This is a genomic window from uncultured Jannaschia sp. (assembly GCF_947494055.1).
Classification (GTDB): domain Bacteria; phylum Pseudomonadota; class Alphaproteobacteria; order Rhodobacterales; family Rhodobacteraceae; genus Jannaschia.
The window spans coordinates 1-57,671 of the sequence record NZ_CANLTR010000016.1; the positions used below are offsets into that span (position 1 = coordinate 1).

Here is a 57,671-nt window from a genome sequence, read left to right on the forward strand (position 1 = left end):
TCGTTGGCCGCAGCAATGCCGGCGAATACGCCCGCTTCGACTGGATCGACATCGCCAAGGCCGACGGCAGCGCCGCCTCCGAGCCGGACGACGCGCCTGACGAGCCCTCGGCGCCCACCGAACCCACGGCACCGTCCGCGCCTTCAGGCACGACGATCGGCGCGGAGCGCATGCAGGCCGAGGCGTTCGACCTCGCGGGTGGCTATGTCTACGAGGGCCGCAGCGCGAGCGCAGGCGGCGCCAACATAAAGGTCCAGGGCAGCGGCACCGCCGCGGCGACCTTCGACGACGCATCCGGCCGCTATGACATCGACGTGGGCTGGCTCAACGAGAATGACGGCACGGCGAGCTTCGCGCTCCGCGTCGACGGCCGGACGGTCAAGAGCTGGGACGGCGCAGGCAGCGGCGGCGACACCGTCACCTCGGTCACCGTCGACCTCGAGCGCGGCGACACGATCGAGCTCGTTGGCCGCAGCAATGCCGGCGAATACGCCCGCTTCGACTGGATCGACATCGCCAAGGCCGACGGCAGCGCCGCCCCCGCCGAGCCCGAACCCGAACCCGAGCCTACGGCGCCGTCGGTTCCGAACTCGGTCGATGCCGATCTCGTAATTTTCGCCGGTCAGTCAAATTCCACGGGACATTTCTATCGCCGCGCCGGCGATAGCACCGGCGGAGCACTCGGCAACGACGTCTTCGAGCGCGAACTCGACGAGATGACGGGTGAAAACGTGCGGGTGGTCAGTGCTGGTACTTCTGGCAGCGGATCGAACCAGTACGCTGATTCCAGCAAGTATTGGTGGGATGTCGACCAAGATCGACCCGGTCCCTCGCTTCTAAAGGCGATGTCGTCGATTCGCTCGGCCGAATCCTCGGGCCGTGACGTCGACGCTTTTGTCTGGGCGCAAGGCGAGGACGACGCGCGGGCGGTTCGCAGCGACGGCAGCAACAAGTCGCTAGTAACGAGCCGCCTCGACGAGTCGACGCAAGCGGTGTTCGACTACGTGCGCGACGAGCTCGATGATCCCGATTTGCCGATCTTCATTCAGGAGATCGGGATCTGGCCGGATGCGCCCACAATCGGGCTCAACGCAGTTCGCGATACGCATGAGCGGATCATCAGTTCGATGGATGATGTCTATTTCGGCGCCCGAACAACCGACGTGGACGAGCATTACGATTCGGGCCACTTCAGCAACGAAGGCTATGGCATCATCGCCGAACGCCTCGCCGACAGCGTGGCCGACGTTCTGGTCTGACTTTTTTGGTCCGCTCCGAGACTAGGCGGACCGACACGACGAGAAGGGCCGGCTTCCTCGGGAAGCCGGCCCTTTCCATTCTGATCCACGATATCGCTGCGCGCGGCGTACGGCAGGGATTGTGGTCCCTCAATCTTCCTCGCCCTGCGGGACCTCGCGGACCTTGGAGCCGTACTTGTCGCGGCGGATGATGGTGCTGACCCGGTACTGCTTCAGCTGCCGACTATTGGAGAAGATGATGATCTCCCCAATCAGGCCAAGGGCGATGATCTGGATACCGAGCACGATGGCCAGGACACTGAAGATCAAGAGCGGCCGGTCGGCCAGCGAGAGGTCCATGAACAGCCGGCCGAGCACGAGCGCCACGGTACCGAGAAGACCGACGAGGAAGACCGGCGCGCCGATCGCACCGAAGAAGCGCAGCGGGCGGTGCAGGAACTTCATCACCACGAAGAGCGCCATCGCGTCGAAGAGCGCGCGCATGTGCCCCACGGGGCGAAACACGAAGCGGTCCTCCTGCGGCTCAGGCTCGGCGTGGCGCACCCGGGCCTCGATCACGCGGAAACCGCGGCTCGCGGCGATGGCGGGGATGAAGTGCTGGCGCACGCCGAAGCCGCCGACCTCCTCGAGCACGTCGCGACGGCTCAGGCGCACCCGGCAGAAGACGTCCGAGACCGAATGGCCGAAGAACAGCCGGAACGTCTTTTTCAGGAAGGACTGGCGCTTGGCGCTGATCGGCTGGACGTCGCGGTCGCAGACGACCATATCGTTGTCCTCGATCGCCGCGAAGAGCTTCGGCAGCTCCTCCGGCGCGATCTCCGAACGGCCCGGCAGGGTCAGGACGAGGCGGGCGCGGGCGCGCTTGTAGGCGGTGCCGAGCTCACCGTCCTCGCCGGTCCAGGGCCGGCGGGCGAAGACCTCGAGATTAGGCCAATCCCGGGCCAGCGACTTCAGCGCGGCCACGGTCCGCTCGCCGGCGGCATCGGCCATGCAGAGCACTTCGTAGCGCAGGCCCATTCCGTCGAGGACCGAACGGTACTTGGCCAGCACCGAGGCCGCGACCTCGTTGTCGGGCACGGCAGCCACGACCGACAGATCGACCTCTGGCGTGATCCCGAAAGAATCGACCTTCGAGAGGGAGGAGACAGGCAGGACTGACGAGACCGACATTCGGGACGTCCTTTCTTCGGAAAATCTGTTCGGTTCAGTAAATCACGTGAAGAATCGTTAGGAGTTTCGCGGCTCGAGGCTGGTGTCGAACCGGGCCATAGAAAAGGTCTTGGTCTGGAATATCACTGCCACCACCACCCCGATCAGGAAGATGAAGACCGACAGCGAGGCGAGAAGCCCGAAGACCGCCATCTCCACCACCAGATGCTCTCCCCCGTCATGGAGCAGGACGAGGAACATCGCCGCTGCGACGAGGCAGGCAAAGGCGAAGCCGCTGAACGTGGTCACCGGCCGGCGGGCGAAGACCAGCAGCGACTTGACGGTGATCAGGTCGAGCATGACCTTGAAGATTCGCGACAGCCCGTATTTCGAGGCGCCGAATTGGCGGGCGTGGTGGCGCACCGGCACCTGCTCGACCCGCGCGCCGAGCGGGATCGTCATTGCCGGGATGAAGCGGTGCATGTCCGAGTAGAGCGGCACACGCTTGATTACGTCGGCACGATAGACCTTGAGCGAGCAACCATTGTCGCGGATCGGGATGCCGGTCACGCGCCCGATCAGCCGGTTGGCGATCATCGAGGGCAACTTGCGCGACAGCCACTTGTCCTGACGCTTCTCGCGCCAGCCGACGACGAGGTCGTTGCCCTCCTCGAGCTTGGCGACCATCATTGGGATGTCGGCGGGATCGTTCTGCAGGTCGCCGTCCATGGTGACGAGATACTTGCCACGCGCATGCTCGATCCCCGCGGTCATCGCCGCGGTCTGTCCATAATTACGCCGGAACCTGAGCACCGAAACGCGCGCATCCGCCGCCACGATGTCACGCGCACGCGCGATCGTCGCGTCCCGGCTGCCGTCGTCGACGAGCAGGATCTCGTAGGAGCGCCACATCGGGGTCAGCGCCTCCGTGATCGCCCGGTAGAGCGGCCACACGCTCTCCTCCTCGTTGAAGACCGGCACGATCACCGAAATCTCCACTTCCGGCCCGGGACAATCGTCATGGCGGTAGGTGTCTGGCATGCGGGCGGAACCCCTTAGAAAAATAACACCGTAGCAAACTTCCGCCGGGCGCTCGAAAGCAGCGTCGCACCGACCTTGACTTCTTTAACTATTCTAATTGCTTCAAAGTCTATCTCAACCTTTGCCCAAGGTTAACCCGGCACGCGCAATTTCCGGTAAGAATATTTTAACTATTTCGCATCTTATCTCTTGATCTATCGATGCCGCATCGGTCGTTTCCGCGACACGATGCCGGGGAACGCCGTGCCTCCGAATCGCCGCCGCCATCCCGGATCCGGAGAGAACAATCTTTTTACATCAGTACCTTGCGACGAAGTTGTCCGATCTAGGACACGGTCCGCTTCCTCTATGCCGTGGCAGGCCGCGATACCTGCTCGGGATACCGGATCGCGGGCAAGTCGTGTCGCACCCGATGAACGGGAGCAGAGGCCGTTGACACATTTATGCCACAATCTCGCGAATCACTTTCAGGTGCTTCCGGGCATCCTGCCGCGCTCCGCGAGGGCCAACCGCATCGACCACGGCGGGAATCGGCCGACCAATTCGGCGTTTCCGAGAATCAGGCAATGACCGGGCCCGCCCCCTTCGGACCTGGACCGTTCCTCGTCGACGCCCATGTCCACCTCTATCCCCGCTTCGACCGCGCGGCGTTCCTCGACGCAGCGGCGGCGAATGTCCGACATGCCGCACGCGCGCACGGGCTCGACGCCGACACGCCCGGATGGCTCCTGCTGACCGAGACCGCCGCGGACCACGCCTTCGCCGAACTCGCCGATCAGGCGGCGGCGGGGACCGGCTCGGGCGGCTGGCGCCTGCGGGCGACCGGCGACGCGCTTTGCCTCCTCGCGCATCGGGACGGACGGGCCCCGCTCGCGCTCCTGGCCGGGCGGCAGATCGTGACCGAAGGCGGGCTCGAAGTGCTGGCCCTCGGCACCGACGCGACCTTCCCCGATGGCGGCACCCTCACGGACGCGCTTGCGCAGGTTGCGGCGGCCGGCGCGCTCGCCGTGCTGCCCTGGGGCTTCGGCAAGTGGCTCGGGGCACGCGGCGCACGGGTGCGCGAGGTGGTAGCGCAGGCCGCGCCCGGCACGCTGTTCCTGGGCGACAATGGCGGCCGCACTGGCCCCCGGCCCCGTCTCCTCGCGGAGGCCGAGGCGGCGGGCCGCGTCGTCCTGTCCGGCTCGGACCCCCTGCCCCTGCCCGGACAGGAGAGGCGCGCGGGCGGCTTCGGCTTCGTGCTCGACGGCCCCCTCGACCCCGACCGCCCCGCGGCGAGCCTCAAGGCGCGGCTCGCCGCCCTCGCGACATCGCCGCCCGTCTATGGCAGGACCACGAAAGCCCTGCCCTTCGCGGGCAACCAGATCCGCATGCAACTGCGCAAACACGGGATATCGCCATGACCTCGAAGCCTCTGAAGGGGCTGGCCATCGCGCCGCAGCCGTTCTTCTCGCCGCGCGGCACGCCGCTCAGCGTCTACTACCGCTCGCTCGTGACCAGCGAGATGGGGATCGAAATCGACCTGCTCACCTACGGCGAGGGGCAGGACGTGGTGATCCCCGGGGTGCGCATCGTCCGCATCCCGCGCATCCGCTTTCTCGAGCCGATCAAGATCGGCCCCTCGGCGGCGAAGCTCTTTCTCGACGTCTTCGTTATCCTGTGGACGCTCGGCCTGCTGATCCGCAACCGCTACGACTTCGTCCATGCCCATGAGGAGAGCATTTTCTTCAGCCGGTTCCTGAAGCCGGTCTTCGGCTTCAAGCTCATCTACGACATGCATTCGAGCCTTCCCGAGCAGCTGACGAACTACAAGTTCACCACCTCGAAGCTGGTGATCGGCGCGTTCGAATGGCTGGAGAACACCTGCCTGCGCGCCTCCGACGCGGTGATCACCATCTGCCCCGAGCTCGCCCACCACGCCGAGGCGCGGATGCCCGACCCGTCGCGGCACCTCCTGATCGAGAACTCGATCTTCGACCCGGTCCGCCTCAAGGACGCGCCCCGCGCCGCCGACGCGCCGATGCCGGAGCTCGAGGAGGTGCCGACGGACCGTCCGATCGTCGTCTATGCCGGCACGTTCGAGGCGTATCAGGGGCTCGACATCCTGATCGAAGGCTTCGCGCGGGCCCGCGCCGCCTGCCCCGAGGCGTTCCTCCTGATGGTCGGCGGCAACTCCGCGCAGGTGGAGCGCTACCGCGCGCTCGCCCATGAGCACGGGCTCGACGGGCATTGCCTCTTCACCGGCCGGGTCGAGCAGGTCCGCGCCAAGGCCTACATGGCGCGCGCCGACATCCTGACCTCGCCGCGCTCCACCGGCTCGAACACGCCGCTCAAGATCTACGAGCTCCTCGACAGCGGCAAGCCCATCGTCGCCACCCGCATCCTGTCGCACACCCAGGTCCTCGACGAGCGGGTCTGCTTCATGGTCGATCCCGACCCCGCCGCGATGGCCGAGGGGCTCTCGGCCGCGCTCACCGACGCGCCCCGCCGCGAGGGCGTCGTGGCCGCCGCCCGCGCGCTCTACCGCGAACGCTATTCCCGCCCGATCTATGAAGCCAAGATGCGCCGCCTGTTCGAGATCATCGGCCTGGGCGCGGGCCTCGCCCCGGCCCAAAGCCCGACGGCAGAGCCCGGCCCCGTCCCGGCGGCGGAGCCCGCGCCCCGGGCGGCGATGTCGCGATGAACGCCGCCGAAACCGGAACCGCCCCGCGCGCCGCCCCCGTAGCCGCCGTGCGCGCCTACTGGCAGGAGCACGTCACCGACTGGCCGATCGCCCGCGCCGCGCCCGGCACGCGCGACTTCTTCCAGCAGACCGAGGCCTACCGCTTCGAGAAGCTCGCCTATCTCGACCGGATCGCGGGCTACGGCGACCATGCGGGCGAGGACGTGCTCGACATCGGCTGTGGCCTGGGCAACGACACCGCCCGCTTCGCCGCCGCCGGGGCCCGCGTCACCGGCCTCGACATCGCGCCCCGCGCGCTGGAGCTCTCGCAGGAGAACTTCGCGCAGCGCGAACTCGAGGGCCGCTTCGTGCTGGGCGACGGCGAGGCGCTCGATTTCCCCGAGGCGAGCTTCGACTTCGTCTATTGCCACACGGTGCTGCACTTCACGCCGCACCCCGAACGCATGGTGGCCGAGATCCACCGCGTCCTGCGCCCCGGCGGCCGCGCGCTCCTGATGATGGTGAACCGCCGCTCCTGGATGCGGGCGCTCCACCGGGCGATGAAGGTCGAGATCGACCACCTCCAGTCGCCGGTCTTCCACTGGTACGGCCCGGCCCGGTTCCGCGCCATGCTCGACCGCTTCGACGAGGTCGACCTGCGCTTCGAGCGCTTCCCCGTCGCCACCAAGGTCCACAAGGGCGCCAAGGCGCGGATCTACAACCTCGCCTTCGTCGATCTCTTCAACGCCCTGCCCCGCCGGCTCACCGCGCCCACGGGCCACCATATGCTGGCCTTCGTGCGGAAGGCCGCCTGATATGCGGCGCGACACCGACGCCTTCGCCGACGGCCCCTACGACCTCCTCGTGGTGGGCGGCGGCATCTATGGCGCCTGCGCCGCGGCCGACGCCGCGCGCCGGGGCCTCCGCGTCGCGCTGATCGAGCGGGACGATTTCGGCGGCGCGACCTCGCACAACTCGCTCAAGACGATCCACGGCGGCATCCGCTACATCCAGCATCTCGACATCGCCCGCCTGATGTCCTCGGCGCGCGAGCGGCGGCACTGGATGACGCTCGCGCCCGATCTGGTCGTGCCACGCCAGTTCGTGATCCCGCTCTACGGCCACGCCATTAAGGGGCCCGAGGCCTTCGGCGCGGCGGCGCTGCTCTACAACGCGCTTACCGCCCGCATCCGCCGCGGCCAGATCCCCACCGCCCGCGTCCTGTCGGCCCGCCGCGCGGCGGAGCTCATGCCCGGCATCGACACGGCCGGCATGACCGGCGGCGGCGCCTGGCACGACGGGCAGATCCTCGACGCAAACCGCCTGCTCATGGCGTTCCTGCGCGACGCCGCGGCGAACGGCGCGCATGTCGCGAACTACGTCGCCGCGCGCGACCTGCTGGGCCCCCCCACCCGCGTCGAGGGCGTGCTGGCCGAGGATCGCGCGACCGGGCGGAGCTTCGAGATCCGCGCCCGCCTCACGCTGAACTGCGCCGGCGCGGGGGCCGCGGGCCTCGCGCGGCGGGCGCGGCACGAGCTTTCCGCCGCGTCCTTCTCGGGACTCGCACGGGCGATGAACCTTGTGGTGGACCGCGACCTGACGGCGGGCGCGGCCTTCGGCGTGACGAGCCGGCGCAGGTCCGACGCCGTGGTGGACCGGGGCGGGCGGATGTTTTTCGTCTCGCCCTGGATGTCGCGCACCATGATCGGCACCGCGCACCTCCCCTTCGAGGGCGACCCCGAGACCTACCGTTTCGACGAGGGGGATCTGCAGGAGTTTCTCGCCGAAGTGAACGAGGCCGCCCCGGCGCTCGGCCTCGCCCGCGCCGACGTGGCCTATTGCCATGCCGGCCTCACCCCCGCCGCGATCGACGACGACGCCAAAAGCGGCGTGAGCGGCGGCGAGGTCCGGCGGCACAAACGCGGCACGATCATCGACCACCGCGCGGCGGACGGCGTGGACGGGCTCGTCAGCGTGGTCAGCATCAAGTACACCACTGCCCGGCTGGTGGCCGAGCGCGTCGTCGACCACGCCGCCGCCCGACTGGGCCACGCCAACCCCGCCCCCGCGCCGCGCCCGCTGGCCGAGGCCACGCTCCTGAACGACCCCACGGACGCCGACGCGCTCACTTTACGCTGCCGGGAGGAGGTCCGGGACGGCATGGCGCTGCATCTGGGCGACGTCGTGTTTCGCCGCACCCGCCTGGCCGAGACCGGCCGGATGACCGAACCCCTCCTCGACGCCGCCGCCCACGCGATGGCCGAGACCCTGGGCTGGGACGAGACCCGCCGCAAGCGGGAGCTCACCGAGACCCGCACCACCCTCACCCGCCACCGCGGCCTCGACCCAGCGGCCTGAGCGATCGCGCTTCTTCTTGGCCTAAATACTCCCGCCGGAAGCGCAGGTCGCGGCAGGCGACAATGCCTCGGATCTCGAACGAAGACGCCGATCCGGTATCACGAAAGGGCAGCGCCCAGCCCTAGGGTGGGAGCGAAACGCCCGCGCTGAGAGACGGGTCGGGCGCTACCTGCAGCCGGGCATGGCGACCGAAATCAGATCCGGCCGATCTCAAAGCAGCTCCTGCTCCCGCGACCAGTCGATCACCCGCCGGAACCCCTCGCGGTGGTCGACCTTGGGCGCGTAGCCAAGCTTTTCGCGCGATTTCGAGAGATCGAAGTCGCGGTTCTTGGTGAAGAAGGCGACGCGGCGGGGATGGAGCGGCGGCTCGATCCCAAGCGGCTTGCACAGCGCCTCGCAGAGCCGGCCGGCATTCATCACCAGCCCCACCGGCACCCGCGCCCGCGGCGGCTTCACCCCGAGGATCTCGGCGATGCTGCGCGCGAGCTCGTTCAGCGTGGGCTTCGAGGGCCCGCCGATCAGGAACACCTCGCCCTCGCCCTCCGCCTTCTCGCCCGCGAGCAGGAAGCCCTCCACGAGGTCGTCGATGTAGACGAAGTGGTAATGCGGCTCCCCATTGCCGATCATCACGAAGCGGCCGCGCGCGATCGGGCGGATCATCTTCAGAAACCGCGTGTCGCCCGGCCCGTAGATCCCGCAGGGGCGCACCACGGTCCAGGGCTGGCCGATCTCGTCGCCGACCCGGCGGGCGAGCAGCTCGCCCTCGAGCTTGGTCTCCTGGTAGTCGTCGCCCGGCGAGAATTCGGTGGTCTCGTCGCCCGGCCCCTGCTTGACGTGCCCGTGCACCCCCATCGTCGAGGTATGCACGAAGCGGCGGCAGCCCGCTTTGCGCGCCGCGCGGATCAGCCGGTCGGTCGCGTCCACATGGACGGCCTCGAGCACCGCGCGTCCCCCGCCCACCTGCCGGAACACCGCCGCGACGTGGAACACCGTGTCGACGCCTTCGACCGCGCGCGCGCAATCGGCCACATCGGTCAGGTCGCCCTCGATCACCTCGACCTCGGGCGGCAGATCCCGGCGCGAGCCGTCTGTGCGCACGAAGGCCCGCACCCGCGCCCCCTCGGCGGCCAGGCGACGCGCCAGATGGCTGCCGGTGAACCCGCCCGCCCCGGTAACGAGAACCCGTCGGTCGCTCCAGAATCCGGCCATCGTCCATGTCCTCTTCGCGCGCGAAACCCGGAGCGGAATCCGGCCCCGGGGGTGATTTCGGGCCTACAGGCATGGCTGCGACCCCGCAAGTTTTCGCATGCGAAACGGTTTACGGCAGCCCCTTCGGGGGACGATGTTCCGACAACGACGATTTACCTTCGGTCATTGGGGCGTCTCCCGAACGGCCGTGCTAAAGACCTTCGGAGAAATTGTTTTTCCAGGAAGGGTGGCCTGGACAAGGTAGTCGAATGCGCGACGCGCAAAGTGCAGACTTTTCCAGTCCGTCCGATCTGGCAAATCCGGTCGGTGCCGAGTTCGAACACTTCGCCGGTTCCGGTCGAAGTTCCGCCTCGCGCCGTGGCACGTGGCTCCGGATCACTGCCTCGGTCGCACTCATTGCCCTCATTCTGTCGCAGGCCAGGCTCGACGCGGTCCTCGGCGCGATGGCCGGGGTCGATCCGCACTGGATCGCCCTCGCCGTTGCGCTGCAGATCGTGGGACCGGCGATCACCGCCCTGCGCTGGCGGGGGCTTCTCGCGGCGCGGGGAGTGACGCCCGGCTGGAGCTATCTGTGGAAATCGGTTCTGGTCTCGGGTTTCTTCCGGCAGTTCATGCCGACGATCATCGGCGGCGACGTGATCCGCGGCTACGACGCCTGGCGGGCCGGCGCCTCGGCCGGGCTCGCGGTGATGTCGCTACTACTCGACCGGCTCCTCGGCCTGCTGGCCTTGGTCACGATGACGCTCGGCGGGGTGCTGCTCTCGGCCGAGATCTCGGCGCGCCTACCGGGGATCGGGCTCTACGCTGTGGCCGTCTTCGCGGTGCTGGTGGCGCTGATCGCGCAGATCCTGCTGCCGTCGCGGGCGAGCCTGCGGCTCGGCGCGGTCGGGATCGCGCGGCTGCCGGCGATGCTGCGGGGGCGGGTCACCAAGATCGCCGAGGCGCTCATTAGCTACCGCGACGCGAGGGGCGTGCTCGTGCAGGCGCTGGCGCTGTCCTTCGTGCTCCAGCTCACGGTGATCACCTTCTACTGGTCGATCGGCCGCGCGCTCGGCCTGCCGGTGGATTACGGCAGCTTCCTCGTGATCGCGCCGGTGGCGATCTTCGTGATGATGCTGCCGATCAGCATCAACGGCATCGGCGTGCGCGAGGGCGTGTTCGTCTTCCTGCTGGGCCAATGGGGCGTGGCGCCGGCCGAGGCGGTGGCGCTGGCCTGGATCGAATACGGCATCTTCCTCGTGTTCGGCCTACTGGGCGGCGGACTCTACGCGCTGCGGCGGCGTTGACGGGCGGGACCGAGATCCGGTACCGTCCGGAGCCGCAATGCATGATCGCCGAACTTGCCGGCCCGATGCCTGAAGCGAAGGACCACATGTTGCATGGGAGGCTCTTCGCGCATCTGGGCCGCAACCCGATCCTGCGCTGCCCGGCGCGGACCGCCTTCGGCGATCCGACCTCAAATCGGCAGCGCCGCGCAGGCGGCCGGGTCGCCGGCCTCGCCGCCCCGCCAGCGCAGCGCAAAGACGCTGTCGATGGACCGGGTCTCTATCTCGCGCCCGTTCGCCGCGAAGACCGGTTCGAGCGCTTGCCGCGCGCCCAGCCGGAACCAGGAATTCTCGCTCGTTACAAACAGGCCCTCGGGCACGCAATCAAGGACGCGGGCCAGCGTCTCGGACTCGCCGATCACCGGGCGCCCGGTGCGGGGGTCGATCGCGAAGGGCGCCGGCTCGGGCAGCTCCGTGAGCCGGCTCGGCCCGTAGAGGAGGTCATAATCCCCGAGCTCGGCGATGGTCTGCAACTCGCGCATGGTGATCCGGAAGGGCAGCTCGGTCCACGCGCCCAGCGAGGTCGCCACACCGTCCCAATTCTCGTCGGGCAAGGGGCTGTTTGTATTCCCGCGCAGCGCGTCGATGGAGCGCTCGAAGAAGGGGTTGGTCAACGCCGCGAACAACGTCGTGAGGATCAGCGCCGGCAAAACCAGCCGGCCCCGGGTCGGATCGACCTCGCGCGCGGCGCCGGCCGCGAGCCGGCCGAAGAGCGGCACGATCGCAGTAGCGGCGAGGCCCCACAGGGCGAAGAAGAATGGCATCCCGTAAGAAAGGTAGCGTTCGGTCTTCATGCCGCCGAAGGTCTGCCCGACGAAGATTGCCCCGAAGACCACAAGACAGAACGACGCGAGCCGCGCGTGCCGGCCCATCGCGACGATCGCCGCCACGGGGAAGAGCGGCCAGAGCGTCGGATACATCGTCACGAGGACGCCGTGGTAAAACATGACGTCGTTCTGCTTGTCGGCGAGCCAGAGCGGGGTCCAGCGATAGGTGTGCCAGAGCGCCCCCAGGATGCCCGTCGCCTGCGCCAGCGCCACGAGCGCGATCCCGAGGAGCGCGATCCCGGCCAGGATGGTCCAAGGACGGCGCCGGACGAGGATCGCGGGCAGGAAGAACGCGCCGAAGAGCCAGGCCAGCATGCCGGCCAAGCCGATCGCGGTGGTGATCTGCAGGTACAAGGCCACGACAAGGGAAAGCGCCGCGCCCGCGGCCCAGAGGAGCCGGGCCCGCAGGGCAGTGGCGAGGGCCGCCTCGAAGATTGCGATGGCGCCCAGGAGGAAAGTGAAGCTGTGCCAGGAATAGAAGCGCAGCGTCTGCGCCTCGATGATGCCTTGCGGCCAGAACACCGCCAGGAGGCCCGCCCCGAGCCCGCCCGCCCAGCCCGCCCGCGCCTGCAGCCACAGAAACAGGACCGGCGCCACGAGGATGCCCGGGAGCACCGAGAACAGCCGTCCCACGAAGAGGGTGTCCCGCCCCGTCGCCTCGAAGAGCGTGGCGATGGCGAAGGTGAACCAGCTCGTACGGGTGTATTCGCCGTCGAGGATGGAGGGCCGCCCGGTCTCGATCCAGCCCCGCGCGCCGAGCAGGTGGTAGAGTTCGTCGAACTGCGCGGAGCTGTCGAGCAGGCCCGTGCGGAAGACGAGCGCGAGAAGGCAAAGGCCGAGCGCTGTGGCCCAGAGGCCGAGGCCCGCGGCCGGACGCGAAGGAAATCGGGAAGAGGTGGATGTCACGTGGAAGCCGGGGGATCTGGAAAACGTCATGTACCGACACTCCAAGAACCGAATTACTTGCAAAAGACTTAAATCGCGCCCGGGGGCGCCTCGAACAATGACCGAACGCTAGCGGCGGGGCGGCGGCATTGCAACGCGCGCGACCATCTCCCCTGCCCGTCCCGAACCCGGTCGGGGTCCGCCTTCCCTCAGGGCCCGACCGAGAGCGAAGTGGGGCTCTCGGGCGTGTCGTCGGCCTCGGCCGACAGGAACCGGCCCAGACCGTGCAGGCCGGGGACGTTGTCGCAGAGCACCTTCAGGAAAACGAGGATCGGCACCGCCATCAGCGCACCGGGGATCGACCACAGGAACGACCAGAACGCCACCGCGACGAAGACCGCGACCGTGTTGATGCGCAGCCGGCGCCCCACCACCGTGGGGGTGACGAACTGCCCCTCGATGGCGGTGCAGGCGAAATAGGCGAGCGGCGGCAGGAGCGCGGCGCCGATCGTCTCGAAGGTCGCGAGCGAGACCACGGCGACGATCGCGATACCCCCGAGCGCGCCGATATAAGGCAGAAAGTTCACCAGCGCGGCGAGCACGCCCCAAAGAAGCGGTGTCGGCATGCCGAGCGCCCACATGGCGAGCCCCACCGCCAGGCCCAGCCCCGCATTGATCGCGGCGATCGTGAGCAGGTAGCGCGAGATCTCGCCCTCGATGTCGCGGACCGTGCGGAGCGCACGTTTCTTGTCGTGGAGCGAGCCGAAGGACTTCACGATCTGCTCGGAGAAGTGCTCGCCGCTCGCGAGAAGGAACAGCGTCAGGATGACCACGATCACCGTGGTCGTCAGGATCGAGAGCGCCGAGCCCGCGACCTGGCTCAGGATGCCCGGCTGCTGCACGGTGACCTGCTGGATACCCGCGCCGCCGCCCGTTGCGCCCTCCACCTGCTCGGCCATGTCGGTCACGGTGGAAAGCGGGTCGCGCAGAGACTCGAACTTCGCGCGCACCTCGGCGGCCATGCGCGGCGCGTCGTCGACGAGATCGAAGAAGGGCGTGCCGAGCGCACCGAAGGCCCCGGCGATGCCGAGCGCCAGCGCGAGCACCACGAGCCCCGCGGCCAGCCCCTCGCCCAGGCCCCGCCGGTGCAGCGCGCGCACCAGCGGCGAGAGCGTGAGCGCGAGCAGGAGCGCGAGCACGACCGGCATGAAGAACGCCGCAGCCGAATAGAGCGCGGCCCCCACCAGGACGAGCAGGATGCCCGCCATTAGCCCGTTGGACCGTCGCGTCGCCGCGAGGAGCGCGGCCGTCGGATCCGCTGCTTCGCCGGCGGGCGGAGGGGATGGAGACGGCGGTGAGGACGACGCGGCGGGCGGCACGGGATCGGGAAACGGCACGGACGGATCTCCGGTGGAGGTGCCGGAAGCCAAAGCCGCACGGGCGAACCCGTGCGCCCCGGACAGGATCGCAGGACGAACGGGGGTTCGGTGAGGTTTGTTCCGCGGGACGCCCTGCCTCCGACACGCGGGCGGCGAGGTCAGACAATCCACCCGGCTGTAAGGCCGGGCAGCCCCCGACCGCCCCCATGGGCGGGGGCTTCACCCCCACCCGCGGCCAGGGGCTGCCATTACCGTATCAAACAGCCACAGATCGACGTCGTCGACCACCAGGCCGTCACTCCGAACTCACAACCGAAGAGACGTGGGTTACGCACGGCGGCCCGCTCGGCAGGACGCCGAGCGGGACCGAGGGCTCCATCCGCAACCTGCTCCCAACGCGGATTTCACGAAGCTGCCGCCCGCCCCCTCAGCACGCCCGCTTCGCCAGCCATCCCAGGAACGCGCGGTCGGGGCTGCGAAGCGCGGGGCGGCCCGTGGCGGCCCAGAAGTCGCGCCATTCCGCCTCGAGCGCGTAGATGTCGGCGCCGGGCGCGCGGGCGCGGGCCGCCTCCAGCGTCTCGGGACGCAGGCTCGGCGCGCGCGCCGTCTCGACCAGGCGCTGCGGGGTCACGCGGATCACGTCGCCCCCCACCTCTTCGAGGTCGTAGTCCGGGATGTTGCCCCGGGCGATGATCTCCCGGAGCATCGCGCGAAAGACGCGGCGCGGCGAGGCGGAGCCGCATTTCTTGCACAGGGTCGCGACCGAGACCTGCCATTCGGGCTGCCGGCCGCAATGCTTGCGCGCGAGTTCGTAGAGCCGCCGCTCGAGCGGCTTGCGGAGCGTGAAATAGTCCCGGCTCAAGGTCAGCACCGATTTCGACAGCACCGCGCGGAAGAGCCATTCGCTCAAGGTGACGCTCACCGAGACCATCCGCCCCGCCCGTGTCCGCCGTACGATCTGCCAGCTCTCGATCAGGCCGAAGCCGGAGGTCGTCTCGGTGTCGCCGGTGACGATGTCGGTGGTGATGCGGGTGCCGGCCAGCCGCTCGAAGGCGTCGCGCAGCCGCCGGTAGCCGTCGCCGGAGGTCTCGCGCCCCGTCGCCACCATCAGGTCGTGGGCGGTGAGCGTGAGCGTGCGCGCCACATCGCGTCCGGCGTTCAGCGCCGCCATGAGCTGGCTGATGCAGAAGATCAGGATGTCGGCGTCGAAGATCGTCGCCCGCCCCTTCATCGAGGGCACGATCTGCACGTGACAGCCGTTGTGCTCGTAGTCGAGGATGCGCCGGTCGGGGCGGGTCGAGAGCGAGAAGAGCGGGTGCTCCATCGCCGCGAGGTCGTGCTTGGGAACCGCGCCGAGGAAGTCGCACACGAAGAAGTCGCGCGCCGGGGCGAGCGGCAGCTCGGGGGATCCGAAGGCCAAGGTTCCGCTCACCTGTCCCGCCGGGCCGACGGGGCACTCCGCTCGCGCATGATCGCTGCTCTCTGCTCGGTCGCCCCGTGCGCCCGTCTTCGCGGGATTCGGGGTTTCATTGACGCCCGAGCCTAAGGTCTGTGGATAAGTCCGTCCAGCCTTCTGCGCCGCCATCGGGGGATCGGAATCGCCCGACACGTGGTTTCGGAATCGCTCTATCGTGGGATCGGATTCACCCAAGCTCTTCGAGTGGGGACGAAACGGCTGATTTTGCGGGCTATCGCGCGCGTTACCGATCTCGTAACAAACAAATAACCGATAATAACAGGAACGGATGGACGGATCTCCGCGACACGCCATCGAACGACCCGAACAACCCCCTGATTTGACTGAGAATGAAAGGCAATGAACGCAACCCTTCCCGTGTTACGACTTTCGTGGCACATGAGACGAAACCTGTAACATCCGGGGATGCGCGATGCCCGACGACGACCTGCCCCCTTATTTCAACATCGCCCCCGACGCGGCGATGGCTGCCCTCGGGGAGCCGACCGACACGGCCCGCTTCGCCGCCATCGCGGAAGGCTGCGCCCGTGGTCGGACCGACCTTGCGGGCCGTGGCCTCGACGCCAGTGGCGAGCGGCAGCTCCGCCTGTTCTCCACTTGGGAGATCACCCGCTACCTGATCCCCGTGGCGCCCGCCCATTTCCGCCGGGTGCTGCGACAGAACTCCGACCTGCCGCAGGGCCGGGCGGAGACCGAGGGCGGGGCCAAGTGGTTCACCCTGGACGAGGTGCTGCGCCTGCGCGCGCATTTCGCGGCCGAAGGCTCCAAGGCCAAGGATTACCGTCCCTACCGGCCGAAGGACCTGCCCGCCAAGATGGTGGCCGTGGCGAACTTCAAGGGCGGCGTCGGCAAGACCTCGACCTGCGCCCATCTCGCCATGTCCGCGGCGCTCGACGGCTACCGCGTGCTCGTCGTCGATCTCGATTCCCAAGGCTCCATGTCGTCGATCTTCGGCGCCCGCGTCGACGACGAATGGCAGACGATCTACCCCCTCCTCGCACGGCACTACGCACGCCACCTGCAGGGCGACAACCAGCGGCGGATGGACCGGGGCGAAGCCCCCCTGCCCCTCGATGACACGCTGTCGGAGGCGCTCAAGGTGCGCGCCGCCGACCTCGTGCAACGCACCCACTGGCCCAACATCGACCTCGTCGGCGCGCAGCTCAACCTCTACTGGGCGGAGTTCCAGATCCCCGTCTGGCGCATGGCCTCGCGCGGCTGGAAGCTCTGGGACGCGCTCTCCGAGACGCTCGCGGCCGACGGCGTACTGGAGAACTACGACCTCGTCTTCTTCGACACGCCTCCTGCGCTCGGCTATCTTACGATCAACGGGCTCTCGGCCGCCGACATCCTCCTCGTGCCGATGGGCGCCTCCTTCGTGGAGTTCGACTCCACGGGGCGCTTCTTCGACATGCTCCACGCCACGTTCCAGTCCATCGAGGAGGGCGAGAACGTCGCCGCCCGCGCATTGGGGCGCGAGGAGATGGCCTTTGAGTGGGACGCGGTCCGCACCCTCATCACCCGCTACGACGCCGGACAGCAGGCCGAGATGGCGGGGCTGATGCAGGCCTATCTCGGCCGTACGCTCTCGCCCTACCGACAGGACTTCACCGCGCTGATCGGCCAGTCGGGCGAGCAGGCGCGCGGCATCTACGAGGCCGATTACCGCGACTTCAACCGCGACACCTACGTGCGCGGCCGCGCCACCTTCGATGCCACCTACGCCGAGTTCAAGAAGCTCCTCGTGGGTATCTGGCGGCGTGACGAGCTTGCCGCGCAGAATGCCGAACGGGCGGCCGAATGAGGCGCGCGTGCCCCGGATCGTCGGGGGTCGGCGCCGTTTCGCATGCGAAACGGCAGGCACGAAACGCTATGCAGGCTTGGCGTTCCGGGCCATCCTGCCTGGATTCTCGCCACACAGGACGGAGGGCCCCATGGCCAAGCGCAAACGTCTGAGCCCGGCCGACCCGGACGCCCCGATCCAGTATCTCTCTTCCCGCCCGGGCACGATGACGGGGGCCGACCGACCCCGCGCCGGCGCGCCCATCGCCGAGGTCGCGGGCGAGAGCGCGGCGCGCGCGGCGCTCGACGCGATCGCCGCCGAGCTCGGCGACGCGCGCGCCTCGGGCCGCCTGATCCAGTCCGTGCCGGTGATCCGCATCGCCGACGACCACCTCGTCCGCGACCGCATGGTCATCGACGAGGAAGAGATGCGCGCCTTGGTCGAGAGCCTGCGCGCACGTGGTCAGCAGACCCCGATCGAGGTCGTCGCGTTGAAGAGCGGCCGTTTCGGGCTGATCTCTGGCTGGCGTCGCGTGGCCGCGCTGAAGCGGCTCCACGAGGAGACGGGCGAGGAGCGCTTCACTCATGTGAACGCGCTCGTGCGCGAACCCGAGAGCGCCGCGGACGCCTATCTCGGCATGGTGGAGGAGAACGAGATCCGCGCCGGGCTATCCTTCTACGAGCGCGCGCGGCTCGCCTCCGAGGCCGCGCGGATCGGGGTCTTCCCGGACGTGGCCGCAGCCATCGCCGGACTCTACGCGCGCGCCAGCGCCTCGAAGCGCTCCAAGATCGCGAGCTTCGTGACGCTCCACGACCGTCTGGGCGAGCAGCTCCGCTTCGGCGCGGCGATCCCCGAGAAGCTGGGCCTCGCCCTCGCTGGTGCGTTGCAATCCGACGTCACGCTTACCGGCCGCCTGCGCGATGCGCTGCGCAATCGCGACGCGGGGGATACTGCCGAAGAGCGCGACACGCTGGAGCGCGCGCTTCGCAAGGCACCCGCGCCGAAGGCGCCCCGCGGCGAAGAACTCGCGCCGGGCATCTTCCTTCAATCGGGCCGCGACCGCGTCACGCTCGCCGGTCCCGGTCTCGACGACGCGACCCGCGCCGCGCTGCGCGACTGGCTCGCCGCCCGCGCCTGAACCTCACCCTTTCGCATGCGAAACGCCCGCAGAATCCGGTTCTGCGGGCGTTTTATATCTTTGAAACAATAGGTTGTCCGTTTGAATTTCGCGTGCGAAACGCGAAATTCTCTGGTGATGGTCCCGACTAGATCACGTCCAGCCGTCGAGGCCATCGGTCAAGGCACCGAGAAGCCCACCGACATTCGTCTCCACTGCCTCGCCGAGATAGCGGATTGCCTCGCTCGCGCCGCTCGACGATTCCACGACCAGCGTCACCGTGTCGGCTTCGTAGTCGATCTCGATGTCATAGCCGCGTCCGCCCGACAGGCCCTGGACCCGGACCTCGCCGAAACTCCCGATGATCTCGTCCGTCGCAATCAGCGTGTGCCGCCCGTTGGCGATGCCGCCCGACAGGTCGAGCTCCAGCGTGCCGCCGCCGAGATTGACGCCCGAGCGCACGTTGGAGCTGTCGCCGAAGGCTCCGGAACGGAACTCCGCGATCTCCGCGAGCCCACCGGCATCCGAGGCGAAGACGAGCGTGCCGCCTGCGTCGAGCCGCAGCACGGCGCTACCGCCGCCCGCGCCGTCGAAGCCGACCTGCGCCCGGCTGCCCTCGATCCGGAGCTCGCTGCCCGACACGAAGTCGAACGTGTCGCCCGATGTGCCCAGCAGGACCTGCCCGTTATCCGACACCGACATCTGCACCGGTCCGTCGATCCGTCCGGTATTGGCGAAGCGCCCGCCGGCCACGTCGACGGTGAGCGCGTCGTCGTCCGCCTGTCCGTTGACCCAGAGCTGTCCCGCACGGTCGATCTCGATCCGCCCGCCGGCCGCCCCGGCAGATACGCCCTCAGTCGCCTCGATCCGCCCGCCGGTGACGCGGAGGATACCGTCATGGCCCAGCTCGAGCCGCCCGATCGTGGCCGTCGCCGTGCCCGATAGGACAAGGTGGCCGCCCAGATCGACGTCGTCGCCCTGCCCCGGCAGCACGTCGTGCTCCCAGTTCACCCGGTTGTCCCAGCGAACCCCGTCGGCGATGTCGGTGGGCACGAAGCGGTGGCTACCGAACGTGTCCGCGCTCCGCGCCATGCCGAAGCCGTCCTGGAAGTAGGCCACGATGTCGTCCGCCGTGATCCGCGCGTCGTCCCGCGCGGCGAGCGGGGCCAGGTAGTCGGCCAGATCGGCGATCGTTGCGTTCGGATTACCGGTCACGTCCGCGGCGAAGTTTTGGATCGTAGTCTTGTCCGCGCTGTCGTAGTTCACGCCTTCGGTGTTCTTGTCGGCGCTGTGATGGTCGTCGTCGTAGCGGGAGCCAGTCCAGTTGTAGACGATCGTGTCGTTGTAGTAGGCGTCTTCGCCGTTCTTCAGGCCTCCGTGGTTCCAGACCTTCTCTTGGAACTCAGTGTCGTTGTTCGGATCGGCCAGATGCGCGACGATATTGTCGATTAGCGTTGTCTCGAGCGCAACGTTGTCGATACCAAGCGACAGGGCGCCCGACTTCGTGAGCTTGTAGCCGGCCGAGGTGATGACGTTACCTGACAGAAACGAGAAGTTGCCCGTTGGACCTCGCCCGCCGTAATTACCCCCGAGTACGTTAAGTGCGGCATTGTTGTCGACGAAGACGTTGTCCTCAACATGGGCGCCGCCGCGGAACTGCACACCAAAGGAAGCACCCTGCGAGACGTAGTTGTCGCGGAAGGTGACGTCCCGGGTTGAGTATTGCAGGTAAACATTGTGGCTGACCGTGGAGGGTGGCAGGCCGCCACCCGCCGCTTGGTAATCCTCCGACCAGCCGTTGTGGTGGATGAAGTTGCCTTCCATCAGGAGCCCGTCTGTGTCGGAGGAATAGAGCCCACCCGTTTTGTCCCAGCTGCCGTCGGCCCGCGGAGCGTCTAGGGTGATGTCCGCGATCTCCGAATTGCGGATCGTGTAGGTGTCGGCGTTCTGGAGCACGACCTGCTCGTTGCGCAACGCGACGTTGTCGAGGATCACGTTCTCGCCCTGCAGCGCCATGAATCCACTGTCGAGCGCGACGTTGGAGATGACGACGTTGTCGCTGTCCTCTTGGAAGATCTTGAAGTCTCCCTTAAGTCCCGGCTTCTCGCCCGACCCCCAAGACGTGATGTGCAGCGGGTGCAACTCGCTCTCGCCACTCGCGCCGCGGGCGACGATGCGGCCAACGCCTTCATAATCGTGACCGCGCTCGAAGAGGAGCCAGTTTGAGGAAGGCGCGGCAGTGCCGCCCTTCTGCCAAGCCCAGCCGACGAGGCCGTCCCAGATGTCGAGGCCGACCTCCTGGTCGACGGCCATGCTCGCCGAGCCGCCATATTCAGGGTGGTCGAGCAGCCAGTTTTGGTCGATGGCGCCGGTGCCGACGCCCTCCATGCGAGCGATGTCGGCGCGGGACAGGGCCGCGTCGCTGCCACCGACATAGACCTTGCGGTGGTTGTCGCCAGCTTCGACCACCACGTTGTCACCGGAATCGGTGGCGAGCATGTAGTGCTCGCCGAGACCCCAGCCGGCCTTCTGGGCCGGCGCGGTGACGGAGAGGTCGGCGCTGTAGCGCTCCGAGGTGCCGTCCGTGTAGGCCACGTCGTAGTCGAAGGTAATCCGGCCGGTATTCGCGGTCCCCGACAAGACCAGGGCGATCTGGCCGTCGGGCGTGGCCGCGGCATGGCCGAAGCCGGGCTGCTCGGCGATCTGGATGCCGGCGACGGCCTTGCCGTTGCCCACATCGAGCAGCGTCACGCGACCGCCGGACACGGTGCCGAGATCGGCGTCGAGGACTGGGCCGGTGGGCGCGGGGATCACGGGCGGGGCAGGGGGGGTGACCACTGGCGGCAGGGCGCCGTCATCCTCGACCTCGACGGGCGTCTCGGGCTCGGGTGTCGGCTCGGGCTCCGGCGCGGGAGGCGCGACGACGGGCGGGGGCAGGCTGCCGCCGTCGCCTTCGCCGTCATCCTCGGAGACGGGCGGCTCGGGTTCGGGCTCCGGGGTCGGTTCGGGTTCGACCGGGGCGGGAGCGGGTTCAGGCTCAGGCTCCGGCGTCGGTTCCGGCGCGGGGGAAGGGGGGACGACGACGGGCGGGGGCAGGCTGCCACTGTCGCCTTCGTCGTCCTCCTCGGAGACGGGCGGTTCCGGCTCGGGCTGCGGCTCGGGGTCGGGTTGCGGCGTGGGGTCCGGCGCAGGTGCCGGTACGGGGTCGACGGGAGCCGGCGTGGGGGTCGGGACCGGATCGGGCCGGGGTGTCGGCTCGGGGGCCGGTGTCGGTTCGGGCTCCGGCCCGGCTTCGGGAATGGTGACGATCTCGCCGTCGGCAGTCAGCCACCGGTTGGGATCGCGCCGGGATTGAAGCATGCCCTCCTCCGAGGTGGATGCGGCAAGGCTGGACATGTCGGTAATGGGCATTCTCGGATCTCCCGAAAGGCGGATTCCCGGCCTCCAGGGGCCCGGGCAATCCGGTGGTGTTTATCGCGGCCCGGGCGAATGGCGGTGGCGATCGCCCGGACCGGCATCTCGAAAGGCGGCACGCCGCGCCGGGCGACGGACCGTGAGGACCTTGCTTGCGATGTTCCGAGATGTCGGAGGGCGCGGCGTGACTCGCGCCCCGATGAACTCGTCACCCAGAGGCCGAAGACGGGTCTATCGGGCGTGGCGATTGCCGCAATCCCGGGGTTACGGGTCGGAACTTTCCTGCCCACTCGGTAGTAAATATAAGCGGAAACCTGTTCGCGATCAGACTTTAAGCGGATTGCAGCCGGCAGGCGAGCCCTGTCAGGGTTGCCCCGCGCAACGCCGCTTGGCAGAGCTAAAGGTTAATAAGTCGGAATCGACCGAAATCGCTGCACCGATCGAATGGGTCTACGCTGCGATGGACCACTTCGCAGGGACGTCGATATCGTAGATTTCGCGAAGACGTTTCAGATCGTCCCGGAGTTCTTCGAGGACCCAGGCTTCCTCGTCTTGCCGCATTTCGAAACGACCCTGCGTCAGCGCATTCGATCTCGCGCTTTGCGACAGATACAATCGATGGCGAACGGATTTGGGAACGATCCCATGAGCCAGCCGGCGAAGCGCCCGGACGTTCGAGAGCTTGCGCCAGGTCGGATCGGAGAACTTCGCGGAGGCTTCGTTCGACTTCGGCAGGTCGGGGCTCGACACGTGCGCGATCTCCAAGAAATCGCAGACCTCATCGAGAACCTTTTGCTGGTTCGCGAGCATGTCCTCGAAGACGACAGGAAGGATGGTGTCCCTTCCGAAGGCGTCCGCGTAGGCGTCCAAATGGCGGGCATACCGCGTCAGGTCGATCGCGACGGGGCTTACGCCGCCTGCGTCGAAGGAGAAGTCCGTCCGGTCCGGTCGCACATGTCCCAGCTCGTAGCCGGTCAGGGCCGCATGCTTGTGGTGGGACACGATGCGGGCGACGGGATGGCGCATGATGTAGACGAAGCGGAATCGGACGTCCGGGCGTCGCTTCATGCGCTCGAAGACATGGTCCATGTAGGGAAGCTTGGCGTAATCCGTGCTCGCCTCGAGGCCGTAACGATGGGATGTCGGATCGAAGCCTTCGTAGAGCCCGCGATACCAGTCCCAGCCCCGTCCCCATTGATAGGGGCTGGAGAAGTATTGCGGCTCCTTCTCTGAGCAGGGGCACAGAGCGGGATGCAGCCGCAGGAGATCGAAGAGCGAGCTCGATCCCGACTTCATCGATCCCACGATGATCGCGAAGGCGGTCGGTCCGGTCGTCTCCTGCATGGGCATGGCCTTCCGAAGGTTTCCTGAAAATGATCGCCTTGGTTCAAGAGAGGTCGCGTCCAGTCGACGACGGAACTGGGTTATCTCCCAGGGGACGCGCTTCAGGTCCGGTCGTAGACGTCCTCGTAGCGGACGATGTCGTCCTCGCCGAGATAGGCGCCGGTCTGGACCTCGATCAGGTACATCGGCAGGCGGCCGCGATTGGCCATGCGGTGGACGGTGCCCAGGGGAATGTAGACGCCCTGGTTCTCGGTCACGAGCTTGACCTCCTCGCCCAGCGTCACCTCGGCCGTGCCCTCGACCACGACCCAGTGTTCGGAGCGGTGCATGTGGCTCTGGAGCGAGAGCACGCCGCCGGGGCGCACCATGATCCGTTTCACCTGGAAGCGGGTGCCGAGGCAGAGCGTCTCGTACCAGCCCCAGGGCCGGTGGAAGCGGGGATAGTCGTCGGCCTGGCCCACCTTGGCCGCGCGCAGGGCGGAGACCACGGCCTTCACGTCCTGCGCGCGTGACTTCGAGGCGACGAGCACCGCGTCGCGCATGGCGACCGCGACCACGCCTTCGAGCCCGAGCCCCACGAGATGGACCGAGCCCTCCTCCGAGCGCAGGTAGCTGTCGACGCAATCGATCGCGGTGACCGGCCCGTCGGTTGCGAGCCCGTTGGCGTCGGGTTCCCGCGCCTGCCAGAGCGCGTCCCAAGAGCCGAGATCGGACCAGGCGCCGGCGAGGGGCACGGCCGCGACCGTCTCGGCATGCTCCATCACCGCGTAGTCGAAGGAGATGGCGCGGGCGCGCTCGTAGGCCTCCGCGTCGAGACGCAGGAAGCCCAGATCGTCCTTTCCCTTGGCGATCGCGGCGCGGCAGGGTTCGAGAAGGTCGGAGGCGTGGCGCTCGAAGGCCGCGATCACGTCGCCCGCGCGGAACAGGAAGAGCCCCGCGTTCCACAGATAGGTGCCGGCCTCGAGGAAGCCCTGCGCGGTGGCCGCGTCGGGCTTCTCGCGGAAGCTCCGGAGCGGCACGGCGGTGCCGTCCGCGGGCGGATGGGCAAGCTCGAGATAGCCGTAGCCCGTCTCGGGCCGGTCGGGGGTGACGCCGAAGGTGACGAGCGTGCCGGGCCTCGCGGCCTCGGCGCCCCGCCGCACGGTCTCGAGGAAGGCAGGTACGTCGCCGATCACGTGGTCGGAGGGCGCCACGAGCATCAGCGTGTCGGGCGCGTCCTCAAACATCAGCGCGGCTGTGAGGATCGCGGGGCCGGTGTCGCGGGCGGCGGGCTCGATCACCACGCGCGCGTCCATCAGCCCGATCGCCTGCGCCTGCTCGCCGGCCATGAAGCGGAACGCCTCGCCGGTCATCACCAGCGGCGCGGCGAAGCCCTCGCCCGAGAAGCGCCGGAGCGTCTCCTGGTAGAGGCTACGCTCGCCGAGGAGGGGCGTGAACTGCTTCGGGTAGGCCTTGCGCGAGGAGGGCCAGAGCCGCGTCCCGGAACCACCACAGAGAATGACGGGCTGAATCATGGGGGTAACCTCGGGGTCGTGGGGCAGGACGTGCGCTTTCCATGCGGATCGCGGGCCGGGTTGGCAAGTTTCTTGAGGGGTCAGGGATAATGCCGGCAGGATTGGCGGAGCGTCCGCTTCAGCCTTCCCAATCCTCCGTTCGCAGCCCCTCGACGCGCGCGAACTCCCGTATGTTGTGCGTCACGAGGACGAGGCTCCGCGCCACGGCCTGCGCGGCAATCAGCACGTCGTAGCCGCCGATCGGCGTGCCCGCCCGCCCCAGCACGGCCCGGATCTCGCCCGCTTGCCGGGCATCGTCGGCGTCGAACGGCACGATCTCGAAGCGCATCGCATCGAGGCGGGCATGGTTCTCGCCCGGCCGCGCGCTTTTCGAAGCGCCGTAGCGCAGCTCGTGCATCACGATGGCCGGCAAGCCGAAATCGGCCCGCGCATGCTGCCGGAGGCGTCCGAGGAGGCCGGCATGGCCTTTCAAGACAGCGATCACGGCATTGGTGTCGAGCAGGAACTTCACTCGAAGAGGTCGTCGAGCCCCGGCCGGTCCTGCGGCGCCGGCCGTTCGGAGGCGGCCGCCGCGAAGTCCGCGTCCACCGGGCCCGTCACCGCGTCGAGCCAGTCCCAATCGCCTTCGATGGGTTCGAGCACGACGCGGGACCCGTCGCGGCGGATGCGCACCTCCTCGGTGTCGAACCGGAACGCCTTGGGCAGCCGCACCGCCTGGCTGCGCCCCGACCAGAAGACCTTCGCCGTGTCCATGATGCGCCTCCCGGAACCAAAAAGATATTGCAATGATATATCTTATTCGGGAGGATTTGCAACGGGAATGTCCCGCTGCGCGACGTTTCCTACGCCATCATCGCGTCGAGTTCCGCATCCGGTGTAATCGCCTCTATGGGTGAGCGATGGTACGGAGGACCGGCATGCAGTCGATCTCCTGCGTGCCGGGCGGTGCGGAGGCAGCGTGACGATAAGGGGGAGGTAGTCGTACCAGTCCGGCGGTGGCCGGATTCGGGGCTGCCGCGCGAACGTCGTCGCGGCAGGGGAGGGAGCCGCGCGCGTGGCGCAGCCCCGTCGCGTCCGGTCTCAGCTTCCGGGCAGGAAGGCGGTGTCGATAACGTGGATCGTGACGTTGCCGACCTGGCGGTCCGCCTCGGTGACGGTCGCCATCGTGCCGCCCTCGGGGCCGACCATGACCGTGTCGCCCTCGACCATGATGGTCAGCGGCGTACCGGCGAGCGAATCCACGGTGGCGGTGCCGCCGCCGTCCATCGCGAGCTGCATCGCGTCCGCGGCCATCACGGTGCCGGACACGGCGTAGCCCTGGATCACCTCGGCCAGCCGCGCGGAATCCTCCTGCAGCGCGCCGAGCTCTTCCTGCGGGGCGGCCGACAGGGCGTCGTTCGAGGGCACGAACACCGTGACCTCCTCGCCGCCGACGATCATCTCGACGATGCCGGCGCTCTCGGCGGCGCCCACGGCCGTATCAATGTTCTCGGGCAGGTCCTGCGCGAAGGCAGGGGCCGCGAAACCGATCGCCAGGGCGGCAATCGAACTGTGTACAATTCTCATGATCATCGACTTCTCCTCTCCAAAGTGGAGCCCCCCCGGCGCACACGCCCCGGAGAAACGGTTGACCTCGCGCTATCTGTCCCGGCCGGACGCGATGGCGAGGGGCACCCCCCGCGACCGATTGTCCCTCCGCGGGCACCGCCCGCAGGACGAGGCCGGGCGGAATTGCGGTCCCTGGACGGGGCGCGGACCGGCCGCGCCGTCGCGGGTCCGGGCCGGTCCTCCGGGGCCGGTCGCAGGGGACCGTTCCCGAAGCGGCGCGGAACCGCGCCATCTGTCCGGATTGTTCATAAAATCTTCACCGGGACGGGCGCGAATGACGTAGGGACGCGGTCGGGAGCGGTTGCTCCTTGCAGGGGGTCGGCCTAAATCGCCTCTGTCATCCAGCCGGTTGCCCGCGCGGAAGGCGGAATCTCTATCAGGAGCACATGGCCCGATGAACAAAACGATCCGGACCGCCCCGATTGACATCGCGGTCGTGGGCCTGGGCAAGATGGGCCTGTCGCATTTCTCCATGGTCAACGCGCATCCGCAGGCCCGCACCGTGGCCTGCGACGGGGCGGGGTTCATGGTTGACGTGCTCTCGCGGAACGTCTCCGCGCCGATCCACAAGGATTACGAGCGGATGCTGGCGGAGGCCAAGCTCGACGCCGTGGTGATCGCCACGCCGTCGCGGCTCCACGCGCCGATGGTGCGGGCCGCCCTCGACCGCGGCCTCCACGTCTTCTGCGAGAAGCCGTTCTGCCTCGACTGGACCGACGGCATGGCCTTGGCCGACCTCGCCGAGGCGAAGGGCGTGGTGAACCAAGTCGGCTACCATTACCGCTATGTCGGCGCGTTCCGGGAGATGAAGCGCATCCTCGACACGGGCGCGCTCGGCCGCGTCACCCATGTGCTGGCCGAGGCTTACGGGCCGGTCGTGCTGCGCCCCAAGCGCGCCACCTGGCGCACGCAGAAGGAGGAGGGCGGCGGCTGTCTCTACGACTACGCCGCGCATCCGCTGAACCTCCTGAACTGGTTCTTCGGCGCGCCGGCGCGGGTGACCGGCTCGGCGCTGGTCTCGGTCTTCTCGGAAGGGACCGACGACCAGGTCATGTCGACCGTGCAGTGGGAGGACGGGCCCGTGGCGCAGCTCTCGGTGAACTGGTCCGACGAGAGCTACCGCAAGATGTCGACGAAGATGACGATCGTGGGCACCAACGGCCGGCTCTACGCCGACCGGCAGGAATGTCAGCTCTACCTGCGCGAGGCGCACGACGCGCTGCCCGACTACGTGGAGGGCTGGAACGTGAAATACACGACCGAGCTCACCGAGGATGCCTGGTTCTACCTGCGGGGCGAGGAATATTCCGCGCAGCTCGACGACTTCATCACCGCGGTGGCCGAAAAGAAATCGGCGGCCGCCGAGAACTCTTTCCGCTCGGCCGCCGAGACCGACCGGGTGATGGCGATGATCCTCGAGAACGCCGAGACCGGGCAGCCCGTGGGCGAGGCGCAGGCGCCGGCCGCGAAGCCCGCACGTCGCGGCTTCTTCGGCTTCGGAGGACGACAGGGATGACCCGGATGGACCGACTGCTCTTCGGCGACAACCAGTTCTTCGGCATCAACCACATGTCCGAGGAGAAGGCCCGCACCCAGGCCATGCGCTTCCAGGAGACGCAGGCGATCATGGACGTGCTCGACGTGGCCTACGACGCCGGCATCCGCACCTTCGCCTGCACCACCCACGACCGGATCGGCGCCATCGCCGAGCGGGTGCGCGCGAACCCCGCGCGCTACGCCGATTTCACCTTCTATCCCTGCATGCCTTACGCGCATAAATACGCCAACGCCGTGACCGAGCACGGGATGATGGGCGCGCTCCGCGAGTTCATGCCGAAGGACGGCCTCTTCGCCACGGCGCTGACCGGCGCCCGGACGCTCGCCACCAAGGAGGTCGAGGGGATCGAGAAGGTTCTGATCGACATGGAGATGAAGATGTTCCGCGGCACGAAGACGCCGGTCATCTTCATGCAGAACGTGTTCGTCGACCTGCTGCTCGGCATGGGCTTCACCCGCGCCTTCCGCATCTTCCACGACCATATCAAGGCTGAGTACGGCGCCGAGCCCGGCTACATCACGATGAACATGCCGATGCTTCTGGACGCGCTGGAGCGGGAGGGGATCGAGCGGCCGATCATCTGTTCCAACATCAACAAGATCGGCTTCCGCATGTCGGGCGGCTACGATGCCTATATGGGCGCGCTGCGCTCGGGACGGGTGCGGGCGATCGCGATGTCGGTCTATGCGAGCGGCGCGATCCCCGCGGACGAGGCGATCCACTGGATCTCGGAGCTGCCGGGGGTCGAGTCGATCCTGTTCGGCGCGTCGAGCGCGGGCAACATCCACGGCACCAAGGCGCTCGTGGACAAGTATATGGGCCGGGAGGCGGCGTGATGGACGGCAGTGGCATGAGAACACCCTCCCGCCTGCGCGCGATGCGCGAGGTGAAGATGCTCAACGCGCATGTCCACGACATTTCGATGGACGAGCTCGTGCGTGACTTCGACGAGGGGCTCCTGCTCACGCTGCATGTCGACATGGCGATGAAGCTGCAGAAGGACCCGGAGTTCCACGCAATCCTGTCCGAGTTCGACGTGATCACCTGCGACAGCCAGATCATGTATTTCGCGACGAAGTTCCTCGGCACCCCCGTGCAGGAGCGGGTCTCGGGGTCGGACTATTTCCCCCGCTTCTACATGCATCACCGCGACAATCCGGCCATGACGCTCTTCATGCTGGGCGGCAAGCCCGGTGTGGCGGATGCGGCGGCCCGGAACATCAACGCCAAGGTTGGCCGCGATTTCGTGGTGGGCGCCTACGCGCCCTCCTTCGACTTCGAGAACGATCCGACCGAGATCGACGCGATGATCGACGCGGTGAACGCGTCGGGCGCCACCGCGCTCCTCGTGGGCCTCGGCGGCGGGCGGCAGGAGAAGTTCATCATCAAGTATCGCGACCGGATGCCGGGCGTGAAGCTCTGGCTGCCCCTGGGGGGCACGATCGACTACGAGTCGGGCTCCTTCGCGCGGCCGCCGAAATGGATCACCGAGGGCGGGTTCGAATGGCTCTACCGCCTCCTGAAGGAGCCCCGCGCCCGCTTCCACCGCTACGTGATCCACGAGCCGCCCTTTCTCTGGGCGGTGCTGAAGCAGCGGCTCGGCCTCTACCGCGACCCGTTCGCGAAGCGCTGAGGCGGGCGCCGGTCCGGCGCGTCGCGGCGGTGACATCTCACGGTCCCGTGCCGTTTCGGACGCTCCCGGAGACGAAGGATGGACGACCGCCCCGCGCGCACGGAGCGGTCACGTTCGGCCGGTTCTACCCGCGGCGCCGACGCAGCGCGAAGACCGCGCCCAACCCGCCCGCGAGGAGCGGAAGGCTGGCGGGAACCGGGATTGGAGTCGTGTCGGGTATATTGGGCATGTCCACGATATCGGGATCGACGCCGCCTTCCGAGCCGGGCAGGGCGGACCCGAAGGTGATGTTGTCGAAGCCGATCTGGTTCTGCGTCCCGCCGAAGTCGATCGAGCGTGCCGTTCCCTCGAAGGGCACGCCGATCGGGCTGAACACGGCGAAATCGCCCTGCGGGTCGCCTGGACCCCGACCGGTCCTGGGCAGGTCCAGCGAGGCGAGGAGGGTCCCCGTTGCGTCGACGCCGTCGTAGACGTCGATCGAGCCGGTGAAGTTGATCGCGCTGTAGAAGAACGAGAACCCGTCCTCGAAGCCGTTCGGCGCGTTCAGGGTAGCCTCGTCACCTTGGAGGAAGAACATCACGGTGTCGGGCGTAGGCTCGTTGGCGAAATTCCCCGTTCCGCCGGCATCCCGGTCGATGATCGATAAGGCGTTGGGGCTGAACGTGATGTCGTAATCCGGCCCGCCATTGCCGTCGTAGAAATCGTTGATGCTGACCTCGTTGCCGAGCCCTTCGAAATCCAGGGTGATGACGGCTGCGCTTGCGCTGCCGCCGATCGCCAGCACGGCGCAGGCCGTGGCCGCTAAAGTCTTGAGCACTTGATAACTCCTCGTACAAAATGCGGCGTTCTGCCGCCCCCAAGAGGTAATCGTTAACCTTTCGGCCAGTCAACACGCCAAGCGGTCTTTCGAAAGATCGAAGCCTACCGGCAAGGATCAGGCCCGGGTCATCGAAATTGCCGGCCCGAATGGTTTCAATCAGCAGGCGGCGCAAGCACAGAAGGCTCGCCTCGATCCCCGTTTTTGGCACGAAGGTGAATTCGCCGAGTTGCCTGGTCAAGACGTGGTCCGGCTTTCAGGAGCGGCGGGTGCCTTGTCGTTCGGCATGCAGGTCTATGAGGCGAAGGAGGTTGGCGACGTCGACGCGGTAGCCGTCACCCTCGCGGACGGCGACCGTGGTGGCGAGCTGTCCCGGCGTGTGGTCGATAAAATCGGCGAAGATGTTGTTGAAGCGGTCCGCCGGGTTGATCGTTACATGAAGCGCGTCCCGGCGCGCGGCGAGGAAGAGGTGGTTCCAGTGGCTCCCCTCCATCGCGACCGTGACGGGCGTGCCGGAAACGGCTCGCAGGATGTACTCAAGCGGGTCCGTCGAGCTGACGATCGCGAAACCCCGCGCCGACAAGGCGTCCACAACCTCGTCCTCGTTGAGGAGCACGCGTGCCACCCCGGTCCGGCCGCGCCGGATGAAGGCTCCCGGAACGCCAGCATCGCCGAAGAGACCCTGCACCTTCGCCTGCAGGCGTTCGAGACGCGCCGCACGCCCGGCATTCTGTCCCACGTCCCGGCAATAGGACATCTCGTCGAAGATCACGTAACGGGCCTGCAGCCGGTCGATCTCCAGCAAGTCCACATACTCCTTGGCATGCGTCCAGGCGGGATCGGAGGGGAAATACAGGTCCTCGTGCGGACGGCGCAGATAGGCGCCGATCATTCCGTCCCGGACCCAGTGGCCGAAATATTGCTGGACGATCGGGCTCGCCGCGAAGAAGCCGGCAGGCCGCCGTTCGATCGAGGCCGACATCACCTCGGCGTAGCGTACCGGTCCGAAACGCGCGAATCCCTCATGTTTCGTGAAGAAGCCGAATGGCGTGGCGAGCACATTTTTGAACACGTACCGGACCGTGGCCTGGTGCGTGACCTCGCGACCGTCGATGATCGCCCATTGTGTGGCGAGCGACGTCGCCGCCTGCGCCCGTTCCACCTTGGCGCGATCCTCGTCGAGCATGAGGACGGGTTTGGAGAACGCCGTGTTGGAAGGATGCTCCTCGATGACCTCGACCGCAGCGTCGGCGAGTTCCGGCGTCCCGAACCCTGTGCGCTTCGCAATCTGGCTTGCGACCGGACGGAACCTGTACATCAAGGCGAACCTTTCGAGATCGTGGAGCACGTATCTCCTGTACGAGTTTCACGAGCTATAACAGGGCTTCAAGATCAAACGATCCTCAAAGGTTGCTCGAGTTCGCCGGGCCCGAACGCCGTTCGGGGCCCGACTGCACGCGTCAGGCGCGGCGTTTCAGGAAGCCCAAGCCTGCCATCGAGGCCGTGAGGAGCAGGCCCGCGGCCGGGAGCGGGACCGGGGAGGGTTCGGGGGTCTCGACGACCTGGAACCGCGCCGAGCCGGAGGCGGGCCGGCCGCCTTCGTAGAGCCCCAGCACGTAGGTTCCCGCGTCGAGCGTACCGAAGAGCGAGGCCGACCCATCGGGGCGGTACATCGCGCGCGCACCGTCGGCGTCCGCGCCCGCGATCAGGCTGCACTTGCCCGAGACCGCCGCCAGCGCGGCGTCGTCGCAGAAATCCCCCTGCATCGTCAGGCGCGTGTCGGCGCCCGAGCGGTAGAAGGCGAGGCCGGTGACTTCGCCGTCGGCGTCGGAAGGCGAGTAATCGGCGAAGTAGACGTCGAACGGGTTCGTTGCCGTGAACTCGAAATATCCGCTGGCGGGCGTACCCGTCCAGGCGAAGCCCAGATCGAGAACCGACGCGTCCTGCGGCACAGCCTGGACGCTCATGTCGGGGGTCGCGTCCGTGCTCGTCACCGTTGCCGCCATTGCCGGCGACGCTAGGGTAAGCGCCAGTGTTGCCGCGGCGGCTTTGACCGTATTCATGTTCTATCCTCTCGTCATGAAAATGTTAACACTCCGAATTTGAAGACATATTTACCTTTTGAGAAGCCAGAAAATTGTATTAGGGTTAACACCGCGCGGCCGGGCATGCCCAGTCGGCGCGTCGACGTAATGCAATGCAAGGCGCTGCGAATGTTTCTTTACGTTAGGTAAAAATTGAAGGGCATGCGCGTCGCGGATTGCAGGCCCGATCCGGGGATCTGCGATCGGTATTCGGAAGACTGTCGCCCCTGCAGTATCTATTCGATTCGAGCAGCCTAAAGGCTTGTTGGCGAGTTCCATTTCGTCGAATGACGGCCGTTCCGATTTTCGGGATGGAAGGCGTTCCTTTGCAATATTCAGAAAAGAAACTGTTCGGGCAATCGGTAGTAGATGACGTCAAGTCAACGTCTGGAACCGTGCAGATTACCGAACGTTAAGATTGCTTAACTTTTATTGCGAAGTCCTGCCTCTGTTCATAGCCTGCGCCTTGAATGCTCCGTCGGAGCGAAAAGGGAGACAGGTCGCAGAGTTAATAAGTTGTTATCTGAAGCGTAAGAACCACTTTGTGAGCGCGGAACAGGTCATTTGCTCGACGATCGCTCGACGATCGTTTCGAGGTAATTGGTTGTCATAACACTTTGAGACTCTCGGCCGATATTTTTGCCGGAGGATTTCAAATGCCCGTTTCCAACAATTTCGCGTCCAGCGCCCTCGATCTCAACGGCAAGGTCTCCCTGACCCAGCCCACGGCGCTCGTATGGGGTCCGGACGGAAAGTTGTACGTCACCGAGAATGGCGGGCAGGTCAACGTCCTGACGGTGAAGTTCGGGGACCCCGATCCGAATGACGACGACAACAGTGTGTCCTTCTACGTCGAGGCGGCCGAGACGCTCTCGCTGGACATCCAGAACCACAACGACGACGGCACCGAGAACAGCAGCGGCAGCCGGCAGGTCACCGGCATCGACGTCGCCCGGCAATACGACGCGGCCGGAAACCAGCTCTTCGTCGACGCGGCCGGCAACCTGACGACGGAGGCCAGCGGCAACACGCCCGCGGTGACGATGTACGTCACCTCGAGCGACAAGCGGATCGGCGCGGGCGGCAGCGGGAACGACGCCGACCTCGACACCAATTCCGGCGTGATCACCATGCTGGAGCAGACCGGCGCCGACAGCTGGGACCAGGTCGACATCGTCCGCGGCCTGCCCCGGTCGGAGGAGAACCACGCGACCAACGGCCTCGAGATCGTCCAGGAGCTCGACGCGGACGGAAAGCTCGTCTCCGAGCGCGCCATCGTGGCGTCGGGCGGCAACGCCAATACCGGCGCGCCGTCCAACAACTTCGCCGGCCAGCAGGAGCAGCCGCTTTCCGCCGCGATCCTCGAGGTCGACGTCACCGGCCTCCGGGCAATGGGCGTCTCGACCGACGACGACGGGCGCGCCTACATCCTCGATCTGCCCACGCTCGACGACCCGATCCGCAACGGGGCGGCGGACCTGAACGATCCGAACGGCGGTAACGACGGGCTGAACAGCGCCAAGCTCGACTACGACGGGCTGGTCTCGATCTATTCGCCCGGTTACCGCAACGCCTACGACGTCGAGGTGACCGAGGACGGGCGCGTCTGGACCTACGACAACGGCGCCAACAACAGCTGGGGCGGGCGTCCGGTGGGCGAGGGCGGCGACAACGGCGGTACGACCGACTTCGCGCAGGACGCAGGCTACATCTCCACGAACCTCAACAACGGCGACGGCAATTCGAGCGACGACATCAACGCGGACGGCAACTGGGACCCGTCGAACAACGACAATTTCCACGAGATCACCCGGTCCGACGACCTGAACGGCGGGGACCTGTCGGTGGGCGGCAACGGTCCGGTCACCACCTATACGGGGCCCGACGGGCTGACCTACGTCTATGGCGGCCATCCGAACCCGACCCGGGCCGAGGGCGCGAAGGCGGGGCTTCTGTTCTCGCCCAAGGGCGGCACGGACGATGCCTATCTCCTGGTCTCGAACCAGTCGAGCTACGGCGAGGGGAGCGACGACCACGCGCAGGTAACGGCCTGGCTCGCGGAGGTCGAGGCCGGCACGGGCGCGGTCGGCACGGGCGACCTGACGAAGAAGGTCCTCGCCGTGGAGCCGGGCGTCGAATACGACATCTACGCTTTCGCCGACGGCTCCGGCGCGGCGGTGCCCGCGGGCGGGGCGGCGCCCGCGGGCGGCACGCTGCTCGGCCAGGCGGGGCTGCCCGCCGACATCGCCGAGATCGTCGACTGGGTGAACCCGGTCGAGGGCGACTATAAGGAGGCGGGCCGGACCGACGGCGCGCTCGACAGCGGCAAGGGCTCCATCAACGGACTGGCTGAATACACCTCGACCATCATGGACGAGGGCGGCGTCAAGATGTCCGGCGCGATCATCGCCAGCGTCTACAATGGCGGCGACCTGATCATCATGGGCCGCAACGCCGACGGCACGATGTCGAGCACCGGCGGCACCAACGCCACGGCCGCCGACCGCGCGGTGTTCCAGGGCGCGGGCCAGCCGCTCGGCCTCGCCACGCTGGGCGACGACTTCGTGGAGCGCGGCCTGAGCCAGCCGTTCCAGGGCTCGGTCTGGTCGGCGGTCTACGGCCAGAACAACCAGGGCGGCTACACCGTCCATATCGAGATCCTGCAGCCCGCCAACGGCAAGGTCCCGCTCGCCGGCTCGGAGATCGTCGATCCCGACGACTGGGATCTCGACGGCGTCGACAAGTACAACGATCCCTTCGAGTTCAGCGCCGAGAACGGCATGGCGCTCGCCGCCGGCCAGAAGATCGTGCTCGACTTCGATCCGCAATCGACCGAGTTCAACGGCTCGCTCGCGGGCAATACCGGCCTTCTGGGCGCGGCGCTCGACGGGCCCGGTTCGCTGGCCGGCCCGCTCGCGGACGCGACCGGCACCGACAATATCCAAGAGGCGGGCGCCACCGCCAACCAGGATGCACGGACCGGCACCTATCTCGACAATTCGGGTGACCTTCTCGCCTCCGGCGAGCAGGCCGACGGGCTCTACGACATTGCCGGCAACGTCATCCCTGGCGGCAACGCGCCGATTCTGCAGATCAAGGAGGTCGTGCCGGGCACGATGGTCGGGCAGGGCAACACCGCTCGCGACGCGCTCCATACCGGGTTCCGGCCGGCCGAGGATGTCGGCCGCGTCGTTGCCACGGTGACGGTGAAGAACTGGGTCGCAGGGCAGGCGGTCGCGGACGGCCAGCTCGTCGGCATGGTCTACGGCGACGGCACGCAGTCGAACTTCCTGCGCCTCGTCTTCGGCGAGGTCGACGGCCAGCCCGGCCTCGAGGTCGGCTACGAGCTGGGCGACCAGAATTATGCGACGCTCGCCAAGGTCGCCGTCCCCGACCTCGCTGCCTCGGATCTCGACCTGATCGACCTGCGCTTGGAGATCGACATCGACGACGGCTACGCGGTGCGCGCCTTCTACCGGCTGGGCGAGGAGGGCACGCTGGGGCAGACCCCGTTCACCGAGATCGCGCTCGGCGACTTCGAGTTGCCGGCGGGCGTGCTGCGGGACGTGCTGACCGGGGCGCACACGATCACGGATGGCGACACGACCCTGCCGTCCGGCGCCGCGATCGGCGTCGTCGCCGAGACGAGCGACGGCAATCCCTTGCAGGCGATCGACTTCCACAACATCGAGATCGAGGGTTTCGGCCACGAGTTCGAGGCCGGCAGCTCCGCAGCGGCCAACGACATCAAGGGCACGTCCGGTACGGACACCGTGATCCTCACGGGCGAGGACGCCGCGCCGGTGACGCTCGCGCCTGCCGTGGAGAACATCGACGCCTCGGGCACGACCGGGGACGTCGCCATCACCGGCAATGCCCTCGACAACCGGATCACCGTCGGCGCCGGGCAAAATACCATCGCGACGGGTGAGGGAAAGGATGCCGTGGTCGGGACCAGCGCCAATCTCGGCGGCACCGAGATCACCGACTTCACGGAGGAGGACCGCGTCGTCCTGTCCGATGCGACGATGGATGCGGTCGCGGGCGTCACCTACGCGGCGGGATCGGCGATCCTGACGGTCAACGGCGCGGAGATCACCTTCTCCGGCCCCGATTTTGCGGAGTTCGACCCCGCGGAGGGGGAGTCCGTCTTCCGATTTCAGGAGACCGACGAGGGACTCGAGATCTCGCTCGCGCCGAGCGAGACCCTGATCAAGGCGATCGCCACCGGCGCCTCGTCCTACACCTACCATTTCGACGCCGACGGCAACCTCGTGGAGGCGGGCGACCCGGCCGCGGTGCGCACGATTAACTTCGATTCCGACGCGGCCGTGGAAGTGGCCGGGGACGGGACGGATGCGGCGAACTACGTCACCGCCGGTTCCGCCGGCGGCGGCGGGTCGAAGATCTACCAGGGCACGCTGAGCCAGACGCAGGTCGCTGATTTCGGGGCCGAGGCGCTCGACGAACTGCACTGGGTCGAACGCTCATCGAACGAGGATTACTTCGGCTACCAGATCCCGGTCCCCGAGGACGGCACCTACCGCGTCGACCTCTACATGTCCGAGATCTACCACGGCGTCAGCACCGGTTCGTTTAGCCAAGGCGACCGCGTCTGGGACATCGTGGCCGAGGGCGAGACCGTGGCCGACGATTTCGACCTCTGGGAGGCGTCGGGCGGCCAGCCGCTCAAGGAGGTGAAGGTCAGTTTCCTCGTCGAGGTCACCGACGGCGCCTTCACCATCGACTTCGACGCTCGGACCGGCGCCGGCGGCAACGACCAGCCGAAGCTCTCCGGCCTCGCGCTCTACAAGGTCGGCGGCGAGGTCACGCCGCCCGCCGACGAGACCGCGCCGCAGATCGTCTCGATCGAGGTCGACAACCCGCAGAGCGTACAGGACGGCGAGCGCATCGCGACCGTGGTGCTGGGCGACGAGACCGGGTTCGCCGCGGCGGATTTCGACGCGCTCGACGGCTCCGAACTCGTCTTCTCCGGGATCGTGCCGGCGACCGTTTCCGCGCCGCAGGTGACGTTGACCAATGGCGGCAGGACCGCCACGCTGCAATACACGCTGACCGCCGAGGGCAATGCCTGGGCCGCGGGCGAGGGTCAGATCAGCATCGCCGCGGGTACCTTCCAGGATGCCGCCGGCAACGCCGCCGGCGCGGCCTCGGGGGCCTTCATCCTCGAGCCGAACCTCGACACGCTCGTGCGGGGCGATGTGGCGCTGGCGATCAACGTGGGTCCGACGACGAACACGACCGCCGATCTCGATGGCGACGACGACAACACCTATGGCGGCGCGATCGCGAACGACACGATCCTCGGCATCGACCTCGAGGCCGACGATCCGTCCTATTACAGCCCGAACTCCAAGACCGGCAGCAACATCGACGGCCTGATCGGCGGGACCGGGTCGAACCCGGCGCTCGACGGATCGGCGCTGCACACCTATCGCGACTCGGGCAACGGGGCCTTCACCGCGACCTATCCGATCGAGAACGGCACCTATGTGGTCGAGCTCTGGTTCGCCGAACTCTACCACACGTCCGGCGGCAACCGGCAGGGCGACTATACGATCAATGGCGAGACGTGGGAGCTGAACTTCGACGCCTTCACCGAAGCGGGCGCCGCCGACACGCCGACCATGATCTCCAAGACCGTGACGGTCACCGACGGCCAGATCGTCATTGATGTCGACGACGACACGGGCGAGCCCGGATGGAACGCGCTCGTCGTTTACGAGGCGGTCCAAGCCGATTTGCCGCCGACCATCTCGGTCGTGGATGCGAGCGCCGCCGAGGGCGAGGCCGTCGCGGTTACCTTCTCGCGCAGCGGCGACGACGGCGAGGACGTGACGATCGATTATGTCCTCACGCCGGGCAGCGCCTCCGCGGCGGATTACGGCGACCCCGTGCCGGCGGACCAGATCACTATTCCCGCGGGCGCGCGGTCGGCGACCGTGATGATCCCGATCCTGGACGACGACCTCGAGGAAGGAGCGGAAGCCTTCACCGTGTCGATCACCGGCGTCGCGAACGCATCGGGCGACGCGGTGGTCGCGGACGCCGCGGCCACGGTCACGATCGAGGCGAGCGATGCGAGCCTGCAGATCCCGGCCGGCGGCACGCTGTTCGAGCTCGACTTCGAGACGGCGGGGACCCCGCTCGCCGAGGGGGGCTTCGACGACGTGGTCGGCGGCGCCGGCGCGCTCGACGGCTCGGTCGTGACCGAGGTCGCGGACGGTAAGCTCATCGTCAACACGTCGAACGGCGATCTCTCTTCCGGGGACCCGGTGGCGAGCAAGAACGACTTCGTGCGCGAGATCGACCTGTCGAACGCCGCGCTCGACGAGATCTACGTCACCACGCAATTCGCGAACCCGTTCACGCCCGAGGTGCTCGCCGCGCAGGGCGTCGAGGGCGCGGTCGTGCCGAACTACGCCCAGCAGGGCATCATCCTCGCCATTCCCGGCGCCGACGCGCAGGCACCGGACAACTTCGTCAAGCTGATCTTCGGCGGCGGCGGCGGCAATATCACACAGATGTGGTCGCAGACCGCGATCGACCAGGCCGCGCAGGTCGGCGCCATGTCGGATGCGGCCGTCGCGAATGGCGGCGCGGCCTTCGGCCTCTTCGACATCGCCACGGTGGAGCTGTCGCTGCGCATCGACAAGGCGTCGGGCGAGATCGCGCAGATCGTGACCCTCTACGACGATGCGGGCGCGATCCTGGGCGGAGTCCGTCCCGAGGCCACGCCGGGCTTCGCAACCGCCGCTCCGCTGCCGGTCCCGGCGGCGGTTCTGGCGGCGATCGAGGCGGGGGCGGTCGATGTCGGCGTCACGTCGACGGATTACAACACGGCCTTCGAGAGCTTCGAGGCGAGCTGGGATTTCCTGAAGGTGTCCTCGCCGCAATACTCCGAGGAGCCGTCGGTCGACACCTCGGGTCCGACCGCGACGATCGAGCTCGCGCTGCCGGACTCGGAATCTGACCCGATCGTGGCCAATGTGGTCTATGCCGATGCGTCCGATGTCGACCCTGCCTCTATCGACGCCTCCGACCTGGTGCTGGGCGGTCCGAGTGCGGCGGGTTCGGTCTCTGCGAGCTTCGATGCCGGCACGAACACCGCAACCTACACCTTCACGGCCCCGGCCGGCGGCTGGGCCGAGGGCGACTACACCGCGACCGTGGCCGGCGGGGCGGTCACCGACCTCGCCGCGGCGCCGAACGACAATGCCGGCGGCGAGGCCGCGGGCGGGACACTCTCCTTCGAGGAGGAGCCCACCACGGAGTTCGAACCCGGCGCCGTGCTTTACCGCATCAATGCCGGCGGCGGCACCGTCGCCGCAACCGATGGCGGGCCCGACTGGGCGGCCGACACGTCCGGCGCACCGAGCGAATACATCACTTCGATCGACGGTAACGACGTTTATACCGGGTCCGACACGGACACCGCCGCGGAGATCCTCGTCGCGGGCGAGAACCCGAATTCCAATGTCGACGGGTCCGTGACGCCGGAGGCCATCTTCTTCCACGAGCGCGGCGACAACGACGTCAACGGGACGCCGCTCGAATACACCTTCCCGGTCGAGGGCGGGAAATCCTACTACGTCACCATCTACTACACCGAGAACTGGAACGGCATCACCGGCACAACGAACGGCCGTCAGTTCGACGTCGCCGTCAACGGCACGGTCCCGACGGCGTTCGCGGACATCAATCCCTATGCGGAGGGTGGCGACACGCTTGGCGTCGCGCGCAAGCGCACCTTCCTCGTGACGCAGGAGGATGGCGACAGCGATCTCGCGCTCGCCTTCCTGCACGAGGTGCCGGACGACATCCAGAACCCGAAGGTCAACGGCATCGAGATCGTCGAGGCGGTCTCGGTCTCCTCGGACATCCTCGTCTCGATCGCCGGTCCGGGTGAAGTGGTCGAGGACGGCGATGCGGGCGATCAGATCCTCGTCTTCCAGCTCGCGCTCGACGAGGCGGTGTCGGGCGACGTCGCGGTCGAATACGCGGTCGACGGGGTCGCCTCCACCGGGACGGTGAGCTTCGCGGACGGCCTCGCCACGCTGGAGGTCGCCGTGCCGCGCGACGCGCGCTGGAACGGGGCGGAGTCCGTCTCGGTCGAGCTCGTCTCGGTCGCGACCGCGGGCTTCGCCGTCGATCCCGCCGCCGGTACGGCCGGCGCCACGATCCTCGAGGACGACCCGGCCGACAGCCACGATCTCGACGGGGTCGGCGGCGCCGACCCCGTCGTGGCGGGCGACTATTCCGACGACCGCCTCGCGCCGAGCGACATCGGCACCATGCAGACCGGCGAGAACCTCCTTTACGCCACGCAGCAGGGCGACGACGCGGCGGGCGGCCGCGACCGCGACTACATCACCTTCGAGGTGCCGGAGGGTACGGTGCTGAGCGCGCTGTTCCTCGACGGCTACGCCACCACCGAGGACACCCGCCAAGCCTTCATGGGCCTGCAGGAAGGGACGGCGATCACCGTCGATCCGACGACCGGCCAGCCCGATGCCGGCGAGGGCGATCTGCTGACCGGCCTCGTCTACGGCGACGGACTTCTGGGCAACGACCTCCTGCCGCTTCTGGCGAGCGGGGAAAGCGGCGATCCGCGCCAGCTCGGCTCCTATCCGGGCTTCGACGGCGCCCTGCCGGCCGGCACCTACACGCTGTGGCTGAACCAGGGCGGGGCCCCGACCAGCGTGACGCTGCGCGCGGTCGTCGAGAGCGCGCCGGTCACCGAGCTGACGCTCGCGATCTCCGATGCCGACCCGGTCACGGAGGCGGAGGGCGCGACGCTCGACTTCGCGCTGAGCGTCGACACGGCGTTCTCCGGCGATGTGGAAGTGCGCTACGACACCGCGGATACCACAGGCCTGACCCAGATCGTGACCTTCGCGGACGGCGCCGGGACCTTGCAGGTGCCGGTCGCGGACGACGAAACGGATGACGGCGACGACACGGTCGCGATCACGCTGACCGGCGCCACCGACCTGTCGGCCGCGCCGGTGCCAGTGACGCTCGGCATCGCCACGGCGAACGGCACCGTGCTCGAGGATGACGGCACGGACCCGGACGACATCGACGGCGACGGCATTGGCAACACCGACGACCCCTTCGCCTATGACGGCGCGAACGGCATGACCAAGGTGCTGGGGCCGAACCTGTCGTTCCGGCAGGACTTCGACACCGACACGACCGACCTGTTCGGCGCCGAGGCAGGCTTCAGCGGCGTGCTGATCAATCCGGGCTTCGATCCGGCGGGCACGTCGGAGACCGACCCCTACGGTGACCGCACCACGGAGGCCACGAGCTTCGTCGAGGGTGGCGTGCTCAAGGTCGAGTCGAGCGAGACCGACGTCTACGGCGAGGGCTCGACCGGGACCGACAACACGATCAAGGACAATTACCAGTCTGCGGCCGACGTGTCCGGTGTCGACAGCTTTGCCGTGGAAGGCCGGATCGAGGGTGGATGGCTCGGCACTGCGCCCGACCAGTACGCGTCCTTCGGCATCACGCTCGGGGCCGGCGGCACCGACGATTACGTGAAGTTCGTCTATGGCGGCCATAACGGGGGGCCGCGCCTGCAGCTCGGGCAGGAGAACAGCCTGACGGGCGTGAAGGAGACCAATATCCCGGTCGCGACCCACGCGACGCCGGTGGACCCGGCTGCGGTCGCCGCGGTCGTGTTCCGCATCGATGTCAACAAGTCCGGCGCGACGCCGACGCTCACCGGCACGGCCGTGTTCCTCGACGCGTCCGACGGTGAACTCGCCACAATCGCCATGGGACCGCGCGAGATCACCGGATCGCTCGCCGCCGCGCTGGAAGGGAACAACCCGCTGACGGGCGGTACCGGCGGCGTCGCCTACGGCGTCTCGATCACCGACTGGAGCAACGGCGACGGCAACCGCTTCACCGGCGCGTGGGACTATCTCGAGATCCGGGGGCCGGAGGTCGCCAACCAGGCGCCGGGCGTCAGCCTCGCGCCGGTCCTCACCGAGATCGCCGAGGACGCGGACATTACCGCCTCCATCAAGGTGGCCGACATCGTGGTGAGCGACGACGGGCTGGGCAGCAACGCGCTGAGCCTTTCCGGGACGGATGCCGCACTCTTCGAGATCGTGGAGACCGGGACGGGCGCCGAGCTGCATCTCGTGGCCGGCGCGACGCTCGACTTCGAGACCCGGGCGCAGCTCGACGTCACGGTCGCGGTCGACGACCCGGTGGTCGGGGCGAGCCCGGACGCGACGGTGGAATTCTCGCTCGCTGTGGCCGACGTCAACGAGGCGCCCGGCGTCACGCTCGCGAATGTCGTGAGCGAGCTCGCCGAGGATGCCGATACCGGCGCCTCCCTCAAGGTGGCCGACATCGTGGTGAGCGACGACGCGCTCGGCATCAACGTCCTCGCGCTCGCCGGCACCGATGCCGCGCTTTTCGAGATCGTGGAGACCGGCACCGGGCCCGAGCTGCATCTCCGCGCCGGGACCGATCTTGATGCGGTCGCCGGCGGCACGCTCGCGGTCTCCGTGACCGTGGACGACGACGCGGTCGGCGCGACCCCGGACGCCGTCGCGGATCTGTCGGTGACGATCCCCGATACGGCCAACGAGGCTCCGACGGCGACGCCGATCGATGCGGGCCGCGTCGTCGAGGATGCGGCGCCGGTCGCCGTCGACCTCCTTGCCGGGGCGTCCGACAGCGACGGCGGCACGCTCGAGGTGGCTAACCTCGTGGTGGAGGACGCCTTCGGAAACGCCGTGGTCCATGCCCAGGCGGAATCCGTCCTGACGATCAACCCGGCGCAATTCGCCGCGGCCCTCGCGCTCGGCGAGAGCGCGACGATCACCGTGAGCTACGACGTGATCGACAACCAGGGCGGCGCGACGCCGAACACCGCGACGCTCGTCGTCGACGGGATCGACGGGCCCTACACCTGGTTCCTGGACGCCGACGGCGACGGCTACGGCGTTGACGACGCCGCAACCAACGTCACCGCCTACACGCAGCCCGCGGACACCTCCGCCGTGGCGGGCGACGCCGATGACGGCGACGCCACGATCCATCCGGGCGCGCCGGAGATCAACGACGGCAAGGACAACGACCAGGACGGCGAGATCGACGAGGAGAACACGGACCCGGTCCTCGATGCCGAGAGCTTCACGGCTCGCAAGAACCAGCCGCTCGAGATCCAGGCGGCGACGCTGCTCGACGGCGACACCGATGCCGACGGCGACACGCTGACTGTCGCCTCGGTCGGCAACGCCGTGAACGGGACCGTCGCGCTCGCGGGCGGCGTGGTCACCTTTAGGCCGGCGACGGACGCGACGGGGGCCGCGTCCTTCGACTACACCGTGTCCGACGGTGCCGGCGGCACGGCCACGCAGACCGTGTCGATCGACATCGCCTCGGTGATCGAGGTGACCGACCCGGCGACGCCGCCGGCACCGACCGACGAGGTCGACACCGTGGTCTTCGACGGCGAGGGTACGCTCGACCTGAGTGATCCGGGCTACGAGAACCTCGACCTGTCGGGCAACGCCACCGACAATGCGAGCGTCACGCTGAACGCCGGGGACAACACGGTCACCGCGGGGGCCGGAAAGCACAGCGTCAAGCTGGGCGGCGGGTCCGACACCGTGACCGGCACCGGAGCGGCGCTCGACGGCGACAGCTTCGAGGATTTCGGCGAAGACGACCAGATCATCGTCGAAGGCGGCGGCGGCGCACGGATCGTCAGCCGCGAGAGCGGGTCGGCCATCATCGGCATCAGCGATGACGGCGACGACACCGCGGACTACACGATCACCCTGGAGGGCGACATCGATCCGGGCCGGGTCCGCGCCACCGACGCGGGCGGCGACCTGAGGCTCACGCTGGCGCCCGAGGAGGATGCAGAGACCGCGATCACCTTCGAGGCCGCCCTGCTCAGCTCCTACGACGATCAGGACAAGACACCGGGCGGCGCCACGATCTCCGGCGACGGTCAGACGCTTACGCTCGACGGCAACACCTGGAAGCGGCTGCTTCTGGATGCGCCGATGACCGTCGAGGAGGGCATGACGCTCGCCTTCAGCTTCTCCTCCGCGGATACGGGCGAGATCGTCGGGATCGGGCTCGAGACCGACAACAACCACCGCCAGAACGGCCAGCCCTTCTTCCAGCTGGGCGGCAGCGACCGGTGGGGATACAGCCGGCAGGACTTCAACGGCTACGCGGCCGGCGACGGCCCGGTGACGCTCGAGATCCCGCTCGACGACTGGGCCGGGCAGACCTTCAGCCACCTGCTCTTCTTCGCGGACGACGACCGGAACGCCTCCACCAACGCGGTCTTCTCCGGCGTGCGGATCATGGGCGCGGAGCCGGCGGAGAACCGGCCGCCCGAGCCCGTCGACGACGCGGTACGGGCCGCGGTGGACACGCCGCTCACCATCGCCGCGGCCGAGCTTCTGGCCAATGACGGCGATCCCGACGGCGATCCGCTGACGATCGTCGCGGTCGCGGGCCCCGACGCGGCGGAAGGCAGCGTCGAATTGTCGAGCGGCGACGTGGTCTTCACCCCGGCCACGGGCTTCACCGGCGCGACGAGCTTCACCTACGACGTGGCCGATGCGGAGGGCGCGGTCTCGACCGCGACCGTTACGGTCGAGGTCGCGGCGCCGGGCGATCCGTCGGTGGTCGCCATCGACTTCTCCGACGCGCTCAGCTCCTACGCCGACCAGGACCGCGATCCGAACGGCTACGCGGTGCAGGACGGCGGCGCGACGATCGCCTTCACCGGGAACACCTGGAAGAAGGTGGTGCTGCCCGAAGGCTTCACGGTGTCGGCGGACTCGGTCCTGCGCTTCCAGCTCTCCTCGAGCTTCGAGGGCGAGATCATCGGCATCGGACTGGACGACGACAACGATTTCAACGGCAGCGCGGACTCGCTCTTCCAGCTCGGCGGGCAGGATCGCTGGGACCGCTACTCGGTCCAGGACTTCAACGATTACGACGTCGCCGACGGGGTGAAGACCTACGAGATCCCGCTGGCGGATCTGGCAGGCCGGTCCTTCGACCACCTCGTGGTCTTCAGCGATGCCGACGGGGCCGATGTGGCCGGCGCCAACGCCACCTTCTCGAATGTCGAGATCGTCACCCGGACGGAGGTCAACACCGACCCGGTCGCCGTGGACGACAGCTTCGCGGTCGCGGGCGGCGAGACCCTGACGCTCACCGCGGCCGACCTCCTCGGCAACGACAGTGATCTCGACGGCGACGACCTGGCGATCCTCGGCGTCGGCGACGCCACCGGCGGCACGGCGACCCTTTCGGACGGCGTCGTCACCTTCGTGCCGGAGGCGGGCTTCACGGGGCCGGCGGGCTTCGACTACGTCTTGGGCGACGGCCGGGGCGGCAGCGCCTCCGCGACGGTGTCGATCGCGGTCAACACCGCGCCGGAGGCCGGGACCGACAGCTTCGAGCTGGCGACCGGCGACGTGCTGACGCTCTTGCCCGCTGATCTTACGGCCAACGACAGCGATGCCGACGGCCACACGCTGACCTTCGTCGGCGTCTCGAACGCGGTCGGCGGCAGCGTCTCCTACGAGGAGGGCCAGATCAGCTTCGAGCCCCAGACCGGCCATGTCGGTCCGGCGAGCTTCGACTACACGATCGCCGACGAACTCGGCGCGGAAACCACGATCAGCGTCGCGGTGGACGTCCTCTCGGACGTGGAGCCGGGCGACGGAGTGACCGACATCCTGTTCGAGGCGGGGGCGCTGTCGTCCTACGACGATCAGGACATCACCGCGAACGGCGCCACCATTACCGATGGCGGAGCCACGCTCGAGCTGTCCGGGAACACTTGGAAGAAGCTCGCCTTGGCCGAGCCGCTGACGGTCGGCGCCGACACCGTCCTGCGCTTCACCTTCGAGGCGGGGCAGATCGGCGAGATCATGGGCATCGGTCTCGACACCGACAATTCCTACCGCTCCACGGCGAACCAGGTCCTGTTCCAGTTCGCGGGCTCGCAGACCTGGTCGGCCTATGCCGAGCAGGGCTATTCGGGATACCAGAGCGCCGACGGCGCGGTCACCATCGAGATCCCGCTCGGCGACTGGGAGGGGCAGACCTTCACCCAGCTCGTCTTCATGAACGACGACGACGCGGCCGCCGCGGCGACCAGCCGCTTCTCGGACGTGCAGATCGTGCAGAAGTCCGTGACCAACGCCGATCCGGTGGCGGTGGACGACACGGATCTCGCGATCGAGGGCGGCCAGACGGCGGTGATCGATCCGGCGACGCTTCTGGGCAACGACAGCGACCCCGAGGGCGACGCGATCTCGATCACTTCGGTAGGCAACGCCACGGGCGGGAGCGTCAGCTTCGAGGACGGGCTGATCTACTTCACCCCGGAAGCGGGCTTCGCCGGTGACGCGAGCTTCGAGTACACGATCGCCGACGCGTTCGGCGGCACCAGCACGGCGAGCGTGGGCCTCGTGGTCAATATCGACCCCGAGCCCGTCGACGACAGCTTCGAGGCGGAGGCCGGCACGCCGCTCTTCCTGACGCCGGCCCAGCTTCTCGGCAACGACGGCGACCCCGACGGGGATGCCCTGACGCTGACCGGTGTCGGCAACGCCACGGGCGGCACGGTCGCCTACGAGGACGGCCAGATCGCCTTCGTGCCGGAGGCGGGCTTCACCGGAACGGCGTCGTTCGACTACACGGTCGCCGATCCGCGCGGCGGCACCGCGACCGCCACGGTCACCGTCACTGTCGAGGGGTCGGACACGCCCTCGGGCCCCGTCGGCATCGACTTCACCGCACTCCCCATCAGCTCCTATGCGGGCCAAGACGCGGACCCGACGGCCTTCACGGCGACAGAGACCGCGCTCACGCTCTCGGGGAACACCTGGAAGAAGGTGGCGCTGCCGGGCGACCATACGGTCGAGAGTGGCGACGTGCTCCGGTTCGAGTTCCAGGCCTCCGAGATCGGCGAGATCATGGGGATCGGCCTCGAGACCGACAACCGCTTCGAGACTTCGACGCAGGCGCTCTTCCAGCTCGCCGGCAGCCAGAACTGGACGAACTACGCCCGCCAGGACTTCCGGACCTACGACCTCGCGGACGGAACGGTCACCTTCGAGATCGCACTCGACGAATGGGCCGGGCAGACCTTCAACCACCTCGTCTTCATCAACGACGACGACGCGGACGGCACGGCCACGGGGACGTTCTCGAACGTGCAACTGGTGCCGGCTTCCGCCGACCTGCCGCCGGAGGTGACGGGGCCCGTGGCGTTCACGGTGGACGAGAACGTCACAGCGATCGGCACGATCGAGGCGACCGACCCCGAGGGGGGCGACGTCACCTTCGCGATCGACGGGGGGGCGGATGCCGCGCTCTTCGCCATCGACGCCGCGACCGGGGCGCTGCGCTTCCTTGCCGCGCCGGACTTCGAGGCGCCGGGCGATGCCGGCGGCGACAACGTCTACGACGTCGCCGTGTCGGCAAGCGACGGCACCGCGCAGACGACCACGAACATCGCGGTCAGCGTCGCTGGTGTGAACGAGGCGCCGGTCGTGTCGGGCACGGTCGAGGATCTGAGCCTCGACGCCGGCACGGCGGGCAGCGTCGATCTTTCGACGCTGACCTTCGCCGACCCGGATGCCGGCGACGAGGTCGCGCTCGCCGCGACGCTTGCCGACGGCAGTCCGTTGCCCGCCGGCATCGCGCTGAACGGCAGCTTGCTCGAGGTTGCGGACGACGCCGCGGAGGGCAGCTACCAGATCGCCGTCCGCGCCAGCGACGGCACGCTCCAGAGTGCCGATCCGGTCCTCTTCACCGTCGAGGTGGGTGAGGCGGATACGCCGACCGAGCCGTCCGTCCTCCTGCGCATCAACGCCTTCGGCCCGGAGGTGGCAGCCCTCGACGGTGGTCCGGACTGGCTCGCCGACGGCAACGGCAGTCCGAACAGCCCCTATCTCGAGGTCGTCGACGACCGGGGCGACACGCAGGGCTATAGCGGGGAGGCCGGGGCGATCCCGTCCAGCCTGCCGGAAGACGTGCTCGACACCGCGCGGTCAAGCGACCAGTCCTTCGCCTACAACATCCCGGTCGTGGATTTGGCGGGCAACGGCCAGTACACGGTGCGGCTCTACCTGGCCGAACTCTTCACAGGGAACGCTTCGCCCGGCGATCGCTCCTTCGACGTGTCGGTAGAGGGAACCGTGCCCGCGGCGTTCGACGACATCGACGTCGCCCAGGACGGCGACGCCCTGAGCGTCGAGGTGAGGGAATACGAGGTCAGTGTCGAGGATGGGGTCCTGAACCTCGAGTTCCTGCACGGCCTCGCCGACAACCCGATCGTCAACGCCATCGAGATCATCGGCGGCGGTGCGACCGGCCCCGTGCCGGATACCGAAGCGCCGGCGGCAGCGATGACGCTGACCAACCCCTCGGCAGCCGATGCGCCAATCCTGGTCGACATCGCGCTGAGCGACGCGAGCGGAATCGATGCGAACACGCTCGGCGCCGAAGATCTGTCGCTCACCGTGGGCGGCTTCCCGGCCGCGGCGGAGATCACCTTCACCGGCTTTTCCGGCGGCGTGGCACGATACGAGATCGCGGCGCCCGCGGGCGGCTGGACGGAGGCACTCGAGATCGGGGTCACGCTCGAGGCCGGCGAGATCGCGGATCTGGCTGCAACGCCGAACGTCAATGCGAGCGTCAGCGGATCGTTGACCATCGCCTTCGACGGCGGCAGCACCGGCGGAGAGACCCCGACCGGCTACGATGCCGCCAAGGAGCTTGGGGCAAATCTCGACGGCGACGGCGCCATCAACAGCGCCGATGGCGACATCGACGGCGACGGCATCGCCAATCTCGACGACCGGGCGGCCTACGATGCGGGCAATGCCGGCATCAATCTGGGCGCGGCGGGCGAGGTCGTCCTCGACTTCACTACCTTCGTGGACGGCACCTCGCCCTTCGCGGCTGGCTTCACCGGGGCGGCGCAGACCGCGGACGGCTCCGCCGAGCTTGACTACGCCACCAATGGCGGGGCCCAGGTCACGGGCGGGCGGCTGCAGTTCCAGACCACCGATGCCGATACCCATAGCGGACAGAAGGCTTTCACCTTCCTCGCCGATACGGGCAACGACTTCAGCTTCGAGGGCGTCTTCGACAACCCGGTCTACGGGGGCAGCGAGCTCGAGACATTCTCGCAATACGGGCTGCTGATCTCGCTCACCGGAGCCGACGGGGCGTCGGAGGGCACGAACGGGGACTTCTTCAAGCTCGTCACCGGCAATCCCGGCAACGGCTTCGAGATCTCCGGTCGGAGCAGCTTCCCGAACAGCGGCGACGTGAAGATCCCCTATCCCGCCGGGGTGGGCGCGACCGACTTCGCCCAGGTGAAGCTGACGGTCCGGGCCGACATGTCCGCGGGGACCCTGACGGGGGCCTACGACCTTCTCGACGAGACCGGCGCCAGCCTGGCGACCGGCACCGTCGGCACGGTTTCTCCCCTTGCGGGCTCAGCGATGGCGGCGTGGATGGCGGGCGATCTCGACATCGATCCGGCCTTCGGCGTGACCTCGACCGATTACGGCGGCGGCGACGCCTTCACCGTCGGGGTCGAGAGCCTTCGGCTCGTCGATGGCAGCCCCGACCCGGTCGATCCGCCAGCGGACCCGACCGAGGCGCGCACGATCCTGCAGGATCTCGACGACGTCGACAGCGGCGCGAGCTACGGCGCGGGCGCGGTCGGCAGCGCCGAGCTCAGGATCATGGAGGGCAACAACTCCGTCACGTCGTCGAATTACGGCTCGAACTCCTTCGAGGTCGAGAATACCGGCGACAAGCAGATCGCGGCCGTGTTCCTCGACTTCCGCAACGCGCTCTACGGCGACTCGGTGGTCGACCACGACGGCACGGGCGGCGACAACGCTGCCAAGGAGTTCGACGTGAACAGCGGCGCCGGCGGCACCGGGGCCTTCTTCGAGAGCAACGACGCCCAGACCTACTTCCTGCCGGGTGCGGCACCGTTGCCCAACGACACCGGCACCGGCATCGCCTCCTCGGGCGGCTGGCGCGGGTTGCTTCTGAAGTTCGACGGCACCGGCTTCGACGCGGGCGAGGTGGTCGGCTTCTCCGGCGACATGGACCCGAACTCGATCGCCGGCCTCGACAAGAACGGCACGAACGGGGTCGACTCGAGTGCGCTCAACGGCTGGGACGTCGGCGGTGTGTCGGGTGCGGAGCTCATCGGCTCGGCCTTCACCGTGATGTTCGACGACGGCAGCTTCGCCAGCGGCTATCTCGGCAGCGACGGCAGCCAGGCCGGTAGCGTCGGCACCGCGGTCGAGGATCGCGCCGAGGCGGAAGTCGCCCTGACCGTCAACGGGTTCACTGCCGACGAGGCTGGAACCTACGGCGGCACGGTGCCGGAGATCGTCGTCTCCGGCACGCCGGGCGAGACGGTCCTCGTCACGATGAGCCGCGGAGCCAATCCGGTCACCAACACCAGCAACGGCGTGGCCGATCTGGTCGACGATCGGCTTGCGGCGGCGCATCCGGAATTCCCGGTGAACAACGCCGCCGATTTCCAGAGCGTGGAGGTGACGATCGGCGCGGGCGGCACGGCCACCGTCGCGGCGGATGCCTTCGATTACGGCGACCCGAACTCCGGCGGACAGGATTTCGGCGGCACCGCCTTCACCTCCGGCTTCGACACGGCGCCGATGGTGGTCGGGGCCTCGGCCGTGGGCGCCGATGGCACGCCGCTCGGCGCGGTGGACCGGGTCTATCTCACCAACCCGACCGGGACGCCCGTCGCGGGCGGCGGCGGCGGGACGCCGGGAACCGCGGCCGACGGCTACTACCAGCTCATCGGGTCCGGCTCGAACGCGCGCTTCAAGGTTCAGATTGAGGATGCGAACGCCAACGGCGGGACCGATCCGGCCGGCAAGTGGACCTTCGAGGACGCCCCGGACGCGGACGGCCACCAGACGGGCTTCCAGGGCGACGGCTACTACCTCTACGGCTCGTCGACGAGCACGGCGATCAACGGCGTGATCGAGAGCGAGATCCTCGACTACACGATCTACGTGCCCGAGGGGGAGACCGGCACCTACAGCTTCCGCTTCCGCGTGGCGCGCGATGGCGAGGAGGCGAGCGACCAGCAGAACGACCTTCTGTTCAACTTCTTCGAGGAAGGCTCGGGCGGGGAGCTCACCGACTATTTGGTGATGAACGGCGGGAACTCTCTGCATCAGGGATCTGGCGACTTCGCCAAGATCTTCGGCGGACCGAACAACGGAAACTGGGGCTTCGCCAGTAGCGTCGACGGGTCGTCCGGAGATCCGTCCCTGCAGGTCGAGATCGAGGAGGCGGGCCTCTACCACGTCCAGATCGCCGGCCGCAGCCAGGGCTACCACATCGACTATTGGGAGGCCTTCAAGGGTGGCGCGCCGGGGACCAACGTCTCGAATTCGACCTTCGTCGAGGGAGAGCCGGGCGATCCCGTCGATCCCGTCGATCCGGGCACCGGCGGCGACGGCATCCTCCGCAAGGCGATCGCGGCGGGCAACGACGACACCGACCAGAACGCGAATGGCGGCGGCGTCAATCTCGGCAAGACCGACCTCGAACTGGGCGACAGCGGGCGCGACCTCGGGCTGAGGTTCACCGATCTCGACCTCGCGAGCCTCGAGGGCGTGGACATCACCGACGCCTATATCGAGTTCACGACGCGCCCGAACGGGGGCAACAGCGGAACCGTCGAGGCACAGATCGCGCTGGAGGACTCGATCTCGGCCGCCACCTTCTCCTCCGGCGACACGCCGATGGATCGCGACCGGTTCGACTTCGTCGAATGGTCGGACGGCGACGTGCCGAGCGGCGGCGAGGTGTTCCGGACAGCGGACTTCTCCGACATGCTCGAGGACTTCCTGCTCGACTGGGAGGACGATCTCGGGACATCCGACGACATCGCCTTCATCATCGAGGACGAGAGCGGGGTCAGGAAGGCCCAGTCCTTCGAAGGCGGCGAGGCGCCGGTCTTGGTGATCGAGTACGATTTCCTGACGTAAAACATGGTCGGCCGGCCCGGACGAACCGGGCCGGTCTCCGTGATCCCGGAAGCGCCGCGGCCGGCGGCGCCTCGCGAGGCAGGACGATTGCAGGATGCGGCGCCCTTTGGCCGGGGCTTCGTGTCCGTTCGGTCTCGCTATGGCCGGGTTTCCCCGTACCTTGCGGTTCCGGAGGCCCATGCAGATCCGATCCCGGCGGAAGTCGTGGTTTAGGCGTTCCCACCCTCTAGACGACGGCGCAGCCGTAGACCGCACCGTTCGAGACACGTGCCTACGAACCAAGCCTCTGTCTTAAGCTTGGCCGGACCGGAGACCTCCGGCTATGGGAGGTCCGGTCAGACGGCGTTGAAGCGAGAGCTGCCGTTCGTCTCTGCCGCGGCGAACTCTCGATTCGGGCGGATTGTGTTAAAAATTCCCTCAACCCGCGTCTGCAGGTCTTGGACCAGAACTCTGTTCTACCGAAGATCGAATTCACCCTTTTTCAGGGCATTAAATTTATCGTCACCAACGAAAACCCTTTGCCTAGAACCTGACGGGATCGTGTCCGATCAGTTCGCCTTCGTGCCGCCGGGGGTCATCGGCCAAAGCGGGGTGGTAGGCCGCCCGCCGCCCAGAGCGGAGAACGACATGCCGTCCGAGGGTCTTATGATCCAGTTTTCCTCTACGCCCGCGGCACTGACAAACTCAAACCACGACTCATGGAGTTGCCAGAGGCGACTTCTGCTGGCGAACCAGGGGCGCATTTTGTTGCGCCGGGTCCTTGCCCCTACAAACTCGTCGACATTGGCCCGCAGGTGCCGGAGGGACGACCTGCGCACGACCTTCTTCCAGAGATCCCGCCGCCGCCGCACCGAGCGCTCGCGAAGGATGTCCGGGTCTTCCCACAACGTCAGGACCATTTTACTCCGGGCTGTCCATACGAGATCGAGGACGGGATCGATGTCGAAGGACAGGGCGTCGTAGAACGTGATGGGTCTGAAGATGTCGTAGTGCAGGATGATCCGCCGCGGACAGGCTTCCGTTGCAGCAGACGTCATCAGATCCATTGCGTTCATGACGCTGAAACCGGCCAGGTCGATCGCCTGAAGGTCTGTCGGAAGCTTCGGCCGGTCAGGACCTTGGAGCTTTTTCAGGAAGGTCGTCTTGCCGGCGCAGGACGCCCCTGCGACGATGATTACGCAATCGATGGTACTCATCACCGGAATTCGACCTGAACGTCTGATGGAAGCCGTTGTGGTTTTGACGTTGCCCCATAACGGTTGGAATGTCGACGGCTCAGGATGCGTCGACATGGCTTCGGATCCATGTGAGAAACCGAATTCGCCAAACGTCTCGAAGGATTTGGACGATGGTTACCGACAAGCCGGAAGATGCCAGCCCTAAGGGAGAGCATGCCCGTTTGGACGACCACTCCGTACCAATCTTCGAAGGTGGCAAGTCTCGGCGGCACGTGCGGCAAAGCGTTTCCCGCTTCCGCGCCATATCGGTCTGGTCTGCGTTCCGATACCGGGCCGCCCTCAAAGATCTACGCACCTTCGTCCAGTTTGCCGGATGGCCGCGCTCGGGGCATTCGCTGGTCGGCGCGCTGATCGATGCGCACCCGCATGCCGCGATCGCCCACGAACTGGATACGATGGGCCTGTTCCGCAAGGGCATTCCCGCGGACCGGCTTCCAGCCCTCTGTTTGGCAAACGCCGCAGCGTTTACGGCCGCCGGGCGGCACTGGAACGGGTTCTGCTATGCTGTTCCGGGCGCATCTCATGGACCTGCGAAGACCCTGCATGTCGTCGGCGACAAGAAAGGGGATTGGGCGACACGCTGGTCGGCGGAGGACCCCGCTCTCGTCTCGCGTCTGGCATGCCAAAGTCGTCTCGATTGCCGTTGGATCCTCGTGACCCGACACCCGCTTGATAACATTTCGACAATGTCACTCAGACGGGGCCGCGCGTACGACAAGCTCCGGATCTCGGGGGAACAAGACATGGGTACTGCGATTCAGAGCGCTCAGCAGGACGGTCGGATTGCCGCCGAGGTCAACGATGCAATGATCGCAGATTATTGCGCCCTAGCCGCATCGGTCGCGGCAATGAAAACGCAGATGCCATCGGAGAAATGGTTTGAGATAACGTACGAGACGTTCACGGAACGACCTCACGAGAGCCTTGAACGGTTGGCTGCTTTCCTAAGCCTCGATCCAGACCCGGCATGGCGAGACCGGGCCGCCGCACTCGTCAAGTCTGATCGGAACAAGAGCCGACACAAGCTGTCTTGGCGCGACGATCAGCGCGAGCGGGTGGCGGAGGTCATTGCCGGTCACGGCTTTCTGTCAGCCTATATGGATCGCACATGACTAGGATCGACCCCCGGGATGAGGAAAATTTCTAGGAACCGGCCGCAAGCAGTATCGGGGCGGGCAGTTGAAAGTTCCCGAGCTGTCCGGCGCGCGGGCGTGCTCCTTGCCGCAAGGTCACGGTCGCGTCGGGGCCGATCCGGTCTTCGCTGGCCCCAAATGGGGAAACCGGTGCCGCAGACGCGCGGCGAGCCGCATGCCCAGCATCAGGCGGCGCCAACCGGCGGCCGGCGGGCGGGCCAAGCCGAGGACCACGTCCTCGGGTCGGATGCGACCGTGGCGGGCGAGATAGTCCAAGACCTGCGTGCCGAACGCGCGGCCGGCCGTGCTGACGCCGGGCGTGGCGAGGCGGCGCTCGAGGCTGGCCTGCCGGCCCGCGGTCCAGTTGTAATGGTCGACGCGGAACGGAAAGCGCAGCCGGATCGCCGGATCCTCGATGCCTGGAAAGGTCGCGAGGCGTGCGCCCGCTAGGAAACGCGGCGCGGCCCCTTCGCCCCATGGGTTATGGCCGCCGCGGCTGGGCAGCACGTCGCCGCGATGCATCATCAGCTTGACGGTACCGTCGAGGCTCGAGCGTCGGCGTCCAAACAGCGCGACAGCCACCTCGGCCGCGACCGGGAACTGCGCAGCCAGGGCCGGCTTCGCGGCGACGGGGGCGAGGGTTCCGTCCACGGCGAGACGGTCGATCATCACACCCTGGACGGCGTTGTACCCCTTTCGCTCGCAATAGCGGGCGATGGCGGCGGGGGTATCGGGATAGGCGTGATGCTCGTCGGCATCGGCGTTGAGGACCCAGTCCTCCGGCCGGGCGATGCGCATCTGCAGGGCCCGCCGCTCGGCCCACATCGCGTCGCTTGTATAGGGCGCGATCCAGCGATGCGGTCGGGCGGCGCCGTGGGCCGCGAGCACCGCCTCCGCGGCGTCGAGCTCCGGCGCGTCGGCGCGTCCGGCGTTCAGGATCAGGTGGATGTTCGCGACCGGCACGCCGAGCGCGGTGTAATGCGCCAGGAAATGCGTCAGGAAGCCGGCTTCCAGCTCGACTCCCAGACAGGAGATCACCTGCAGGTCGATCGTGTGATTGGGGGGGCTGGACAAAGGACCTCCGCTTGACGGACGTAGCGGGGGCTAACCTACGCGACCGCGTTCCGGAAGACCGGGCGCCGGTCCCCCCGCTATTCGAAGCGAGCCCCTGTCATGAAACGTACCTATGCCCGCATCCTGGCGCTTCTGGACGCGAAGCAGCGCCGGAACGTCGGCCTTCTGGTCGTCATGATGCTGGTCATGGGGCTGATGGATCTGGCCGGCGTCGCCTCGATCCTGCCGTTCCTCGCGGTGCTCGGCAATCCCGGGATCATCGAGGACCGCGCCGCGCTCGCATGGATCTACGACGGTCTAGGCTTCACCTCGAACTACGCGTTCCTACAATTCCTCGGCATCGCCGTCTTTGTGGTGGTGATGAGCTCGATCGCGCTTCGGGCCCTGACCTTCTACTTCGTCACCCGCTTCGCCCGGGGCGTGGCGACTTCGCTCGGCATTCGCCTGCTCCGGCAATATCTCGCCCGCCCCTTCGAATGGTTCCTGTCGCAGCATTCCGCCGATCTGGGAAAGTCGGTCCTGGCGGAGGTGAACCAAGTGGTGACCGGTTCGATCGGTCCGGCGATCCGGATCATCGCGAACGCCATCGTGCTGTCCTTCCTGGTCGGTTTCCTTCTCGTGCTCGAACCCGTCGGCGCCCTCGTCATGGGCGTTCTGCTCGGGGTCTGTTTTGGTTTGATCTACCGTCGCCTGCGGGGCCATCTTCTGGAGATCGGCCAAGACCGCAAGATTGCGACGCGGGAGCGCTACAAGATTACCACCGAGGCGATGGGCGGTATCAAAGAGGTGAAGACGCTCGGTCTCGAGGATATCTTCGTGAAGCGTTTCCACGACCCGTCCTGGCGGCTCGCACGTCATCAGGCTTCGGTCTCGCTTCTGGGCGAGATGCCGCGCTACGTGCTCGAGGCCTTGGCCTTCGGCGGTATGCTGGTCTTTATTCTCTACCTGCTTTGGAGCCACGACGGCAGCCTCGATACGGTGCTGCCGGTTCTGGGCGCCTTCGCCTTCGCGGGGCTGAAGCTCATGCCGACGATCCAGATCCTGTTCCGGGATCTGGCGCAGATCCGCTTCGGCGAGGCCGCCCTCGAAGCGCTCCACGACGACCTCGCCGTGCCCCTTCCCCCCACGCCGAAGCGGCGCCTGAATGGAGAGCGGCCGATCCGGTTGCAGCGCGAACTCAGGATGGATCGCGTCAGCTATACCTATCCCGGTGCCGCGCGGCCGGCGCTCGACGGGCTTTCTCTCGTGATCCCGGCCGGAACCAGCGCCGGTTTCGTCGGGCCGACCGGTGCGGGCAAGACCACGGCGATCGACGTGATCCTAGGCCTGCTCCTGCCCGCCTCGGGCCAGCTCAGCGTCGATGGCATCCCGATCACGAGTGAGAACCTGCACCATTGGCAGGCCGAGATCGGTTACGTGCCGCAGACGATCTTCCTATCCGACGACACCGTCGCGGCCAACATCGCCTTCGGCGAGGCCGAGATTGACCACGAAGCCGTACGACGCGCGGCGTGCCTCGCCCATCTCGACGAATTCGTGCAGACCCTGCCGCAGGGCTACGACACCGTCGTGGGCGAACACGGCGTGCGGTTCTCGGGCGGCCAAAGGCAGCGCATCGGCATCGCCCGCGCGCTCTACCGCAATCCCGACATCGTGGTCTTCGACGAGGCCACAAGCGCGCTCGACA

At 67.6% G+C, this 57,671-nt stretch carries 31 protein-coding genes (1 of these 31 running past the window's edge); 14 read left to right on the top strand and 17 right to left on the bottom strand.

Annotated elements, in window-relative coordinates; translation table 11 throughout:
* The first annotated feature begins 170 nt into the window (after positions 1 to 170).
* Positions 171 to 1,259, top strand: coding sequence for a sialate O-acetylesterase (locus Q1A87_RS13625; RefSeq protein WP_299652245.1), 1,089 nt, complete (start codon positions 171 to 173; stop codon positions 1,257 to 1,259).
* A gap of 129 nt (positions 1,260 to 1,388) precedes the next feature.
* Here the strand turns inward: Q1A87_RS13625 and Q1A87_RS13630 are convergent, their stop codons facing one another.
* Positions 1,389 to 2,429, bottom strand: coding sequence for a glycosyltransferase (locus Q1A87_RS13630; protein WP_299652247.1), 1,041 nt, complete (start codon positions 2,427 to 2,429; stop codon positions 1,389 to 1,391).
* A 57-nt stretch (positions 2,430 to 2,486) separates the two neighbouring features.
* Positions 2,487 to 3,449: a glycosyltransferase family 2 protein gene (locus Q1A87_RS13635; RefSeq protein WP_299652249.1), complete on the bottom strand. Its 963-nt coding sequence runs from the start codon at positions 3,447 to 3,449 to the stop codon at positions 2,487 to 2,489.
* 566 nt (positions 3,450 to 4,015) lie between these two features.
* On the opposite strand from Q1A87_RS13635, the gene Q1A87_RS13640 reads away from it, so the two are divergent.
* From Q1A87_RS13640 to Q1A87_RS13655, 4 genes are read left to right on the top strand one after another with little or no spacing between them, the layout of a single operon-like run.
* A complete protein-coding gene (locus Q1A87_RS13640; protein ID WP_299652250.1) occupies positions 4,016 to 4,849 on the top strand; it encodes a hypothetical protein in 834 nt (277 codons plus the stop codon).
* A complete protein-coding gene (locus tag Q1A87_RS13645; RefSeq protein ID WP_299652252.1) occupies positions 4,846 to 6,129 on the top strand; it encodes a glycosyltransferase family 4 protein in 1,284 nt (427 codons plus the stop codon). The genes Q1A87_RS13640 and Q1A87_RS13645 overlap by 4 nt, the downstream gene beginning before the upstream one ends.
* On the top strand, positions 6,126 to 6,923 hold the full coding sequence (locus Q1A87_RS13650) for a class I SAM-dependent methyltransferase (RefSeq protein WP_299652254.1): 798 nt from the start codon (positions 6,126 to 6,128) through the stop codon (positions 6,921 to 6,923). Before Q1A87_RS13645 ends, Q1A87_RS13650 begins: the two co-directional genes overlap by 4 nt.
* 1 nt (position 6,924) lies before the next feature.
* Positions 6,925 to 8,466 (top strand): FAD-dependent oxidoreductase, encoded by a 1,542-nt coding sequence (locus tag Q1A87_RS13655; RefSeq protein WP_299652256.1) that lies wholly within the window; start codon positions 6,925 to 6,927, stop codon positions 8,464 to 8,466.
* Between the two features lie 210 nt (positions 8,467 to 8,676).
* On the opposite strand, the gene Q1A87_RS13660 is transcribed toward Q1A87_RS13655, so the two are convergent.
* Positions 8,677 to 9,675 carry an NAD-dependent epimerase/dehydratase family protein gene (locus Q1A87_RS13660; RefSeq protein ID WP_299652258.1) on the bottom strand — a complete coding sequence of 333 codons (999 nt, stop codon included), beginning with the start codon at positions 9,673 to 9,675 and terminating at the stop codon, positions 8,677 to 8,679.
* Between the two features lie 248 nt (positions 9,676 to 9,923).
* Here Q1A87_RS13660 and Q1A87_RS13665 point away from each other — a divergent pair, with 248 nt between their 5' ends.
* Positions 9,924 to 10,961 (top strand): lysylphosphatidylglycerol synthase transmembrane domain-containing protein, encoded by a 1,038-nt coding sequence (locus tag Q1A87_RS13665; protein WP_299652260.1) that lies wholly within the window; start codon positions 9,924 to 9,926, stop codon positions 10,959 to 10,961.
* Positions 10,962 to 11,131: 170 nt separating this feature from the next.
* On the opposite strand, the gene Q1A87_RS13670 is transcribed toward Q1A87_RS13665, so the two are convergent.
* The 3 genes from Q1A87_RS13670 to Q1A87_RS13680 all read right to left on the bottom strand — a co-directional run bounded on the left by Q1A87_RS13670 (position 11,132) and on the right by Q1A87_RS13680 (position 15,523).
* Entirely contained in the window at positions 11,132 to 12,763 is a 1,632-nt protein-coding gene (locus tag Q1A87_RS13670; RefSeq protein ID WP_299652262.1) for a hypothetical protein, read from the bottom strand.
* Between the two features lie 158 nt (positions 12,764 to 12,921).
* Positions 12,922 to 14,109 carry an AI-2E family transporter gene (locus tag Q1A87_RS13675; RefSeq protein WP_299652264.1) on the bottom strand — a complete coding sequence of 396 codons (1,188 nt, stop codon included), beginning with the start codon at positions 14,107 to 14,109 and terminating at the stop codon, positions 12,922 to 12,924.
* A 409-nt stretch (positions 14,110 to 14,518) separates the two neighbouring features.
* Positions 14,519 to 15,523, bottom strand: a complete 1,005-nt coding sequence (locus tag Q1A87_RS13680; protein ID WP_363323002.1) for a replication initiator protein A — start codon at positions 15,521 to 15,523, stop codon at positions 14,519 to 14,521.
* Positions 15,524 to 15,980: 457 nt separating this feature from the next.
* Between Q1A87_RS13680 and Q1A87_RS13685 the strand changes: the two genes are divergently transcribed.
* Complete coding sequence (locus Q1A87_RS13685) at positions 15,981 to 17,372, top strand: AAA family ATPase (RefSeq protein ID WP_299652266.1); 1,392 nt, start codon at positions 15,981 to 15,983, stop codon at positions 17,370 to 17,372.
* A gap of 130 nt (positions 17,373 to 17,502) precedes the next feature.
* Positions 17,503 to 18,489, top strand: coding sequence for a ParB N-terminal domain-containing protein (locus tag Q1A87_RS13690; protein WP_299652268.1), 987 nt, complete (start codon positions 17,503 to 17,505; stop codon positions 18,487 to 18,489).
* A 132-nt stretch (positions 18,490 to 18,621) separates the two neighbouring features.
* Here the strand turns inward: Q1A87_RS13690 and Q1A87_RS13695 are convergent, their stop codons facing one another.
* From Q1A87_RS13695 to Q1A87_RS13720, 6 genes are all read right to left on the bottom strand, one after another.
* On the bottom strand, positions 18,622 to 21,879 hold the full coding sequence (locus Q1A87_RS13695) for a right-handed parallel beta-helix repeat-containing protein (RefSeq protein ID WP_299652270.1): 3,258 nt from the start codon (positions 21,877 to 21,879) through the stop codon (positions 18,622 to 18,624).
* A gap of 453 nt (positions 21,880 to 22,332) precedes the next feature.
* On the bottom strand, positions 22,333 to 23,226 hold the full coding sequence (locus tag Q1A87_RS13700; RefSeq protein WP_299652272.1) for a sulfotransferase: 894 nt from the start codon (positions 23,224 to 23,226) through the stop codon (positions 22,333 to 22,335).
* Between the two features lie 101 nt (positions 23,227 to 23,327).
* Positions 23,328 to 24,740, bottom strand: coding sequence for a mannose-1-phosphate guanylyltransferase/mannose-6-phosphate isomerase (locus Q1A87_RS13705; RefSeq protein ID WP_299652274.1), 1,413 nt, complete (start codon positions 24,738 to 24,740; stop codon positions 23,328 to 23,330).
* Between the two features lie 118 nt (positions 24,741 to 24,858).
* Positions 24,859 to 25,251 (bottom strand): type II toxin-antitoxin system VapC family toxin, encoded by a 393-nt coding sequence (locus tag Q1A87_RS13710; RefSeq protein ID WP_299652276.1) that lies wholly within the window; start codon positions 25,249 to 25,251, stop codon positions 24,859 to 24,861.
* Entirely contained in the window at positions 25,248 to 25,493 is a 246-nt protein-coding gene (gene vapB / locus Q1A87_RS13715) for a type II toxin-antitoxin system VapB family antitoxin (protein WP_299652278.1), read from the bottom strand. Before vapB ends, Q1A87_RS13710 begins: the two co-directional genes overlap by 4 nt.
* A 327-nt stretch (positions 25,494 to 25,820) precedes the next feature.
* Positions 25,821 to 26,312: a fasciclin domain-containing protein gene (locus Q1A87_RS13720; RefSeq protein ID WP_299652280.1), complete on the bottom strand. Its 492-nt coding sequence runs from the start codon at positions 26,310 to 26,312 to the stop codon at positions 25,821 to 25,823.
* Positions 26,313 to 26,742: 430 nt separating this feature from the next.
* Here Q1A87_RS13720 and Q1A87_RS13725 point away from each other — a divergent pair, with 430 nt between their 5' ends.
* From Q1A87_RS13725 to Q1A87_RS13735, 3 genes are read left to right on the top strand one after another with little or no spacing between them, the layout of a single operon-like run.
* Positions 26,743 to 27,864: a Gfo/Idh/MocA family oxidoreductase gene (locus tag Q1A87_RS13725; RefSeq protein ID WP_299652282.1), complete on the top strand. Its 1,122-nt coding sequence runs from the start codon at positions 26,743 to 26,745 to the stop codon at positions 27,862 to 27,864.
* A gap of 5 nt (positions 27,865 to 27,869) precedes the next feature.
* On the top strand, positions 27,870 to 28,742 hold the full coding sequence (locus Q1A87_RS13730; protein WP_299652284.1) for a hypothetical protein: 873 nt from the start codon (positions 27,870 to 27,872) through the stop codon (positions 28,740 to 28,742).
* Between the two features lie 14 nt (positions 28,743 to 28,756).
* Entirely contained in the window at positions 28,757 to 29,539 is a 783-nt protein-coding gene (locus Q1A87_RS13735; protein ID WP_299652286.1) for a WecB/TagA/CpsF family glycosyltransferase, read from the top strand.
* Positions 29,540 to 29,663: 124 nt separating this feature from the next.
* On the opposite strand, the gene Q1A87_RS13740 is transcribed toward Q1A87_RS13735, so the two are convergent.
* The 3 genes from Q1A87_RS13740 to Q1A87_RS13750 all read right to left on the bottom strand — a co-directional run bounded on the left by Q1A87_RS13740 (position 29,664) and on the right by Q1A87_RS13750 (position 32,419).
* On the bottom strand, positions 29,664 to 30,356 hold the full coding sequence (locus Q1A87_RS13740) for a VPLPA-CTERM sorting domain-containing protein (RefSeq protein ID WP_299652288.1): 693 nt from the start codon (positions 30,354 to 30,356) through the stop codon (positions 29,664 to 29,666).
* Positions 30,357 to 30,612: 256 nt separating this feature from the next.
* The gene (locus Q1A87_RS13745) at positions 30,613 to 31,704 is read right to left on the bottom strand and encodes a glycosyltransferase 61 family protein (RefSeq protein WP_299652289.1); all 1,092 of its coding nucleotides are present in this window, start codon (positions 31,702 to 31,704) and stop codon (positions 30,613 to 30,615) included.
* Positions 31,705 to 31,816: 112 nt separating this feature from the next.
* Positions 31,817 to 32,419 carry a VPLPA-CTERM sorting domain-containing protein gene (locus Q1A87_RS13750; protein ID WP_299652291.1) on the bottom strand — a complete coding sequence of 201 codons (603 nt, stop codon included), beginning with the start codon at positions 32,417 to 32,419 and terminating at the stop codon, positions 31,817 to 31,819.
* A gap of 677 nt (positions 32,420 to 33,096) precedes the next feature.
* On the opposite strand from Q1A87_RS13750, the gene Q1A87_RS13755 reads away from it, so the two are divergent.
* A complete protein-coding gene (locus tag Q1A87_RS13755) occupies positions 33,097 to 52,539 on the top strand; it encodes a cadherin-like domain-containing protein (RefSeq protein ID WP_299652293.1) in 19,443 nt (6,480 codons plus the stop codon).
* A 548-nt stretch (positions 52,540 to 53,087) separates the two neighbouring features.
* Here Q1A87_RS13755 and Q1A87_RS13760 read toward each other — a convergent pair.
* Positions 53,088 to 53,735 carry a hypothetical protein gene (locus Q1A87_RS13760; protein WP_299652295.1) on the bottom strand — a complete coding sequence of 216 codons (648 nt, stop codon included), beginning with the start codon at positions 53,733 to 53,735 and terminating at the stop codon, positions 53,088 to 53,090.
* A 152-nt stretch (positions 53,736 to 53,887) separates the two neighbouring features.
* Here Q1A87_RS13760 and Q1A87_RS13765 point away from each other — a divergent pair, with 152 nt between their 5' ends.
* The gene (locus Q1A87_RS13765; RefSeq protein ID WP_299652297.1) at positions 53,888 to 54,889 is read left to right on the top strand and encodes a sulfotransferase; all 1,002 of its coding nucleotides are present in this window, start codon (positions 53,888 to 53,890) and stop codon (positions 54,887 to 54,889) included.
* 117 nt (positions 54,890 to 55,006) lie between these two features.
* Here Q1A87_RS13765 and Q1A87_RS13770 read toward each other — a convergent pair whose 3' ends face one another.
* Entirely contained in the window at positions 55,007 to 55,984 is a 978-nt protein-coding gene (locus Q1A87_RS13770) for a hypothetical protein (RefSeq protein ID WP_299652299.1), read from the bottom strand.
* Between the two features lie 99 nt (positions 55,985 to 56,083).
* Between Q1A87_RS13770 and Q1A87_RS13775 the strand changes: the two genes are divergently transcribed.
* Positions 56,084 to 57,671 carry the 5' portion of an ABC transporter ATP-binding protein gene (locus Q1A87_RS13775; protein WP_299652301.1) on the top strand. 206 nt of this gene lie beyond the right edge of the window, so 1,588 of the gene's 1,794 nt are visible here — the first part of the coding sequence; the start codon lies at positions 56,084 to 56,086; the stop codon falls past the right edge of the window.

Coding starts and splice junctions, on each gene's coding strand:
- Q1A87_RS13625 (WP_299652245.1), top strand. CDS start 171: ATGCAGGCCGAGGCGTTCGACCTCGCGGGTGGCTATGTCTACGAGGGC.
- Q1A87_RS13630 (WP_299652247.1), bottom strand. CDS start 2,429: ATGTCGGTCTCGTCAGTCCTGCCTGTCTCCTCCCTCTCGAAGGTCGAT.
- Q1A87_RS13635 (WP_299652249.1), bottom strand. CDS start 3,449: ATGCCAGACACCTACCGCCATGACGATTGTCCCGGGCCGGAAGTGGAG.
- Q1A87_RS13640 (WP_299652250.1), top strand. CDS start 4,016: ATGACCGGGCCCGCCCCCTTCGGACCTGGACCGTTCCTCGTCGACGCC.
- Q1A87_RS13645 (WP_299652252.1), top strand. CDS start 4,846: ATGACCTCGAAGCCTCTGAAGGGGCTGGCCATCGCGCCGCAGCCGTTC.
- Q1A87_RS13650 (WP_299652254.1), top strand. CDS start 6,126: ATGAACGCCGCCGAAACCGGAACCGCCCCGCGCGCCGCCCCCGTAGCC.
- Q1A87_RS13655 (WP_299652256.1), top strand. CDS start 6,925: ATGCGGCGCGACACCGACGCCTTCGCCGACGGCCCCTACGACCTCCTC.
- Q1A87_RS13660 (WP_299652258.1), bottom strand. CDS start 9,675: ATGGCCGGATTCTGGAGCGACCGACGGGTTCTCGTTACCGGGGCGGGC.
- Q1A87_RS13665 (WP_299652260.1), top strand. CDS start 9,924: ATGCGCGACGCGCAAAGTGCAGACTTTTCCAGTCCGTCCGATCTGGCA.
- Q1A87_RS13670 (WP_299652262.1), bottom strand. CDS start 12,763: ATGACGTTTTCCAGATCCCCCGGCTTCCACGTGACATCCACCTCTTCC.
- Q1A87_RS13685 (WP_299652266.1), top strand. CDS start 15,981: ATGCCCGACGACGACCTGCCCCCTTATTTCAACATCGCCCCCGACGCG.
- Q1A87_RS13690 (WP_299652268.1), top strand. CDS start 17,503: ATGGCCAAGCGCAAACGTCTGAGCCCGGCCGACCCGGACGCCCCGATC.
- Q1A87_RS13695 (WP_299652270.1), bottom strand. CDS start 21,879: ATGCCCATTACCGACATGTCCAGCCTTGCCGCATCCACCTCGGAGGAG.
- Q1A87_RS13700 (WP_299652272.1), bottom strand. CDS start 23,226: ATGCAGGAGACGACCGGACCGACCGCCTTCGCGATCATCGTGGGATCG.
- Q1A87_RS13705 (WP_299652274.1), bottom strand. CDS start 24,740: ATGATTCAGCCCGTCATTCTCTGTGGTGGTTCCGGGACGCGGCTCTGG.
- vapB (WP_299652278.1), bottom strand. CDS start 25,493: ATGGACACGGCGAAGGTCTTCTGGTCGGGGCGCAGCCAGGCGGTGCGG.
- Q1A87_RS13720 (WP_299652280.1), bottom strand. CDS start 26,312: ATGATCATGAGAATTGTACACAGTTCGATTGCCGCCCTGGCGATCGGT.
- Q1A87_RS13725 (WP_299652282.1), top strand. CDS start 26,743: ATGAACAAAACGATCCGGACCGCCCCGATTGACATCGCGGTCGTGGGC.
- Q1A87_RS13730 (WP_299652284.1), top strand. CDS start 27,870: ATGGACCGACTGCTCTTCGGCGACAACCAGTTCTTCGGCATCAACCAC.
- Q1A87_RS13735 (WP_299652286.1), top strand. CDS start 28,757: ATGAGAACACCCTCCCGCCTGCGCGCGATGCGCGAGGTGAAGATGCTC.
- Q1A87_RS13750 (WP_299652291.1), bottom strand. CDS start 32,419: ATGAATACGGTCAAAGCCGCCGCGGCAACACTGGCGCTTACCCTAGCG.
- Q1A87_RS13755 (WP_299652293.1), top strand. CDS start 33,097: ATGCCCGTTTCCAACAATTTCGCGTCCAGCGCCCTCGATCTCAACGGC.
- Q1A87_RS13760 (WP_299652295.1), bottom strand. CDS start 53,735: ATGAGTACCATCGATTGCGTAATCATCGTCGCAGGGGCGTCCTGCGCC.
- Q1A87_RS13765 (WP_299652297.1), top strand. CDS start 53,888: ATGGTTACCGACAAGCCGGAAGATGCCAGCCCTAAGGGAGAGCATGCC.